The organism is Mycobacterium sp. NPDC004974 (assembly GCF_053600815.1).
This window is the reverse complement of the sequence record NZ_JBSGAQ010000009.1, coordinates 1-57,671: the sequence shown is the minus strand read 5'-3', so window position 1 is coordinate 57,671 and position 57,671 is coordinate 1. Positions and strand designations below refer to the sequence as shown.

Sequence of the window (57,671 nt, the reverse complement as noted above, 5' to 3'; positions counted from 1 at the left end):
CGTGTCCCAGTCGAGCCCGGTGTTATCGGGGAACGGGAACCATGAGGCGAAGTAGGCGGGGTTGACCCAGGGGTCGCACAAAATGCTGCCAGCCTTGGTCTCGATCAGGAAGCCGGCATGCCCGACGCTGGTGACCTGCACAAACAGCCTTTCGATGGAGTCCTTTGATGCCCGCCCAGCCTAGCCCGAGTTGGGTGATGCGCCGATCCGGGCTGGGATTAGGCTGGCCACGTGGAACCGGTGTACGGGACTGTCATACAACTCGCTCGGGCTGCCTGGCGTCTGCAGGGGCTGAAGTTCAACGTGACCGGGGTGGAGAACATCCCGGTCACCGGCGGTGCGGTGGTGGCCATCAACCACACCAGCTACTTCGACTTCACCTTCGCCGGCTTGCCTGCCTATCTGCAGAAGCGCGGTCGCAAGGTCCGGTTCATGGCGAAGAAGGAAGTCTTCGACAACAAGATCACCGGGCCGATCATGCGCAGCCTGCGCCACATCGAGGTGGATCGCGACAGCGGGGCCGCCTCGTTCGAGGCCGCCGTCGACTACCTCAAGGCCGGTGAGCTGGTCGGGGTGTATCCGGAAGCGACGATCAGCCGCAGCTTCGAGATCAAGGACTTCAAGTCCGGCGCGGCGCGGATGGCGATCGAGGCCGGGGTGCCGATCGTGCCGCACATCGTGTGGGGTGCACAGCGCATCTGGACCAAGGGCCGCCCGAAGAATCTGTACCGGCCCAAGGTGCCGATCTCCATTGCGGTGGGTGAGCCGATCCAGCCGACGCTGCCCGCCGCCGAACTCACCGCTCTGCTGCATTCACGCATGCAGCACTTGCTGGCCCAGGTGCAGGACGCCTACGGGCCGTATCCGCCCGGCGAGTTCTGGGTGCCGCACCGGCTCGGCGGCTCGGCGCCGACGCTGGCCGAGGCCAACCGGATGGATGCCGACGAGGCGGCCGCGAAGGCGGCCAGGAGAGCCGAGGCCGGACCCGAACCCACCGGGGCCCCGGGGTAAGCCCGCGTATGGAACCGGTTTTCCGAAGCTTGGAGATCGCCGCCGGGCTCGCAGTGCGGGCCACCGGAACCCGGATCACCTTTCGCGGGGTGGGCAATCTGCTCGCCACCGGCGGTGCTGTCATCGCCATCAACCACACCAGCTACGTGGACTTCCTGCCTGCCGCCATGGCCGCGACCGAACGCGGCCGCCGGATGCGGTTCATGATCAAGGCCGAGATGGAACAGGTGCAGCCTGTGGGCTACCTGATCAAACACACCGGCACGATCCCGGTGGACCGCAGAGCAGGCGCGGGCGCCTACGCGGCGGCGGTGGACGCGTTGCGCCGCGGCGAGCTGGTCGGGGTGTATCCGGAGGCCACGATCAGTCGCGCCTTCGAGCTCAAGGACTTCAAGACCGGTGCGGCGCGCATGGCCCTGGAGGCCGGTGTGCCGATCATTCCGCTGATCGTCTGGGGCGCGCAGCGCATCTGGACCAAGGACCACCCGAAGTCGCTGGGGCGCAAGAAAATTCCGGTGAGTGTGGTGGTGGGCGAGCCGATCACGGCGACGGGTCCGGTGGCCCAGATCGATGACACCCTGCGGGCCGGGATGTCGGCACTCCTGGACCTGGCTCAGCGGGACTATCCCGCGCCGGCGGGGGCATACTGGGTTCCCCACCGACTCGGTGGCAGTGCGCCGACACTGGCTGAGGCCAAGCGGCTGGACGAGGCCGAGTTGGCCGACCGCGCGCGCAAGCGTGCCGAGCGTGAAGCGACGGGAAAAAAGTGACAGGTGCCGAGCGGGCGCCGGGGCTGATCGCCACCGACGTGGACGGAACGCTGCTCGACGAGGACGAGAAGGTCACGCCGCGCACCCGTGCGGCGGTCCAGGCGGCGGTCGAGGCGGGCGCGACGTTCGTCCTGGCCACCGGACGGCCGCCCCGGTGGGTGGCGCCGGTGGTCGACGGACTGGGCCTGGCCCCGATGGCGGTGTGCGCCAACGGTGCCGTGATCTACGACCCGGCCACGGACCGCATCGTGTCGGCGCGCACGCTCTCGTCCGACGTGCTCGGTGAGCTCGCCGAGATCGCCACCCGGGTGATTCCGGGAGCGGGTCTGGCGGTGGAGCGGGTGGGCGCCTCCGCGCATGACGCGGCGACTCCGCAGTTCGTCAGCTCACCGGGGTACGAGCACGCCTGGCTCAATCCCGACAACACCGAGGTGTCGGTTGACGATCTGCTCAGTGCTCCCGCGGTCAAGCTGCTGATCCGAAAGGCCGGCGCGCGGAGTGCTGACATGGCTGCCGAGCTGCTCAAACACGTTGGTTTGCAAGGTGATATCACCTATTCGACCAACAACGGTCTGATCGAGGTGCTGCCGCTGGGGATCAGCAAGGCCACCGGTGTCGAGGAGTTGGCCGCTCCGCTGGGGCTCACCGCCGCCGATGTCGTGACCTTCGGCGACATGCCCAATGACATACCGATGCTGCGCTGGGCCGGGCGCGGTGTGGCGATGGGCAATGCCCACCCTGAGGCGGTGGACGCGGCCGACGAGGTCACCGTGACCAACGCCGAGGACGGGGTGGCCCGGGTGCTGGAACGCTGGTGGTCCTGACGCGCCGAGCGCTCAGGTGATCGGGGTGAAGCGCTCCAGCTGCACCGGCTGCTGATCGGGTGACGGCGGCGGCAGTTCCACCGGGACACCGTCGACCACACGGGTGACCGTGCCCTTCTCGCGGTCGAAGTTCAGCGTGCCGTGCTGGAAGTTCTGCACGATCCACTGGGGTTCGGGGATCTCGGAACTGGTCGGCAGGCCCAGCGCGCCGCGCTCGAAGCCGAGCGAGCCCCATGCCTCGTAGATGGCGCCGGTCACCGGTTCGGCGCCGCTCTCCGGTGACCAGTACACGGCGCCGTGCTCGAAGGTCGCGTAGCGGGTGGCGCCGGCACCGGCGGACTCCGGCGAGGTCGGGTTGCCCAGCAGTCCGTTCGCACCGCCTTCGGCCTGCCACCGGGCGTAGATCGCGCCGCCACGCATCTGTTCGGCCAGGTCCGCGGGGCCGGGTGGCTGGTTGAACCGGGCGGCGATGTCGCGGATGTGGTCCATCTGGGCGTAGGCGGCATTGCCGGGGCAGTCGGTGATACCGACGTCGCGGTGGGTGAAGATCGTCGGCAGGGTGGGGGTCGCTCCGCGCGGGAAGTGGGTGAAAGATCCGCCCGCGGAGGTGAGTACGACGGTGCCGCGCGGGTCGATGTGATCGAGGCCGAGTCGCCAGCCCAACAGCCGGCCGGTGTTGCGCACCTGGATCTCGGTGGGTGGCACGACGTCGAAATCGCCCAGCATCGCCACCCCCCAGGTGTCGATGTTGAAGCCGCCGGTGTGCGAACCCTCGACTGGCTTGTCCATGCCGCCGGCGCGGCCTTCGAACACCTGCCCGTACTTGTCGACCATGGCGTTGTAGGCGATGTCGCACCAGCCGAGCTCGCGGGTGTGGTACTCGTAGATCGACCGGATGATGCCTGCTGAATCCTCGGGGGCGTAGTCGTTGCTGCCCGCCGTGTGGTGCACGATGCCGGCCCGGATGCCCTTGTCGTACACCGTGTTTCCGCATCGCATCGACTCATCGGCACCCCACTGGGCCCGGCTGATGATGGTCGGCGGTTGGCCGGGGTTGATGGCGGCGATCGGTAGTGGTCCGACGTCGACGGGGGACTGGGGCGGGCTGATCAGCACCGCGGTGACGTTCTGGCCGATGGGCGCTTCGACGTTGGCGGGCACATAGCCGAGGGCCGGCTTGGCCGGCCGGGGCTTTCCGGGCGGCGGGGTGGGGGCCTGCGGTGCGCGGGTGACGGAGATCTGCACGGTGTTGGTGCGCCCGACGAACACCGGTTCGGTGCCCCGTGGGCCCGGGGTGTCGGCGCCGACGCCGTCGAGGTTCTCGGCCTGGTACCAGGGGCCCCAGGTGCCGTCGTCCTTGCGGGCCCGGACCCGGGCGGAGGTTCCGCGCAGGTCCGGTGAGGTGAGCGCGACCATCGAGAACGGGGTGTCCTGATGGATCTCGCGGACACTCTCGCCGACCGCGAGATTGTCGAGCGGTTGCTGTGTGAGTTGTGGTGCCGCGTCAGATGGATTGGGCTGTTTGCCATGTTCGGATCCGGCGATCGCCCAGGGCGCGATCACGACCGTCGCCGCAAGTGCGGTGAAGAGAATCGACGGCGCGGAACGGCGGGACTGCACGGACTGATGTTACGTATGAGTCAGATGTTGCGAATGTTTCGACACGGTCCCCGCGTGTCTTTCACAGGCAACGGCACCGCAGAGCCGATGGCTTCTGCGGTGCCGTTCTTCCAGTAGGGCCTTTGTTACGGGACCGGCGCGGGGGCCGGGGCCGGCGGCGGCACCGCGGCGGCCGGGGCCTTCATCGCCGAGGTGATCGCCGGCATGACCATGCCCTTGAGCAGGTCGATGGCCTGGCCGGCGCCGAGCTGGTTGGCAGCGCTGGACAGGTCGCCGAACAGCCCGCCACCGCCGCCGCCGGTGGCGGGCATCGCGGCCAGCGACGGATCGGCGCCCAGCAGCGGGTAGGTCCCCGCGCTGGGATCCAGCCCGATCGGAGCCGAGATCGGCACCTCGCCCGGGGCGCCCAGGCCGCCGAGGCCGCCGGAGAGCGACGGGTCGAGGCCCGTCGGCGAGGTCAGGCCCCCACCGCCCAGTCCAGCGGGGGTGGTGGTCAGCCCGCCCGGCACGGCGCCCGCCGGCGTCAGTGCCGGGTTGGTCAGCGAGCCGGTCGGCGCGGTGAGCGCCGGGTTGGTCAGCCCACCCGGTGCGGCCGGAAGGCCGGCCGTCGGCGAGGTCAAGCTCGGCGACAGACCGTTGGGGCTGATCAGCGAGGCGTCAGGCGAGGTCAGGCCGGGGGAGGTCAGTCCCGGTGACGTGAGCCCCGGTGACGTGAGTCCGGGCGAAGTGAGCCCGGGGTCGGTCAGGCCCGGTGCGGTGAGCCCCGGCGACGTCAGGCCCGGGGACGCCAGACCGGGTGACGTCAGCGTCGGCGAGCCGAGGGTCGGCGTCGGCGACGAGCCGGTCAGCAGGCTGTTCGGCATCGGCGGCAGGTTGATGCCGAACTGGGACAGGCCCTGCGACAGTGCGGACATCAGTTCACCGGGAAGGTCGGTGACCAGTGCGGCCTGGGTGAACTCGCGCTCCTGTGGCGCGGGGGAAAGCTGCGACATGGCAACTAGGGCGACTGGACTTGCGACTGCCACTGCGGCGACTGCGCTCATGGCTGTCGAGAGCTTGCGTCGACGGCGGTTCGGCACGGAAGTCTCCTCAATTTGTTGCTGCTCGGACGTGCACTTCACATAACTGGGTGGTGCATTCCTCTTGCTCCGTCGGCATTCCGGACCAGATGGTGTGAAGCCCATGAGTGCCAACGAGATCGATGTTAGGGCTGTGACTCATGGGTCTAAAGTGACGATATTGAATCGTGAGCGAATTGCGACCTGGGCCCTTCGTTGAATTCGGGGCACAGGGGCGTGGTCGGATACCCTGGCTGCCGATGACGTCCTTATCTCCCCGGGTCGCTACAGACCAGTCCAGCGGACATTTCGACTTATTCGTCGTCGGCTCCGGTTTCTTCGGTCTGACGATCGCTGAGCGCGTGGCGACGCAACTGGGCAAGCGTGTCCTTGTTATCGAACGCCGTCCGCATATCGGTGGTAACGCCTACTCGGAAGCCGAACCGCAGACCGGTATCGAGGTCCACAAGTACGGGGCCCACCTGTTCCACACGTCCAACCAACGGGTGTGGGACTACGTGCGGCAGTTCACCGACTTCACCGGCTATCAGCACCGCGTCTTCGCGATGCACGCCGGCCAGGCCTACCAGTTCCCGATGGGACTCGGCCTGGTCTCCCAGTTCTTCGGGCGCTACTTCACCCCGGACGAGGCCCGGGCGCTGATCAAGGAGCAGGCGAGCGAGATCGCCGGGCACGAGGCGGCCAACTTCGAGGAGAAGGCCATCTCGCTGATCGGCCGCCCGCTCTACGAAGCGTTCATGAAGCACTACACCGCCAAGCAGTGGCAGACCGACCCACGCGAGCTGCCGGCGGCCAACATCACCCGCCTGCCGGTGCGCTACACGTTCGACAACCGGTACTTCAACGACACGTACGAAGGTCTGCCGGTCGACGGGTACACCGCGTGGCTGCAGAACATGGCCGCCGACGACCGCATCGAGGTGCGGTTGGACACCGACTGGTTCGACGTGCGCGACGAACTCCGTGCGGCCAACCCTGACGCCCCGGTGGTCTACACCGGGCCCCTGGACCGCTACTTCGACTATTCCGAGGGCCGGCTCGGCTGGCGCACACTGGATTTCGAGCTCGAAGTGCTCGAGACCGGGGATTTTCAGGGCACCCCGGTGATGAACTACAACGACGCCGACGTGGACTACACCCGCATCCACGAGTTCCGCCATTTCCACCCCGAGCGGGACTACCCGTCCGACAAGACGGTGATCATGCGGGAATTCTCGCGATTCGCCGAAGTGGAAGACGAGCCGTACTACCCGATCAACACCGAGGCCGACCGTGCACTGCTGGGCGCCTACCGGGCCCGCGCCAAGGACGAGACCGCGTCGGCGAAGGTGCTCTTCGGCGGCCGGCTGGGCACCTACCAGTACCTCGACATGCACATGGCCATCGCCAGTGCGCTGAACATGTACGACAACACCCTGGCACCGCACCTGTCCGAGGGTGCACCGCTGGCTACCGAAGTGGAAAGCAGCAAAGCATGAGTGACATCCCATCCGGCGCGCTCGACGCCGGAGAATCGCGGGCCGTCAGTCTGCTGGCCCGCGTCATCCTGCCGCGACCGGGCGAGCCGCTGGACGTCCGTCAGCTCTACATCAAGGAATCGGACACCAATGCTCGTAGGGCACATGCGCCGACCCGCACCGCCCTGGAGATCGGCACCGAATCCGAGGTCTCGTTCGCCACGTACTTCAACGCCTTCCCGGCCAGCTACTGGCGGCGCTGGTCCAGCCTGAAATCGGTGGTGCTGCGCGTCGAGCTGACCGGCAGCGCCCGCGTCGACGTCTACCGGTCCAAGGCCACCGGCGCGCGGATCACCGTCGGCGGCGCCCCGGTGTCCAGTGGCGAGTCCACCGAACCCGCAGTGGTGGAATTCGAGATCGACCTGGCCCCCTTCGAGGACGGCGGCTGGATCTGGTTCGACATCACCACCAACTCCGCGGTGCGGGTGCACAGCGCCGGTTGGTACGCGCCCTCACCCGCGCCGGGCCGGGCCAACATCGCCGTCGGCATCCCGACCTTCAACCGGCCCTCGGACTGCGTCAATGCTCTGGCCGCCCTGACCTCGGATCCGTTGGTGGACGAGGTGGTCGGTGCGGTCATCGTGTCCGATCAGGGCACCAGCAAGGCCAAGGACCACCCCGGTTTCGAGCCCGCCGCGGCCGCGCTGGGCAACCGGCTCACGATCCACAACCAGCCCAACCTCGGCGGGTCCGGCGGCTACAGCCGGGTGATGTACGAGGCGCTGAAGAACACCGACTGTGAGCAGATCCTGTTCATGGACGACGACATCCGTATCGAACCCGATTCGATATTGCGTGCCCTGGCCATGAACCGGTTCGCCAAAGAGCCGATCCTGGTCGGCGGTCAGATGCTCAACCTGCAGGAGCCCTCGCACCTGCACATCATGGGCGAGATGGTGGACCGGGCGAACTTCATGTGGTCGGCGGCGCCGAACGCCGAGTACGACCACGATTTCGCCAAGCATGCGCTCGACGACGTCGAGTCCGACCGCAGCAAGCTGCTGCACCGCCGCGTCGACGTCGACTTCAACGGCTGGTGGATGTGCATGATCCCGCGGCAGGTCGCGGAGGAGCTCGGCCAGCCGGTGCCGTTGTTCATCAAGTGGGACGACGTCGAGTACGGCCTGCGCGCCGCCGAGCACGGCTACCGCACCGTCACCCTGCCGGGTGCGGCGATCTGGCACATGGCCTGGAGCGACAAGGACGACGCGATCGACTGGCAGGCCTACTTCCACCTGCGCAACCGGCTCGTGGTGTCGGCCATGCACTGGGACGGCGACGTCCGCGGGCTGATGGCCAGCCATCTCAAGGCGACGTTCAAACACCTTCTGTGCCTTGAATATTCGACTGTCGCCATTCAGAACCAGGCGATGGAGGATTTCCTGGCCGGCCCGGAGCACATCTTCTCCATCCTGGAGTCGGCCCTGCCCGACATCCGCGCGATGCGCCAGCAGTTCCCCGATGCCGTCGTGCTGGCCGGGGCCACCGAACTGCCGCCGGCCTCGGATCTCAAGCGCAGGAAGATCAGCATCCCGGTGTCCAAGCCGGCGATCCTGGTGAACCTGGCTCGCGGCGCGGTCCACCAACTGCGTAAGCACGATCCCGAGACCCACGTCCGGCCGCAGATCAACGTGGCCACCCAGGACGCCCGCTGGTTCTCGCTGTGCCGGGCCGACGGGGTCACCGTGACCACGGCCGATGGCCGCGGTGTGGTGTACCGGCAGCGCGATCGGGCCAAGATGTTCGCACTGCTGCGTGCCTCGCTGCGCCAGCAGTTGCGCGTGGTCCGTCAATTCGACCGGATGCGCAAGGTCTATCGTGAGGCGCTGCCGGTGCTGACCAGCACCCAGAAGTGGGAGACGGTGTTGCTGAGCGAGTCGGCGGAGAAAAACTGACATGACCGATGCCCCGCGCGGCGAGGACGCCGTGTTGGTCGCCGTGCAGTCCGCCCTGGCCACGCGGCCAGGCGTGCTGGCCGGCGCCCGTGCGCTGTCGCATTTCGGTGAGCACAGCCTGGGTTGGCTCGGGCTCGCGGCCGTCGGTGCCCTGGCCCAGCCCACCAAGCGCAAGTCATGGATCGCCGTGGGCGTCGGCGCCTTTGCCGCCCATGCCGCCGCGGTCCTGATCAAGCGGGTGGTGCGCCGGGAGCGGCCGCACCACCCCGACATCGCCGTGAACGTCGGGACACCGAGCCGGTTGAGTTTCCCGTCGGCACATGCCACCTCGACCGCCGCGGCGGCCGTGCTGCTGGCCCGGACCACGGGACTGCCGGTGCGGGCGCTGCTGGTCGTGCCGATGGCGCTGTCGCGCCTGGTGTTGGGCGTGCACTATCCCACCGACGTACTGACCGGCGTGGCCGTCGGGACGGTCGTGGGTTCTGTGGTCGGAAAAACTGCCGGTGTCGGGCAGAAGGAGACTGTGGCCAAATGAGTGAGGAAGCGCAGCCGGAGGCCGGGCCGCCGAAGAATCTGGCCGTCGGGCTGATCAAGGCGCTGCGGCCACGGCAGTGGATCAAGAACCTGCTGGTGCTCGCGGCGCCGTTGGCCGCCGTCGGCAGCGGAATCGAGTACAACTACGCCGACCTCGCCTTCAAGGCGTCGATCGCGTTCGTGGTGTTCTGCCTGGCCGCGTCGTCGATCTACCTGATCAACGACGCGCGTGACGTCGAGGCCGACCGTGCCCATCCCACGAAACGGTTCCGGCCGATCGCCGCGGGTGTGGTGCCGGAGTGGCTGGCCTACACGCTGGCGATCGTGCTCGGGCTGGCCTCGCTGGGTATCTCGTGGCTGCTGACACCGGATCTGGCACTGGTGATGGCGGTGTACATCGCGATCCAGTTGGCGTACTGCTTCGGGCTCAAGCACCAGGCGGTGCTCGACATCTGCATCGTGTCCTCGGGGTTCCTGCTCCGCGCGATCGCCGGTGGTGTGGCCGCCGATATCCCGCTGTCGCAGTGGTTCCTGTTGGTCATGGCCTTCGGCTCGCTGTTCATGGCGGCCGGAAAGCGTTATGCCGAGCTGCAACTGGCCGAGCGCACCGGTGCCAAGATCCGCAAGTCGCTGGAGAGTTACACCAGTAGCTACCTGCGTTTCGTGTGGACGTTGTCGGCCACCGCGATGGTGGTCTGCTACGGCCTGTGGGCGTTCGGGCGCGACAGTGCGAATGATGCGCTGGGGCTCGATGGCCAGGACGCTTCGTGGTACGCGATCACGATGGTTCCGTTCACGATCGCGATCCTGCGTTATGCGGTTGACATTGATGGTGGCATCGCCGGTGAGCCAGAGGAGATCGCGCTGAAAGACCGAGTGCTGCAGGTCCTGTTCCTGGCGTGGATCGGAACCATCGGTGCTGCCATCTACTTCAGCTGACCGAATTACTCTGCGCCGCCTGGCGGGCGGCGTGGGTGCCCGGTTGGCGCGCTGGCCGGTATTTCCGTACGACGTCACGGTGCGGATCAGCTTGTGGGTGAGCGTGGTCGTGGTCGCCGGCCTGTTCGGTTGGGGTGCCTGGCAGCGCCGCTGGATCGCCGACGACGGCCTGATCGTGCTGCGCACGGTGCGAAATCTGTTGGCGGGCAACGGTCCGGTCTTCAACGCGGGTGAGCGGATCGAGGCCAACACCTCCACGGTGTGGACCTACCTGGTGACGCTGGGCGCATGGCTCGGCGGCCCGGTCCGGATGGAGTACGTGGCCCTGGCGTTCGCGCTGACGCTGAGCGTGCTCGGCGTCGTGCTGGCGATGCTCGGAACCGGCCGGTTGTATGCCCCGAGCCTGCAGGGCCGCCGCGCACTGCTGCTGCCCGCTGGTGCACTGGTCTACATCGCGGTCCCGCCCGCCCGCGACTTCGCCACCTCGGGGCTCGAAAATGGTTTGGTGCTGGCCTATTTGGGTCTGCTGTGGTGGATGATGGTGTGCTGGTCGCAGGCTCTGCGCGCGGCTCCCAAAACGGTCGGTCGTGGCAGCCCGAAGACTGCGCCCAATCCGGTCTCGAGCCGGTACTTCGAGGGGGCACTGGCCACCGTCGCCGGGCTGAGCGTGCTGATCCGCCCCGAGCTGGCGCTGATCGGCGGTGGCGCGCTGGTCATGATGCTGATCGCGGCGCGCGGTTGGCGTCGCCGGGTCCTGATCGTGGTGGCCGGCGGACTGCTGCCGGTCGCCTACCAGATCTTCCGGATGGGTTACTACGGGCTGATGGTGCCGGGCACCGCGGTCGCCAAGGACGCGTCGGGATCCAAGTGGTCCCAGGGCCTGACCTATCTGACCAATTTCAACCAGCCGTACCTCCTGTGGGTACCGGTGATGCTGCTGGCCGCGCTCAGCGCCGTCCTGCTGACCACCAGGACCCGGCCGTGGTGGGTGCGCCATCAGGTGCCCCGCGGCTACGGCTGGCTGGCCCGGACCGTTCAAAGTCCGGCTGCCGTGGTGCTTTTCATGTTCCTCAGCGGGCTGCTGCAGGCGATCTACTGGGTGCGCCAGGGCGGCGACTTCATGCACGGCCGGGTGTTGCTGACGCCGCTCTTCTGCATGCTGATGCCCGTCGCGGTGATCCCCGTCGTGCTGCCCGACGGCACCAAGTTCACCAGGGAGACGGGTTACCTGCTCGCCGCGGCCACGAGCGTGCTGTGGGCCGCGGTGGTGGGCTGGTCGATCTGGGCGGCCAACTCGTCCGGCCTGGGCGCCGACGGTACGCGGGTCACCTACACCGGCATCGTCGACGAGCGCCGGTTCTACTCGCAGGCCACCGGTCACGCGCACCCGTTGACCGCCGCCGATTACCTGGACTACCCGCGCATGCGTGCGGTGCTGACGGCCATCAACAACACCCCCGACGGGGCACTGTTGTTGCCGTCGGGCAATTACGACGTGTGGGACGTCGTCCCGGCCTATCCGCCCCCGCCCGATCGCTCCCCGGCGGAACGGCGGGCGTTGGCTACCCCGCACACCGTGTTCTTCACCAACATGGGCATGCTGGGCATGAACGTCGGGCTCGACGTGCGGGTCATCGACCAGATCGGCCTGACGAACCCGCTGGCGATGCACACCCAACGGTTGACCGACGGCCGTATCGGCCACGACAAGAACCTGTTCCCGGACTGGGCGGTGGCCGAGGGGCCGTTCCTCAAGACCAGGCCCTACATCCCGGCTTATCTGGACGAGGAATGGATCGCCCAGGCCGAGGCGGCGCTGGCCTGCCCGGCCACCGAGTCGATGCTCAGCTCGGTGCGCGGCGAGATGACCCCGCGGCGGTTCCTGTCCAACCTCGCGCACGCTTACGAGTTCACGAAGTACCGGATCGACCGGGTGCCGCTCTATGACCTGAAGCGCTGCGGTCTACCGGTTCCCGGGCCCAAGAAGCCGCCGTACACGGGGATGCCGGCCACGGGGCCGTAAGGCTGTCTGAACTGAATCTGTGTGGTTGGTAACGCTGGGCGTGCTAGCGCCGATACCCAGACGAGCCTGTGCACAGATCTTGAATGGACGGTACGAAAAAACCGATGCTGACCTCTGGTGTCTCCGTCACGCGTCGATGGGGCCGGCGCCTTCTGACGGCTACCGCCGCGATCGCGATGCTGCCCGCTGTCGGGGCGCTCGCCGCTGCGCCGCCTGCCGGGGCGTTCTCCCGCGAGGGGCTGCCCGTCGAGTACCTCGACGTGTATTCGCCGTCGATGGGGCGCAGCATCCGCGTGCAGTTCCAGGGTCCGGCATCGGCGACCGCCCCGGCGAGCACCACAGAAGGGGCGCAGGCCCAGCCCGCCCCGGCGACTTCGCCCAGCGGGCCGAGCAAGGCGGTCTACCTGCTGGACGGCATGCGCGCGCAGGATGACCTCAGCGGCTGGGACATCAACACCCCCGCGTTCGAGTGGTTCTACGGTTCCGGCCTCTCGACGGTGATGCCCGTCGGCGGGCAGTCCAGCTTCTACAGCGACTGGTATTCGCCGTCGACTCTGAACAAGCAGACCTATACCTATAAATGGGAGACGTTCCTCACACAGGAGCTACCGGCCTATCTGGCCGCCAACAAGCAGGTGTCCGCGACGGGCAACGCCGTGGTCGGGTTGTCCATGTCGGGCAGTGCCGCGTTGATCCTGTCGGCCTATCACCCAGGTCAGTTCAGTTACGCCGCGTCGCTGTCGGGATTCCTCAACCCGTCGTCACTGCTCATGCAGCAGGCGATCCGTGTGGCCATGCTCGACGCGGGTCGCTACAACGTCGACAACATGTGGGGTCTGCCCTGGGACGGCGCCTGGAAGCGCAACGACCCCGTCAAGCAGGTGGCCAAGATCGTGGCCAACGGCACGCGGCTGTGGGTGTACTGCGCACCCGGCGGCGCCACCGGGCTCGACGAGGGCTCCGACCCGAACCTCGCGATGAGCGCCAGCAGTCTGGAGACGCTGGCGATCAAGAGCAACAAGGACTTTCAGGAGGCCTACACCAAGGCGGGCGGCGGCAACGCGAGCTTCCATTTCCCGTCGGCGGGTAACCATGCCTGGCCGTACTGGGCGGCTCAGTTGCAGGCCCTGAAACCAGACCTGATCGCGACCATCAACGGCTGAGGGGCGACCAGGGACGACAACTGCTGAAGAGAAGCATCACGCATTCGTGTGGTTGACTACACGGGCACGTGAGCCGCTTACGTCGGTCCTGACATCGATGTGCGGAATACGAAGAAGAGATTCAGATAGGGAGCGGTATGAAGTTCGTTGGGAAGATGCGCGGCTTGTCGCGCCGGCTGACGGTCGCGGCAGCGGCAGCGGCCGTGCTGCCTGGCCTGGTTGGCGTCGTGGGCGGCTCGGCGACCGCCGGAGCCTGGTCTCGACCTGGCCTACCGGTCGAGTACCTCGAAGTTCCGTCGGCAGCGATGGGGCGTGACATCAAGGTCGAGTTCCAGAGCGGTGGAGCGGGTGCACCTGCGCTGTACCTGCTCGACGGTATGCGCGCTCGCGAAGACCAGAACGGGTGGGACATCGAACTCCCGACGTTCGAGTGGTTCCTGAACTCGGGCATCTCGGTTGTCATGCCGGTCGGTGGCCAGTCCAGCTTCTACACCGACTGGTACAAGCCGGCGTGTGGCAGCAAGGACGGCGGCTGCAAGACCTACAAGTGGGAGACCTTCCTGACCCAGGAGCTCCCGGCGTACCTGGCGGCCAACAAGGACGTGAAGTCGACCGGCAGTGCTGTGGTCGGTCTGTCGATGGCCGGTTCGTCGGCGCTCATGCTGTCGGCTCGCCACCCGGATCAGTTCATCTACGCGTCCTCGCTGTCGGGCACGTTGAACCCGTCTGAGGGCTGGTGGCCGATGCTGATCGGTGTCTCGATGGGTGACGCCGGTGGCTACAAGGCCGATGACATGTGGGGTTCGACGGGCGACCCGAACAACGCCTGGAAGGCCAACGACCCGACGGAGAACGTCGCGACCCTGGCCAACAACGGCACCCGTCTCTGGGTGTACTGCGGTAACGGCAAGCCGGGCGAGCTGGGCGGCGCCGACATGCCCGCGAAGTTCCTCGAGGGCTTCGTCTGCCGGACGAACTCCACCTTCCAGGAGAAGTACATCGCGGCCGGTGGCAAGAACGCCGTGTTCAACTTCCCGCAGAGCGGTACGCACAACTGGGCCTACTGGGGCCAGCAGCTGCAGGCCATGAAGCCTGACCTGCAGCGCGTCCTGGGTGCCACCCCGACCGCCTGAGCGGCCGGATAGATATACGGACGACGGCGGCGATCCTCACGGATCGCCGCCGTCAGCCGTTTCTGGGCCCCTGCTGTGGTTGCGATGTGGTTCACTACAACGCGGGTTACGTGTGCGGGGGCACTTTCGAACGACCGGCAGCATGAGAGGTTGATGATGAGACGTGCGTTGAGTCTGATGCGGGCGATGCTGCTGGCCCTGTTGGCCCCAGTGCTCGGTACTGCCCTCTGGGCCGTGTCGGCGACGACGAGTGCCCCGGCCCGGGCTGACGGTGTCGAATACCTGATGGTCCCGTCGGCCGCGATGGGCCGCGACATCCCGGTGGCATTCCAGGGTGGCGGGCCGCACGCGGTGTTCCTGCTCGACGCGTTCAACGCGGCCCCTGACGTGAGCAACTGGGTCAACGCCGGCCATGCGATGTCGACTCTGGCCGGCCGCGGCATCTCGGTGGCGGCCCCGGCCGGCGGAGCCTGGAGCCTCTACACCAACTGGGAGCAGGACGGCAGCAAGCAGTGGGAGACCTTCCTGTCCGCCGAGCTGCCGGACTGGCTGGCCGCCAACAAGGGTCTGGCCCCGAACGGGCACGGGATCGTCGGCGCCTCGCAGGGCGGTACCGCGGCGGTGACGCTGGCCGCATTCCACCCCGACCGGTTCCGCTTCGCCGGATCGCTCTCGGGTTTCCTGACCCCCTCGGCTACCACCGTCAACGGTGCGATCACCGACGGGATGGCGAAGTTCGGCGGCGTGGACAGCTACGGGATGTGGGGAGCCCCACAGCTCGGCCGCTGGAAGTGGCATGACCCCGACGTTCACGTGCAATTGCTGGCCGACGCCAACACCCGGTTGTGGGTGTACAGCCCGGCCGCGCTGACATGCAGCGATCCGGCCGCGATGATCGGGGTCTGCGATCTGGCGCAGGGCAGCAACCGGTCGTTCTACCAGCATTACCGTTCCGTCGGCGGCAGCAACGGGCACTTCGACATGCCCGCCGGCGGCCAGCACGACTGGGGCAGCTGGGCCCCGCAGCTGGCGCAGATGTCGGGCGAACTGGTCGCGACCATCAAGTAGAAGGTCGCTGGAACTGCGAATCAGCTGCGCCGGGACACTTTTCACCAGCCGGTACGGTGGAAGCGTGCAGCACTCGGTACGGTCGGCCGCCCTGGTGGTAGCGGTGTCCGCTGCGTCGTTGCTCACGGCATGCGATGCGGGCGGTGACATCATGGCGCCGCTGGCTCTGCCCACCTCACAGATCAACGGCGCGCAGCCGCAGGCGGTGTCTGCGCAGCCTCTCCCACACCGCAGCGGTGATCTGGCCGTCACTTCGCAGCAGCGCACCTACCTCGACGAGCTCAAGGCCGCCGGGATCACCCCGTCCAGTGAGCTGCTGGCGTTGTCGATCGGGTCGTACGTGTGCCAGGGCCGCGCCGCCAAGCAGGATGACCAGGCAGTGCGAGAATTCGTCCTGCCGCTGGTGCGCAGCGATGTCCGGGCGGCCCATTCCGGTCAGGAAAGCCCGACACCTGGCGAGATCGACACCGCCGCCACCGACTACATCCGAACCGCCACCGAACATCTCTGCTGAGAAGCAGATCACCGCACCGCACGCGAGGAGCCCCAGTAACCCATGGCCAAAAATGCCAGCCGCCGGAAGCGTCACCGCATCCTGGCCCTGATCGCTGCCGCGGTGATGGCTCTCGTCGTGGTGCTCGTGGTGACGATGGTCGTGATCTACATGCGGCGTCCCGAAACCCCGTCGGTGCCGCCGTCAGCCCAGCCCCCGGCCGGGGTGCCGGGTCCGTCGGCGACGCGTAAGCCGCGCCCGGAGTTCCAGTCCGCCGACTGCCCCGACGTGATGCTGGTCTCGATTCCAGGCACCTGGGAGTCCTCGCCGCAGGACGACCCGTTCAACCCGACGCAGTTCCCGCTGTCGCTCATGAGCAACGTGAGCCGGCCGATGGCCGAGCAGTTCGGGACGGACCGCCTCGAGGTCTACACGGTTCCCTACACCGCGCAGTTCCATAACCCGTTCTCCGCCGACAAGCAGATGTCGTACAACGACAGCCGGGCGGAGGGAAAGCGCACCGCGGTCAAGGTGATGACGGATATGAACGACCGCTGCCCGCTGACCAGCTACGTGATCGCCGGCTTTTCGCAGGGCGCGGTGATCGGCGGTGACCTGGCCAGCGACATCGGCAACGGCCGCGGCCCGGTCGACGAGGACCTCGTGCTGGGTGTGACGCTGATCGCCGACGGCCGCCGTGAACTCGGCGTCGGGCAGGACGTCGGCCCCAATCCGCCGGGGCAGGGTGCCGAGATCACGCTGCACGAACTGCCGGTGCTGTCCGAGATGGGCCTGACGATGACGGGCCCGCGGCAGGGCGGATTCGGTGCGCTGAACAACCGGACCAACCAGATCTGCGGCAAGGGCGATCTGATCTGCTCGGCGCCTGAGGAGGCGTTCTCGATCTTCAACCTGCCCAAGACCCTGGAGACACTGACCGGCAGTGCGGCCGGGCCGGTGCATGCCCTGTACAACACCCCGCAGTTCTGGGTGGAAAACGGGCAGACCGCCACACAGTGGACGCTGAGCTGGGCCAAAGACATGGTGGACAACGCGCCGCACCCCAAGCACGGTTGACACCGAACACGCCCGGGTCACGACTCGCGCGGCGGATTTGGTCGGGACCATCACGGTCCCTTAACATTAAGAGAAAAATAAGAGCATCGCGCGTGAGTAGTGGGTTTGATAGAGCCGTCAGCTGATTCGTGGGCGCGGATCGGCAGCCCGGTACGATCGTCCGGGTTTGGGTACGTACCGGCCGCCGAGTGGCTGCGACGCACCGCCAGTGACGTGCGCCAACGCGACGAGTACCGCTCTGACAGGAGAGTTATATGCCGTTCATCAATCCGTTCATCAAGGACGGTCAGATCAAGTTCCCTGACGGCGCCAGCATCGTCGAGCACGTCGAGCGTTGGGCCAGGGTTCGTGCTGACAAGCTGGCATACCGCTTCCTGGACTTCTCGACCGAACGTGACGGCGTCGCCCGCGACCTGACCTGGGCCCAGTTCAGCGCCCGGAACAAGGCAGTGGCCGCCCGGCTTCAGCAGGTCACCCAGCCCGGTGACCGCGTCGCCATTCTGTGCCCGCAGAATCTCGACTACCTCGTCGCCTTCTTCGGCGCGCTCTACGCCGGCCGCGTCGCGGTGCCGCTGTTCGACCCGTCCGAGCCCGGACACGTCGGCCGCCTACATGCGGTGCTGGACGACTGCCACCCGTCGGCGATCCTGACCACCACCGATGCCGCCGAGGGCGTCCGCAAGTTCTTCCGCAGCCGGCCGGCCAACCAGCGTCCCCGGGTCATCGCCGTCGACGCCGTGCCCGATGACGTCGCCGCCACCTGGGTCCACTTCAAGGACGTCGACGAGAGCACCATCGCCTACCTCCAGTACACCTCCGGATCGACCCGGATCCCGACCGGTGTGCAGATCACCCACCTGAACATGGCCACCAACGTGGTGCAGATCGTCGAGGCGCTCGAAGGTGAGGAGGGCGATCGCGGCCTGTCCTGGCTGCCGTTCTTCCACGACATGGGTCTGGTCACCGGGCTGATCGCCCCGATGATCGGCCACTACTTCACCTTCATGACCCCGGCCGCCTTCGTGCGCCGGCCCGAGCGCTGGATCCGGGAGATGGCCCGCAAGGAAGGCGACACCGGCGGTGTCATCTCGGTGGCCCCGAACTTCGCGTTCGACCACGCCGCGGCCCGCGGTGTCCCCAAGGATGGCGCGCCGCTCGACTTGTCCAATGTGAAGGCTGTGCTCAACGGCAGCGAGCCGATCTCGGCGGCCACGGTGCGCCGGTTCAACGAGGCGTTCAGCCCGTTCGGCTTCCCGGCCAAGGCCATCAAACCGTCCTACGGTCTGGCCGAGGCAACGTTGATGGTGTCGACCACACCGGCCGCCGAAGAGCCGAAGATCATCTCCGTCGACCGCGACGAGCTCAACAGCGGCCGCATCGTCGAGGTGGACGGCGATTCGATCAAGGCGGTTGCCCAGGCATCGGCCGGCAGGGTCGGCGTCTCGGAGTGGGCCGTCATCGTGGACGCCGAGAGCGCGACGGAGCTGCCCGACGGACAGGTCGGCGAGATCTGGATGAGCGGCCAGAACATGGGCACCGGGTATTGGGGCAAGCCCGAAGAATCGATCGAGGTTTTCCAGAACACCCTCAAATCGCGGACCAGCCCGTCACACGCCGAGGGTGCTGAAGACGACGCCACCTGGGTCCGCACCGGCGATTTCGGTGCCTTCTACGACGGTGACCTCTACATCACCGGCCGCGTGAAGGATCTGGTGATCATCGACGGCCGCAACCACTACCCGCAGGACCTGGAGTACTCGGCGCAGGAGGCCAGCAAGGCGCTGCGCACCGGGTATGTCGCGGCCTTCTCGGTGCCGGCCAACCAGCTGCCCGACGAGGTGTTCGAGAACGCGCACGCGGGGCTGCACCGTGACGCCGACGACAGCTCCGAGCAGCTGGTCATCGTCGCCGAGCGGGCGCCCGGCTCTCACAAGCTCGAAGTCGGCCCGATCACCGACGACATCCGCGCGGCGATCGCCGTGCGCCACGGCGTCACCGTGCGCGACGTGCTGCTGACCGCGGCGGGCGCCATCCCGCGTACCTCCAGCGGCAAGATCGGCCGCCGGGCCTGCCGCTCCGCATATCTGGACGGCAGCCTGCGCACCGGGAAGATCGCGAACGCGTTCCCCGACGAGACGGACTAACCGAACCTCTAAGCCAACGACACGTGGCCGACCAGCCCGTTCTGATGCAAGGTGACCTGAATATGGATGAAACACAAAGCAATTCGAATCTTCCAGAGGGCACCGAGCCCGCCGGGGCACCGGCGTCGCGCCCCGACCTGACCGTCGCGGAGATGCGTGAGTGGCTGCGCAAGGCGGTGGCCACCGCCACGAGTCAGTCGGCCGACGCGATCGACGAGACCACGCCGCTGATCGAGCTGGGCCTGTCCTCGCGCGACGCGGTGGCCATGGCCAGCGACATCGAGGACCTCACCGGCGTCACCCTGACGGCCACGGTGCTCTTCCGGCACCCGACCATCGAGTCGCTGGCCACCGTGATCATCGAGGGCGAGCCCGAGCCCGAGAACACCGATGACGCGGACTGGTCGCGCGACGCCGATGTCGAGGACATCGCGATTGTCGGCGTCGCCACCCGCTTCCCGGGGGACATGAATTCCCCTGAGGAGATGTGGGAGGCGCTGCTGGAAGGCCGCGACGCCATCACGGACCTGCCCGAGGGCCGCTGGGAGGAATTCCTCGCCGAGCCGCGGATCGCCGAACGCGTCGGCAAGGCCAGCATTCGCGGCGGCTATCTCTCGGATATCAAGGGTTTCGACTCCGAGTTCTTCGCGCTGTCGAAGATGGAGGCCGACAACATCGATCCGCAGCAGCGGATGGCGCTCGAACTGACCTGGCAGGCCCTCGAGCATGCCCGCATCCCGGCGTCGAGCCTGCGCGGTACCAATGTGGCTGTGTACGTGGGTAGTTCCAACAACGACTACCAGTTCCTCGCCCTGATGGACCCCACGGCCGCGCACCCCTACGCGATCACCGGTACCGCGACCTCGATCATCGCCAACCGGGTGTCCTACTTCTACGATTTCCGCGGACCGTCGGTATCGGTCGACACCGCCTGCTCCAGCTCGCTGGTCGCTGCGCACCAGGGTGTGCAGGCGCTGCGCTCCGGCGAGGCCGACGTGGCCATCGTCGGCGGGGTCAACGCCATGATCACCCCGATCGTCACGATCGGTTTCGACGAGGTCGGCGGAGTGCTGGCCCCGGACGGCCGGATCAAGTCGTTCTCCTCCGATGCCAACGGATATGCCCGCTCCGAGGGCGGCGGCATGCTGGTGTTCAAGCGGGTTTCCGATGCCCGCCGCGACGGAGACACCATCCTCGCCGTGATCGCCGGCAGCGCGGTCAACCATGACGGCCGGTCCAACGGCATGCTCGCGCCGAACCCGGACGCGCAGGAAGACGTGCTGCGCAAGGCCTACAAGGACGCCGGGATCAACCCGCGCGACGTCGACTACATCGAGGCGCACGGCACCGGCACCATCCTGGGTGACCCGATCGAGGCCGACGCACTGGGCCGGGTGGTCGGCCGCGGTCGCGACGCCGACAAGCCCGCCCTGCTGGGTGCCGTGAAATCCAATGTGGGGCACCTGGAGTCGGCTGCCGGTGCGGCCAGCCTGGCGAAGATGACCCTCTCACTGCAGCACGACAAGCTGCCCCCGTCGATCAACTACGCGGGCCCCAACCCGTACATCGACTTCGACAAGGAACACCTCAAGGTCAACGACACCGTCTCGGAGTGGCCGCGCTACAGCGGACATGCCATCACCGGTGTCTCGGGCTTCGGCTTCGGTGGAGCCAACGCCCACCTGGTGCTGCGCGAGGTGCTGCCGTCGGATCTGGTCGAGCCGCAGGCGGAACCCGAAGCGGAAGAGGACAAGTCGGCTGCTGATGACGCAAACGCCGTGCACGTCGGTGGCGTGCGGATGGACGAGTACGGCGAGTTCATCCACGATGAGCCCGAGGTCGACGAATACCCGGCCTACGACGAGGTGACCCATGAGCTGCCCGGCCTGACCGACGAGGCGCTGCGCCTGCTGGATGCGGCCCGTGCGGAGCTGGCGGCGGCGGAAGCTGCCGAGCCCACCAAGAAGGTTGTCCCGCTTGCTGTTTCGGCGTTCCTGAGCTCACGCAAGAAGGTCGCCGCGGCTGAGCTGGCGGACTGGATCGACAGCGAAGAAGGCCGCGCGTCGTCGCTCGAGTCCATCGGGCGCTCGCTGTCACGCCGCAGCCACGGCCGTTCCCGCGCCGTGGTGCTGGCCCATGACCACGACGAGGCGATCAAGGGCCTACGGGCGATCGCCGAGGGCAAGCAGCATCCGACTGTGATCTCGGCCGACGGCCCGGTGACCAACGGGCCGGTGTGGGTGCTCGCCGGTTTCGGTGCGCAGCACCGCAAGATGGGCAAGAGCCTGTACCTGCGGGAGCCGGTCTTCGCCGAGTGGATCAACAAGGTCGACGCTCACATCCAGGATGAGCGCGGGTACTCGATCGTCGAGCTGATTCTCGATGACGCGATCGACTACACCAATGAGACCTGCGAATACCCCATCGAAGTGGTCCAGACGGTGATCTTCGCCCTCCAGATCGCGCTCGGTGAGTTCCTCAAGGCTCACGGAGCGAAACCCGGTGCGGTGGTGGGACAGTCGCTCGGTGAAGCGGCCGCCGCGTACTTCGCGGGCGGCCTGTCACTGGCCGACGCCACCCGGACCATCTGCTCGCGCGCGCACCTGATGGGTGAGGGCGAGGCGATGCTGTTCGGCGAGTACATCCGGCTGATGGCGCTCGTCGAGTACTCGGCTGACGAGATCAAGACCGTCTTCGCCGATTACCCGGGCCTGGAGGTGTGTGTCTACGCCGCCCCGACCCAGACCGTCATCGGCGGCCCGCCGGAGCAGATCGACGCGATCATCGCCCGGGCCGAATCGGAGGGCAAGTTCGCCCGCAAGCTCCAGACCAAGGGCGCCAGCCACACCCAGCAGATGGACCCGCTGCTCGGTGAGCTTTCCGCCGAAATCCAAGGCATCGAACCGCATCCGCTGACCACGGGCTACTTCTCGACCGTGCACGAGGGCAAGTTCATCCGGGCCGGCGCCGAGCCGATCCACGACGTGGACTACTGGAAGAAGGGCCTGCGGCACAGCGTCTACTTCACCCACAGCATCCGCAACGCGGTGGACAACGGTCACACCACGTTCCTTGAGCTGGCGCCGAACCCGGTGGCCCTCATGCAGGTTGGGCTGACCACCGCATCGGCCGGCTTGCACGACGCGCAGTTGGTGGCGACCCTGGCCCGTAAGCAGGACGAGGTCGAGTCGATGGTCACCGCCATGGCCCACCTGTTCGTGCACGGCCATGAGCTGGACTTCCGGACCCTGTTCCCGCGCAAGTCCACCGGTTTGGCCGGTGCCCTGGACTTCGCCAACATCCCGCCCACCCGGTTCAAGCGCAAGCAGCACTGGCTGGACGCACAGTTCACCGCGGACAGCTCGGCAGTGATGCCCGGCAACCACGTCGCGACACCCGACGGCAAGCACGTCTGGGAGTTCGTGTCGAAGGGCACCGCCGACCTCGCCGCACTGGTGAAAGCGGCTGCCGCGCAGGTGCTTCCGGACGCCAAGCTGACCGCTTCCGAGCAGCGTGCGGTGCCCGCCGAGGGCTCGCGCCTGGTCACCACGCTGACCCGGCACCCGGGCGGCGCCTCGGTGCAGGTGCACGCGCGCATCGACGAATCGTTCACGTTGGTCTACGACGCGATCGTGACCCGTGGCGGCGCCGCGGCAGCGCTGCCGACCGCCGTGGGCGCCGGTGTTGTCGCCGAGCAGGTTTCGGCTACCCCAGAAGTGGTGGCTGAGCCCGAGGTCGAGGACGATGCGGCGATTCTGTCCGACAACCTGACCAAGGGCGCCAATCTCGGTGCGGGCTTTGCCAAGTGGTCACCGGATTCGGGCGAGACCATCGCACAGCGACTCGGCACCATCGTCGGCGGTGCCATGGGCTATGAGCCCGAGGACCTGCCGTGGGAGGTGCCGCTGATCGAGCTGGGCCTGGATTCCCTGATGGCGGTGCGGATCAAGAACCGGGTCGAGTACGACTTCGACCTGCCGCCGATCCAGCTGACCGCGGTGCGCGACGCCAACCTGTACAACGTCGAGGAGCTCATCAAGTACGCGATCGAGCACCGCGACGAGGTCGATCAGATCGCCGAATCCCAGAAGGGCAAGACGGCCGACGAGATCGCCGCCGAGCAGTCCGAACTCCTGGGCGGCGCCTCCACGGTCGCCGAGCTCGAGGCCAAGCTGGCCGAGGCCGGACACCCGTTGGCGGAGACGGACTCCGACGACAGCGCTGAAGCTGCCGAAGCCGCACCCGCACTGGACATTCCGGCCCCGCCGAGCGACCCGTCGGGCCCGTCGATCCCGGCTCCGCCGTCGGATCCGTCCGGACCGAGCAAGGCCACCGCGGCCGCGGCCGCGGCCAAGGTGCTCACCCAGGAAGCGGTCACCGAGGCGCTGGGCGCCGACGTGCCCCCGCGTGACGCAGCTGAGCGCGTCACCTTCGCCACGTGGGCGATCGTCACCGGCAAGTCGCCGGTCGGCATCTTCAACGAGCTGCCCTTCGTCGATGTCGAGACCGCGACGAAGCTGTCCGAGCGGCTCTCCGAGCGTGCCGAGGGCACAGTGACGGTCGAGCAGGTGCGCTCGGCGAAGACCATCGAAGAGCTGTCGACGATCGTGCGTGATCAGCTCGAAGAAGGTGTTGTCGACGGATTCGTCCGCACTCTGCGACCGGGCAAAGAGGGCACCTCGCACGTGCCGCTGTTCGTGTTCCACCCGGCCGGCGGATCGACCGTCGTCTACGAGCCGTTGATGAAGCGGCTTCCGGCCGACACCCCGGTGTACGGCATCGAGCGCGTCGAGGGCGCGATCGAGGAGCGTGCCGCCGAGTACGTGCCCAAGCTGCTGGAGATGCACAAGGGGCCGTTCATCCTGGCCGGCTGGTCGCTGGGCGGGGCGCTGGCCTACGCGTGCGCGATCGGCCTGAAGCAGGCAGGTGCCGATGTCCGGTTCGTCGGGCTGATCGACCTCGCGCTTCCGGGCGAGCCGATCGACCAGAGCAAGGAGGGTATGCGGGCCCGTTGGGATCGCTACGCCCTGTTCGCCCAGCGCACGTTCAATGTCGAGATCCCGGCGATCCCGTACGAGGAGCTGGAGCAGCTCGACGACGAGGGCCAGGTGAAGTTCGTTCTGGACGCGATCAAGGACAGCGGTGTGCAGATCCCGGGCGGGATCATCGAGCATCAGCGCACGTCGTATCTGGATCAGCGTGCCCTGGCCACCATCGAGGTTCAGTCCTACGACGGCCACGTCACGCTGTACCTGGCCGACCGCTACCACGATGACGCCATCGTCTTCGAGCCCGCGTACGCGACCCGCAAGCCCGACGGCGGCTGGGGGGAGTACGTCAAGGATCTCGAGGTGGTGCCCATCGGGGGCGAGCACATCCAGGCCATCGACGAGCCGTACATTGCCAAAGTCGGTGCTCACATGAGCGAGGCGATCAACCGTATCGAAGCGGAGAGCGAGAGCAAGTGACCAACAAGACCACGGCTGAACTGCTTGCCGAGCTCCGCGAGAAGCTGCAACAGGCTGCCGATCCGGGCGACGAGAAGGCCAAGGCCCGCCGGGACAAGAAGGGAATTCCGTCCGCACGGGCCAGGATTCACGCCCTGGTCGATCCGGGCAGCTTCCTCGAGATCGGTGCGTTGGCGCGCACTCCGGGTGACCCCAACGCGCTCTACGGCGACGGCGTCGTCACCGGCCACGGGACCATCAACGGCCGCCCGGTCGGTGTGTTCAGCCACGACCAGACGGTGTTCCAGGGTTCGGTCGGTGAGATGTTCGGCCGCAAGGTGGCCAAGCTGATGGAGTGGGTGGCCATGGTCGGCTGCCCGATCATCGGTATCAACGACTCGGCCGGCGCCCGCATCCAGGACGCGGTGACCTCGCTGGCCTGGTACGCCGAGCTGGGCCGCAGACACGAAATGCTGCGCGGCCTGGTGCCGGAGATCTCGATCATCCTGGGTAAATGCGCCGGCGGCGCGGTGTACTCGCCGATCCAGACCGATCTGCTGGTGGCGGTGCGCGATCAGGGCTACATGTTCATCACCGGACCGGACGTGATCAAGGACGTCACCGGCGAGGACGTGACGTTCGACGAACTCGGCGGCGCCGACGTACAGGCCCAGCGCGGCAACATCCACAAGGTTGTCGAGGACGAGGCGGCGGCGTTCCAGTACGTCCGCGACTACCTTTCGTTCCTGCCCGCCAACCATTTCGACGACGCGCCGATCGTGAATCCGGGTCTGGAACCCGAGATCACCCCGCACGATCTGGAGTTGGACGCGATCGTCCCGGATGCCGACAACACGTCCTACGACATGCACGAGATCCTGCTGCGGATCTTCGACGACGGTGACATCTTCGAGATCGCTGAGCAGCGTGGCCCGGCCATGATCACCGCGTTCGCCCGGGTGGACGGTCGCCCGGTCGGTGTGATCGCCAATCAGCCCATGCACCTGTCCGGCGTGGTGGACACCGATGCCTCCGACAAGGCCGCCAGCTTCATCCGGTTCTGCGACTCCTTCAACCTGCCTTTGGTTTTCGTCGTGGACACCCCCGGCGCCATGCCGGGCTTCGCCGAGGAGGAGAAGGGGATCATCAAGCGCGGCGGCCGGTTCTTCAACGCGATCGTCGAGGCCGATGTGCCGAAGGTGACCATCATCGTCCGCAAGGCCTACGGCGGCGGGTATGCGGTGATGGGTTCCAAGCAGCTGTCGGCCGACCTGAACTTCGCCTGGCCGACTGCGCGTATCGCGGTGATCGGTGCCGAGGGTGCGGCGCAGCTGTTGGTGAAGCGGTTCCCGGATCCGACCGCGCCTGAGGTGCAGAAGATCCGCGCCGACTTCATCGAGGGCTACAACCTCAACCTGGCCACGCCGTGGATCGCGGCCGAGCGCGGTTACATCGACGGCGTGATCCAGCCGCACGAGACCCGGCTGCTCCTGCGTAAGTCCCTGCACCTGCTGCGGGACAAGCAGAACATGCCCAAGGTCCAGCGTAAGCACGGTCTGACCCCGATCTGATCGTCAGCGAGGGTCAGGGACCGGACAGCACCGCGGTGCCGTACCGCTCACACAGCAGCAGGGCCAGTTCGACGTCGAGCCGATCGTCGTCGACGGGCCTGCCGCGGCGCTCCTCGGCACGGCCGACGCGGTACTTGACCGAGTTGAAATGCAGGTTGAGTTTCTCGCCCGCCGATTTGTAGCTGGCGCCGCCGTGCAGGTACACCCGCAGGGTTTCCCGCAGCCGGGCGTCGTTGGCGGTGTCCGATGCCAGGGCGCCTAATGTCTGGGAAACGAATTCCTTTGCATCGTCCAGGTTTTCACCGATTAGCGCCGCAGCGGCAAGTCCTGGGTCGCCGGCGGCGGTGACCCCGCCGGTGCCGGCGGCGAGCGCGACGCGGCGTGCTCGCAGCGCCTGGTGGTGTGATCTGCGGAAGCCGTCGACGCCGTACAACGGTGTGCCGAGCGCAGCTGCAGGGCCGGTGTGCCGTGCGCCCATGTGAGAGCGGACAACCTCGACCGCGGTCGTCGCTGCAGAGGCCGACAGCGGTATCCACCCCCAGCCGGTGTTGCGATCAGCGGCGATGAACAACGGACTACTTTGTGCCCCAACAGCTTCTGCCGAGTCCCGGAGTGCTGACTCCAGCCGGCCGAGCCCGTCGTCCAGTTCGGAGTCGGCCGGCCACCACATCACGACGGCAAGATGTGTCCGCTGCATCGGGTACCGCAGCGTCGCGGTGAGGGTATCGGGGTCGGACACCGAGACCGACAGTGGCGTCGCGAGCAGCTCACGCACCCGCAGCGCCCTGGCGCTGTTCCGGTTGGCCAGCCACCGGTCGCGTTCGGCTTCGTAGACCACCACCACCTGCTGGCTGATCCAGTCGATGTAGCGGAACGACACCGAGGTGATCCGCTCGAACACCGCCAACCCGATCCGGGCCTGAAGTCCGGCGGCGTTGACCTCCTCGGCCGCGGCGTCGATCACCAGGGCGTGCCCCAACCGATATGCGCGCACCAGCGCCTCCATCGGCACACCGCGCTGGGCCACGCGCCGGGCGTACTCCAGGGCGGCGGTCGGCGGTTCGATGTTGCCCAGCGATATGTCGTGGCGAAGCGCATGGAAGATGGTCTCGACATTGCCCGCGACACTGGATCCCAGTAGTTGCACCAACTCGGGATCGCCACGCAACTCCGTAATGTCGCTGGCCAGGGCCTGTTGTACGGAATGGCTCACCGCTACTTGACGTGCCATCAACCGATCCATCACCACGGCGGATGCGGCCGCGACATCGGTGTCCATGTGTTGACCCTAGATCGCAAATTTGTCTCCAAGCGACAAACCGCCGGGCCGACTTCATCGCCGCGAGATGATGTGAGGCGCATCACCGGCTACCTACCGTCGTGACATGTTCCTCGCGACTCTGCCAGATCGCCGCGCCGCCCGAGCCCCGCATGCTTCGGCCGTCGCCGACGACGCCCTCGACTTCGACAACACCGCATTCCTCGACGCCGTGACGCGTGCCGCGGCCGCGCTGCGTTCCGCGGGTGTGGGGCCCGGCGATGTCGTCGCACTCAAGCTGCCCAACCGCGCCGAATTCGTCGTGGTGCTCTTCGCGGCCTGGCGCTTGGGTGCCGTTATCACCCCGATCAGCCCGACCCTGGTGGCGGCCGAGATGGCCTACCAGGTCGCCGATGCCGGGTCCAAGGTGCTCGTCGTAGACGACGATACGGCGGCTGAGGTGCCGGTCCTGACGCTCGATGATCTGGCCGCCGGATCGGCGGATCCGGTCGCACCCTTCGAGATCTCGGACGACGCGCTGGCCCTGCTGATCTACACCAGCGGCACCACCGGCAGGCCCAAGGGCGTCATGCTCGACCACGCCAATGTCAATGCCATGTGCGACATGGTCATCCAGGGGTTCGAGCTCACCGAGGCGGACCACAGCCTGCTGATTCTGCCGCTGTTCCACGTCAACGGCATCGTGGTCAGCGCCCTGTCCCCGCTGATCGCCGGCGGCCGGACCACGATCGCCGGCCGGTTCAACCCGGCCACGTTCTTCGAGCGCATCGAAACTACCCGCGCCACATACTTTTCCGCAGTACCCACCATCTACACGATGCTCGCCGGACTGCCCGCCGAGGTGCAGCCCGATGCCAGCTCGGTGCGGTTCGCGGTGTGTGGCGCCGCGCCGGCCAGCGTCGAACTTCTCGATCGGTTCGAGCGTCGCTACGGCATCGGACTCATCGAGGGTTACGGACTGTCCGAGGGATCCTGCGCCAGCACGGGCAATCCGCTGCATGGCAAGCGCAAGCCGGGAACCGTCGGCATCCCGTTGCCGGGTCAGGAGATTCGCATCGTCGACGGCTCCGGTGCGACGCTCCCGCAAGGAGAGGTCGGCGAAGTCGTCATCAAAGGCCCCAACGTCATGCGCGGCTATCTCAACCGCCCGGAGGAGACCGCCGAGACCCTGGTCGACGGCTGGCTGCACACCGGCGATGTGGGCCGGTTCGACGAGGACGGATACCTGGTGCTCGTGGACCGGGCCAAGGACATGATCATCCGCGGCGGGGAGAACATCTACCCCAAGGAGATCGAGACGGTTGTCCACCAGCTGCCCGAGATCGCCGAGGCCGCCGTCGTCGGGCGCGCGAATCCGGTCTACGGCGAGGAGCCGGTCCTGTTCGTGTCACTGAACCCGGGCGCCGAGCTCGGCGAGGACCGGATCCGCGAACATCTCACCGGATCGCTGTCGAAATACAAACTGCCCGTCGACATCACAATTCTGCCCGGCCTGCCGGTGAACCCCGTCGGCAAGATCGACAAGCCCACGCTGCGTAAGACACTGACCACCGCGGTTGCGCGGTCCTAGCCCGGCCCGAAAAAGGAGCTCGTCATGGGATTCGTCAAGCCAACCCTGCCTGAGGTCGACCTTCAGGAGTTTCTGCGCCTGCCGCTGCAGGAGCGCCTCCGGATCATGAGCCTCAAGTGGGTGGACCACGGCCTCGGTGCCCCCCGCATGATCCATGTGCTCTACATCGTCAAGCTGACGCTCTTCTATGCGCTCGGCGGGGTTGTCATCGCGACTGCGACGTCTCATCTGCCCGCCTTCTGGCATGTGGCCGATTGGTGGAATCAGCCGATCGTGTATCAGAAGCTGATCCTGTGGACCATCCTGCTGGAGCTCCTCGGGCTGGCCGGATCGTGGGGCCCACTTGCCGGCAAGACGAAGCCGATGACGGGCGGCTACCGATTCTGGGCCAAGGTCAACACGATTCGGCTGCGGCCGTGGAAGGCGGTGCCGTTCACCGATGGTGACCGTCGCACCCGGTTCGACGTGTTCGTGTACCTGGCGCTGATCGCCGCCGTGGTGGTGGCGCTGGTGGCACCCGGTGTGCACAGCGATTCGCTGAGCGCGGTGTTGCCACAGAACACCTCGGGCCTGGTGAACCCGGCGCTGCTGATCATGCCGATGGTGCTGCTGGTCGTGATCGGCTTGCGGGACAAGACGATCTTCCTGGCTGCCCGCGGCGAGCAGTACCTGCCCGCGCTGCTGTTCTTCACGACATTGCCGTTCGTCGACATGATCATCGCCGGCAAGCTCTTGATCGGCACGGTGTGGATCTGGGCCGGTGTCTCCAAGTTCGGTCTGCACTTCACCAACGTCATCCCGCCGATGGTGAGTAACAGCCCGACGCTTCCGTTCAAGTGGCTCAAGCGCGCGCACTACCGCAACTTCCCGCACGATCTTCGTCCCTCGCACCTGGCGACCTTCATGGCGCACGGGCCGGGCAGCTTCGTGGAGATCGTCGCACCGCTGGCGCTGCTGCTGTCACCGTGGCCATGGCTGACGTTCGGCGCGGCCGCGGTGATGGTGTGCTTCCACCTGTTCATCATCTCGACGTTCCCGCTGGCGGTTCCGGTGGAATGGAACGTGCTGTTCGCCTACATCACCGTCTTCCTGTTTCTCGGCTTCCCGAACTGGGACGGCTACGCCATCGCGGACATGTCCTCGCCCTGGCTGACTGTGGTGCTGCTGATCGGGCTGTGCTTCTTCCCGGTGCTGGGTAACTTCCGGCCGGACCTGGTGTCCTTCCTGCCCGCCATGCGTCAGTACGCGGGCAACTGGGCTTCGGCGGTGTGGACCTTCACCCCGGGCGCCGAGCAGAAGCTGAACCGGGTCACCCGGTCCGCGCCGAACACGGTGGACCAGTACATCAACTTCGGCTGGGACCCGGTGGTGGCCGAGGTGTTCACCCAGCAGGTCACCGCGTGGCGCGCACTGCACAGCCAGGGCCGCGGACTGTATTCGGTTCTGTTGAAATCCCTCCCGGACATCGACAGCCGCACCGTGCGCGAGGGGGAGATGTCGTGCAACACGATCATCGGTTTCAATTTCGGTGACGGACACCTGCACAATGAAGACCTCATCGCCGCGATCCAGTCCGAGGCACAGTTCGAACCGGGCGAGTTCGTGGTGGCATGGGTGGAATCGCAGCCGATCCATCGCAAGACCCAGGAGTACAAGGTGATTGACGCGGCCCTCGGGGTGATCGAGCGGGGCACCTGGAATGTGTCCGACCTGGTCGACGAGCAGCCCTGGCTGCCGAACGGGCCGATCCCGTTGAATGTGACGTGGCGGCGGGCCGGGATTCCGGCATGAGCACCGCGGTTGTGGTCGGTGCGGGGCCCAACGGGCTCGCGGCCGCGATCACGCTGGCCTCGGCTGGGGTGGACGTCACCGTCCTGGAGGCCGCCGACGAGATCGGCGGCGGGGTGCGCTCGTCGAGCGAGGGCCTCGCGGAGGGTTTCCCCGCGGGCCTCGTCCGCGACCACTGCGCGGCGATCCATCCGATGGCGGTCGGCTCGGCCTTCCTGAACGGTCTTGGGTTGGAGCGTCACGGGCTGCAGTGGAAATGGCCAGAGATCGATTGTGCGCATCCGCTCGACAGTGGTGATGCCGGCCTGCTGTACCGCAGCGTGGATACCACCGCGGCGGCGCTCGGCGGGGATGGAGGTCGGTGGCGGCGGGCTTTCGGCGGGCCGTCATCGAATTTCGACATGCTCTCGCAGGACATCATGGGGCCGCTGCTACGGGTGCCGAAGCATCCGCTTGCGCTGGCTCGTTTCGGCGCGCCAACGGTGCTGCCCGCGGCGGCGTTCGCCCGGCTGTTCCGTACCGAACGCGCGCGGGCATTGTTCGGCGGTGTCGCCGCACACACCTTCCGGCCCTTACACTTTCCGCTGACCTCGGCCATCGGCCTTGGCATCATCACCGCCGGGCACTGGCACGGTTGGGCGGTGGCACAGGGCGGTTCGCAGGCCATCACCGATGCTCTGGCCGCGGTGCTCGCGGAGTTGGACGTCAAGGTGGAAACGGGTATCCGCGTCACGTCCGGTGCGCAGCTGCCGTCCGCCGACGTGACGATGTTCGATCTCGCACCGACAGCGGTGGTCGACATCATGGGGGACCGCCTGCCCAGGCGGGTGGCCCGTGGCTTGGGTGGATTCCGGTACGGTCCTGGAGCCTTCAAGGTCGACTTCGCGGTCGAGGGTCCGGTGCCGTGGACGAATCCGGAGGTCGGCGGCGCGGGGACGGTGCACCTGGGCGGTGACTTCGCCGAGATCGCGGCGACCGAGCGGGAGATCCACGCCGGCCGGATGCCGCAGCGGCCGTTTGTGCTCGTCGGGCAGCAGTATGTGGCCGATCCGGGCCGCTCGGTCGGCGACATCAATCCGGTGTATTCGTATGCCCATGTGCCACACGGCTATACGGGTGACGCAACAGAGGCGATCATCGGCCAGTTCGAGCGGTTCGCCCCCGGGTTCCGCGACCGGATCGTCGGGATGGCGGTGCGGTCGACGACGGAGATGTCGGTCTACAACGCCAACTACGTCGGCGGTGACATCTGTACGGGGGCCAAGGACATCCGGCAGTTGGTGTTCGGCCCGCGGACTACGCTGCAGCCCTACCGAATTGGTGTTCCCGGCATGTACCTGTGCTCGGCGGCCACCCCGCCGGGGCCCGGAGCGCACGGCATGTGTGGCGCCAACGCGGCCGCGGTGGCCCTGGCTTCTCTCGCGCGGTGAGTGGCGGCGGGTTTGCGGTAGGCCGGCAATGCACATTCCTACTCACAAGCGTGTAATTCAAAAACATGTCCTGTGATCAGCGATGACATCGGGCTCGTCGAAAACCATCCACAAGTTATCCACAGGCCGCTCTGGTTGGCTGTGCGAGCCGTCGATCCGCAGCGAAGATCGTTGCAGGACATCGGGTTGGGCAGTCGCGTGGTCTGGGCGCGGGTGTAGCCCGTTTCCGGTGCGACCCGACCGTGTGCGCGCTTTGATGGGTACATGTCGAACCACTTCACCGGGCTGAGTCTCGGGCCACCGCTGGGCGACCAGCGTCTCGATCTATGCGATCTATATGCCTTCCAGTCACCGGCCGATCCCACGCGGACCGTGCTGATCCTCAACGCCAATCCCAACGCGGACGCTCTGCATCCGGATGCCATCTACCGGCTGGCCATCGACAACGACGGTGACCTGCGCGACGATATCGCGTTCAGCTACGTGTTCTCCGAGCCGGTCGACGGCCGCCAGACCGTGGACGTGTATCTGGCCGCCGACGAGGACGCGGAATCGCCCGAGGCAGTCGGAGAACGGATCTTCACCGGCGTCGAGGTGTCGTTCGGGCGGGAGCCGGTGATCGCCCAGACCAACGCCTACACATTCTTCGCCGGTGCCCGCAGTGACGCTTTCTTCTTCGACTTCGACGGTGTCAAGAACCTGTTCGACACCTCCGGAGGCCGGAACTTCACCGCGCTCCATCTCAGCGGTCAATATCCTTGGACCGGCGTGGATTCCAACACCCAGGCCAATGTGTGCTCGATGGTCATGGAGCTACCGACGGTGCAGCTGGGCGCCGACCCCGACATCCGGATCTGGGGCCGGTGCAGCCTGCACCGAGATGGCGAGCTGTTGCACGTGGACCGGGCCGGGCATCCGTCGGTGAGCAGTTTCTTCAACACCGACGACACCAAGCTGGAGTACAACGCCGGCGTGCCGATCCATGACCGGGAGCGCTGGATGGGCCAGTTCATCCATCTGCTGGGGCACACCGGTGGCTACTCGCACGACGAGGCGATCGCTGCCATCGACGAAGAGGGGATCCTGCCCGACATGTTGACGTTCAACCCGTCGAAGCCGGCCAAGTACCCGAATGGCCGGGTGTTCGCCGACGACGTGATCGACTACCGGCTGGCGTCGCTGACCAAGGGGGACTGTCCGCCGTCGGGCCTGAGCCCGCACACCGACACCCTCGACGTGTTCCCGTACCTGGGCCCGCCACACTGAGGCCGCACTGCAGGACTTTCCCGACTTAGAGCCGCAGGCCCGCGATGAAGATCGCGAGCAGCCGGCTCACGGTCGACTCGAAGTCGGTCACCATCGAGGTGCCCACCGCTGAATCCGGTGTGCTCCATGCCCAGGCCGTGCCGGTGAACGCGTGGACGGCTGCCGTCAGCGAGCGGAGCTGATCATCGGACAACGGCAGCGACGGCTGTAGCGCGGCGCCGAGCCGCTGTTGGGCATCCTGCGCCTGGGCCGCCAGGACGCGGAAATCGTCCGGGGCGAGGCGGCTGATGAGCACGGGCGAGGCCGCGATGAGATCGCACAGGACCGGTCGAGCGGCCAGCGTGTGGGCCAGTGCGGCTGCCGGAGTGGCGGTGCGGAGTTCGATCGTGAGCGCATCGATCCAACCCACGTGCTCGTCGTACATCACCCGCAGCAGCAGTGCCTCGCGGGAGCTGACGTACCGCAGGATGCCCGACTTCGCCAGGCCCGCAGCGGCGGCCACGTCGCCCAGCGTCAACGTCGCCGCGCGCGTCTGCGCCAGGCACTCCCGCGTCGCTGTCACCAGCCCCGACAACCGGTCCTGGCGCTGCGCCTCGCTGCGTGCGCGGGTGAAAGGTGGGGCGGATTCCGGCATTTCCACATAATAGAACATTGTTCTGTTAAAGTCGCGAGCCATGAACCGCCGCTATGAATGTGTTGTCCGCCGGCACACCACGGCACCGCCGCGGACCCTGTTCGCCATCGTGTCCGACGGATCTCGCTGGTCCGCTTGGGCCTCGCCCCTGATTCCCTACTCGGCCTGGGAATCCCGCGGCCCGGCCGGCGACGGTGGGGTCGGGGCGATCCGGGCCGTGGGCACCCGGAAGAAGCCGACCCGCGAGATGACCACGATCCACGAACCGGACCACCGGCACGGCTACACCATGCTCACCGACGGTCCGATCCGCGACTATCAGGCCGAAGTGACGTTCACCGAGGTCGCCGGCGGCACGCAGGTGACCTGGCGCGGTGGGTACGAGACCCGTTGGCGCGTGGTCGGGTTGGCCTACTGGCTTGTCCTCCGCGTGGTGCTCGGGACGTTGTCACACAAGCTCGTCACCGCCGCGGAAAAGGGCAACGTCTAACGCCGAGTGGCCAGTTATGACACGGTTTTTCGTTGTCCGCGTGTCACAACTGGCCACTCGACGCCCTACCCCGGTCCGGGCTACGGCTTGATGCGGATCCGGCCCGGCTTGTAGAGCCCGGAATGTGTCGCTGTCCCGAGCTCGACCTCCGCCGGAACCGCGTCGACGATGGTGTCGAACTTGCGCAGCGAACCCCAGTCGCGGCCCCAGTCCTTGTTCAGGTAGGTGGCCATCACGTGCTGGCGCAGCAGCAGGTCACTGATGCCCAAGAGACCGCCGTTGATGCCGTCCTCCCAGGTGTCGGTGTCCTTCATCTTGGCGTTGTAGTCCGGGGTGATCCGGAACTTCGGCACCTCGGTGACACCGTTGGCGTGCAGCATCGGCTGCTGGCACGGGAAGGCCAGGCCCACAGCCCAGTCCATCAGTACCGGCTGCTGTGAGCCGATGTACTCCTGCACGGTCTTGACCTCGGGAACCCGGGGCGGGGTGACCGCGATCCAGTCGCCGAGGCTCAGCGACTCGTCCTCGGCGATGACCCGGACGAACGTGGCGTCCGCCGGAATCTCGCTGCGGTCGAAGCGCAGGTTGCGCCATGACGGGATCGGCCCGAGGTCGTAGGGCGCCACCCGGCCGGCCGGTACCGCGGCCCCGTCGGGGCCTGGCCGTCCGTACTCGAGCTCAACCGTCTGGCCCTCGGTGCGGCCGTTGAAAATGCTGTTGCCGGTGATGGTTCCGGCCGCGGTGACGACGACCAGCGGGTGGGCGGCGTCGGGTGCGGGCAGTTGGTACCAGGCCGAGGCCAGCTTGCTCACCTGCTGTGCCGGGCCCTCGGTGTAGCTGCCGGCCAGCGGAACCCGGGCCGGATCCAGCCCGTAGGGCAGCGGAACGGTCGACCCGTTGATGCCCGGGGTGGTCAGCTTGGCGTCGGCATTCCAGTCGGCGTCGATGCCCGGCATCGGCACGGTCAACCGAATCGCTTCGGCGACAATATGGTCCGGCACACCGTTCGGGGTGAACCCGGTCGGTGCGGTGCCGCCCAGCGGCCCCAGCGGGCCGTACTCGCCCGGCGCGGGGGTCAGGAACCCGTCGTTGGGGTCGGGTTCGACCAGTACGTCGTCGGCCAGGCCGCAGCCGCCGGCGAACGCGCGGAGGTTCGACGATGCGTTGGAGTAGGTGCCGTCCTGGCGGACGACCCCGTAGAGCATCGAACCGACGAAGACCACCACCATGAACCCGGCCGCGATCGGCACCGGGGCGGCGGTCAGTGCCCGCGCCACCCGACCCTCGGCCGAGGGCCGCAGGTGAAGCCAGTACGCCCACAACGCGGTGATGGCGAACAGCGCGAAGAAGATGGCGCTCACGGTGATTCCACCGATTGCGGGCTTGTCGTTGTTGAACGGCACGCCGTAGCTGGACACGTACCACCAGCCGTTGGTGGTGGCGAAACACAGCGCCAGGACGAACAACACCGCGGATGTGAACGCCATCCGGTTGCGCGCCGAGCGGAGCACGACCGGCGACGCCAGCACCGTGACCACCGCGGCCATCGCCGCACCCACCGCGGCGAACAGGCCGAAGTGGTGCACCCACTTGGTGGGGGTGAACATCAGGCAGAACATGGTGGCGAAGATGATGCCCATCAGCCGCCATACCGGGCCGCGGGCCACACCGGGAACCCGCTTGCGCCGCAACATGATGAACAGTGAGGCGAACAGGCTCAGCGCGGTGATGATGAAGCCGAACCGGCGGGACAGCGAGCCGTCGACGGTCGGCAGGATCAGGTAGTAGTAGCGCAGGTTCTCGGTGTACCACTCCTGGCTCGGGCCGATTGCGGTACGAATCCTGGTCGCCTCCAGCACTGTTGCCAGCGTCTGGTCGGCGAAGACCACGGTCAGGATCACCGTGCCGGCGGCCAGTAGCGGCAGCACCAGCGGCCAAATGCCGAGCGTGCGGCCACGACGCACGAGGATGCGCAGCAGCGGGCGGCCACCGGCGAGCAGCGCGGCGACGGCGATCAGGCCGGTCGGCTGGATGCCGAGGGTGAAGGCCGCGGAGATGATCGCCATGGCGGCCGGCGTGAGCCGTCCGGAGATGATGGCTCGCTCGATCAGCACGTAGGTGATCAGTGCGCCGGTGGCGATCTGGCCCTCGGGGCGCAGGCCGTTGTTGAACGGCATCCAGGCGGCCATCAGAACCAGGCCCGCGGCCCACAGTGCGGGCTTGGACGCGATCACCGCGGGCCCGAGGCGGGGCAGCACTTCACGCGACAGCAGCAGCCAGCAGACCAACGCGCAGATCAGGTCGGGCAGTCGCATCCAGATGCTGGCGTCGCTGACATGGGTCATCAGGGCCAGCAGGTTGTAGAACCAGCCGAACGGATCCTCGGGGCTGCCGAACCAGCGGAAGTAGTTCGACATGTATCCGGCGTGGTCGGCCACCCGTGCCATCTGCAGGATGTAGCCGTCGTCCGACGAGTTCGCCCCGATCACGTGCCAGGTCAGGAATCCGCCGACCACCACCACGTCGACGGCGCTGAAGGTGCGCCAGCGCGACGGGATCAGGTGGTGCATCCGCCGTCCGTCGAGCCGGTCCAACCGCCACAACGCCACCAGTGCCACCACGGTGGCGGCGATGCCCAGCAGCATCGCCACCAGCTTGAGTGCGGTGGGCTTGGAGGTGAACCGGGTGTCGATCGTGGCCGACAGGGAAAGTCCTTGCGGCGCAGGCCCGCTCAATTCGGTGAAGACGCCGACGACCTGGGGCCGCAGGTTCGGGTCGGGGAAGCCGGTGCGCAGCTCTTTACCGTCGGTGCCGGTGAGGCCGACGAACGTGGCGAAGGTGCCCGCTTCCGACGAGGTGATCTCGATGCGTTCGCAGGCAGGCGAATTCACCTTGTCCCGAGTCACGCTCGCGATCACCACGTTGCGGTCGGTGATGTCGACGCGCTTGCTGTTGACGTTGACGAACAGCGCGTTGAGCGCGGCCTGCCTGCCCTCCTTGGGCGCGGTGCCCAGCACCATGCCACCCTCGGGCGGCATGGACCGGATCACGTCACAGGGCACCGTCACCGACATGGTGACCGGCGTCTGGGTGATCAGCGGCGCGGTGACGCTGTTCATCTGACCCGCCTGGGGCCAGTTCAGCGTCGCGGTGGTCTGCACCACCGGCAGCAGCGGTGTGGCCACCGCGCACAGGAAGCCGATCAGGCCGGCGATCATCGCGACCCAGCGGGTCACCTGAACGCCCTTGTCGGCGCTGTGTTCACGCAGGGTCACGCTCATGGCAGGGCTCGGATCGGTCCGGGCCGGCTGAAGCCGAACACTCGCTGGGTTCCTTCATCGATGTGGGCGACGGGCGCCTGCCCGGCCGGCACCACCGGGTCGTATTTCTCGATCGAGCCCCAGTCCCGGTACCAGTCGTCACGCAGATACGTCGGAATGGTCGACGTGCGCAGCAGCGCCTGGATGAAGAGGAAGGGGCCACCCTTCTGGGCGGACTGCCACATGTTCGACGACACCACCACTTGCTTGACGTTGGGAAGGATGCGGTACTCCGGCAGCTCGGCCACACCGAGATGTTCGGAGAACGGCCGCTGGCAGGGGAAATTGGCGGCGGTCGCGATGTCCATCAGCACCGGGGTCTGCGCGCCGAGGAACTCACTTGCGGTCTGCAGGGTCGGCACCCGCGGCGGGGTGAAGCCGAACCACTGGTCTTCGGAGAGGTTCGGGTCGTCGGCGACAATCCGCGCCACATTGGCCTCCGGCGGCGCCCAGGCCAGCGGGAAACGCAGGTTGCGCCAGGCGTATTGGGCGAACACGTCGATCGGTTGCACGGCGTCGAGGGCCTGGAAGCTGCCGTCGGGACGGTGCACACCCCACTGCAGTTTCAGCGACTGCCCGTAGTGGAACTCGTGCTCTTCGTCGTAGTACCAGATGGCGCCTGCCGCGGCGACGGTCACCAGCGGCCGGTCCGCGGTGCGCGGTGGCAGTTGGTACCACGCCGAGGTGGCCTTGGCGGCGACGGTGTTCTCCTTGTAGCTGCCCATCACCGGGGTGCGGGCCGGGTCCAGGCCGAACGGCAGGTATACCCGGGAACCGTTGGCGCCGACGGGTCCGTAACCGCCGCCGGTGCCCGCGGCGTAGGCGATGCCGACGTTGGGCTTGTTGGGCGATCCGTCGGAGTTCACCGTGCCGGGGTTGGCGACGACGGGCTTCGGCGGTTCGAGGGTGTCGCTGATCCCGTTGGGGGTGAAGCCGATCGGGTTCTCGCCGCCCAGCGGGCCGTACTCGCCGTAGGTCTGGCCCGGAACCGGTTGCAGCATGCCGGCATTGGTGTCGGCTTCGACGAGAACGTCGTCGGCCATGGCGCAACTGTCCGACGACAGACCCGAGGTGAGCGCCGAAACGTTGGCCTTGGCGGTGGTGTAGACGGGGTAGCGCTGGACGAAGCCCTTGGCCATCGACCCGACTTCGAGCACCACCATGATGGTCGCGACCACGAGCAGGGGCGTCGATGCCAGCGCCCGGTTGCGCCGGGTGTTGGCCACCTCGGTGTGCCCGGCGTAGTCGATCCGGAAGTGCAGCCAGCCGGCGAGCACCGCGGTGATGATGGCCAGGGCCAGGAACATGGTGGTGACCGGATGCCCGGCGATCACGGGCTGGCGGTCGAACCAGGGCACGCCGTAGTTGCCGACGTAGAACCAGGCGTTGTTCCCGGATGTGGCCCAGGCGAGTACGAACAGCAGCGCCGTCACGTACAGGGCGAGGTTGCGTCGGCTGTGCAGGCCCACCAGGGCGAAGGCGAATGCCGTCACCGCGCCGAGCGCGGCGGCCAGCCCGGCGAACGCACCGAACTGCACGGCCCACTTGGTCGGGGTGAAGTGCAGCAGCAGCAGGCCGATCGCCGTGGTGCCGATCAGTCGCCAGACCGGCCCGCTGGCCAGCCCGGGCACCCGGCCCTTGCGCAGCAGGACGGCGATCATGCCGAACAGGCACAGCATCATGGCCAGCACCGCGAACCGGCGGGTCAGGGAGCTGTCGACAGAGTCTTCGACGGTCAGGAAGTAGTAGCGCAGGAATTCCTGGTACCAGGAGATGGTCGGGCCGACGGTGTATTTGATCCGGGCCGATTCGGCAACGCTGGCCAGGGTCTGGTCGCGGAACACGATGACGAACACCAGTGCGGCCGAGCCGGCGAGCGCGGCCAGGGCGGGCAGGGCGATGCGGCGGCTGCGGATGGTACTGACGACGCTGCGCGCGCCGACCAGCAGCGGGGCCACCGCGATGATTCCCTGCGGGGCCAGCGTCACGCTGAGCGCTGCGACGATGATCGCCAGGCAGGTGGGCCACAAACGGTGAGTTCCGATGGTCGTCTCGATGAGCGCCCACACCGCGAGCACACCGAAGGCGATCAGCGGTTCGGGCCGCAGGCCGTTGTTGAACGGCAGCCAGGCGGCCAGGAACACCGCTCCGGCGGTCCACATGGTGACCTGGTTGCGTGCGACGCGCCGTCCGAGGCGGGGCAGGACCCAGCGGCTGAGCAGCAGCCAGGTGCCGATCGCGGCCAGGGTGGCGGGTACCCGCATCCAGACACCGGCCGTGCTGATCGCTGCGAAGTGGGCGAGCACGGACTGGTACCAGTCGAACGGTGCCTCGGTGGCGCCGAAGTAGCGGAAGTAGTTGGCGGTGTACCCGGCGTCGGCCGATACCCGCGCGATGGTCAGGTTGTAGCCGTCGTCCGATGAGATGGCGCCGATGACGTGCCACAGCAGCAGGCCGCCGATGACGCCGATGTCGGCGATCCAGGTCGAGACCGGAACCTTCACGAAGCGCTGCCAGGCCCCGCCGACCCGATGGCCTCCACGGCGGTCAAGAACGGCCAGCGCCACGATCGAGGCCACCACACACAGCACGCCGAGCGTCATCACCAGCAGTTTCAGCGGGGTGGGGGAGGTGATGAACCGGGTGTCGATGTCGACGCGGGCGCTCAGCCCGGGCTGCGGTGCCATCTTCAGATCGGTGAACAGGCCGGCGACCTGAGGCTTCTTCTCCACGGCCCCGGTGCCGGTGGCGCCGGGGATGCCGACGAAGTCGGCGCCCACTCCGCCGACGTTCGCCCACAGGTGCATCGTGCTGCAGCCGCCGGCGTTGATCGCGGCGCGGGGGGCGACGGCCACCACCGAGTCACGGAACGCGACCACCACGGTTTCGGTGTTGGCCCGCACGAACAGCCCGTTGCGGCTGGCGTCGATGCCGGCCGAGGGGATGGTCGAGAACACCAGGCCGCCCTCGGCGGGCAGCGTGGCGATCGCCGAACACGGGATGGACACGTCGAGCGACTGCGGGGCGCCGGACACCAACGGGGCGGTCACCGAGGTGACGTCTCCCGCGGTATCGGTGCCCTGCGGCCACAGGACGGTCGCAGTGGTCTGTTTGACGGGCAGAAGTGGCACCAGCGCGCACAGCACCACACCCGCGATGCCCGCGACGATGGCGATCAGGCGTGCGATGCCCACAACACGGTCGGTTGGCTCATCGGAAGGCACGAGGCTCGATGTTATGCGACCCGTATGTGAGCCCCGGTTCCAACCGCCGAGTGGCCAGTTATGTCGCGGGATTGCCGCCGCTATGTGACATAACTGGCCACTGAAGGTGGGTAATGCGAACTAGCTGTGCCGCAGCGGCGCCGGGCTCCACAGTCCACTGCGGATCGCGGTGCCCAGGTCAAGACGGGCCGGTCCGGCGTCCGGGTACCACGGCGTGAGCCGTTGCAGCGAGCCCCAGTCCCGGAACCAGTCGTCCCGCAGATAGGTCGGCACGCTCGACGGCCGCAGCAGCAGTTCGGAGATGCCCAGCGGGCCGCCGCCCAGGTAATCCATCACCGGCGAGTTGGCCTCGGCGCCGAAGCGGTCTGGCAGGATCCGCCACTTGGGCACCTCGGTCACGCCGTACTGATGGCCGAAGGGCCGCTGGCACGGGAACGCCAGGCCTACCAGCCAGTCCAGCAGGACCGGGTCCTGCGACCCGACCACGTCCTGCAGGGTGCGCAGCTCCGGAATCCGCGGCGGGGTCACCGCGATCCAGTGCTGGGGGGCCAGGTCGTCGTCGGTGGCGACCAGCCGGATCTGGGTGGCCTCGCGCGGAATGGCGGCCATCGGGGCGCGCAGGTTGCGCCAGGCCGGGGCGGCGCCCACGTCGGCGAATCCGACGCCGCCGCCGGGCTTGTTCTCGGCGGCCTGCGCGTCGGTGGCCCACTGCACCACGACCTCACCCGGATCGAAGCGGCCCGCGGCCGAGACGACCAGCAGCGGTCCGGCCTGATCGCGATCGGGCAGCCGGTACCAGGCCGAGCGCATGACCGCTGGCTGCTGGGTGCCGGCTCGCCAGCTGCCGAGCACCGGGGTGGTGGCCGGGTCGAGCCCGTAGGGCAGCCGGGCCCGGGAGCCGTTGATCCCGGCGGCCGCGGTGGTGCCACCCTCGGTACCCACCTCGCTGCCGGTCACGGTGCCCGAGTCGGTGTCGGCGAAGTTGCCTGCGCCGGGCTGCTCCATCACCGGGTCGGCCGAGACGTCCGACGGGATGCCGTTGGGGCCGAATCCCTGCGCGGTGACCGCGCCGAGGGCCTGCCCGGGCGGCTCACTGACCGGTGCCAGGAGGCCGGCGTTCGCGTTCTCCTCGACCATCACGTCGCTGGCCAAGCCGCAGGTCTTGCCGGTGAGCGCCTCCAGGTTGGAGCGTCCCACCGACCAAGCCGGGTACTGGGCGGTCATCGCCAGGGTCAGTGACACCACCTCGAACATCACCACCACCCAGGCGGCGATCGCCAGTGGCGATTGCACGATCCGCTGCCAGCGGTGCTGCGGGCCGTCCGGGGATTCGTCACGGTCGCTGAAATGGAACCAGGCCGCCAACAACAAGGTCAGCACCGACAAGCCCAGCAGCATCGTGGTGAACCCGAAGTGCCACTCGGGGAACGAGTTCGACCAGGGCACCCCGAAGTTGGATACGTACCACCAGCCGTTGACGGTCGCGAACGACAGCGCCGCCACGAACAGCACGAGCGCGGCGAACATCGACCGGTTACGCCGGGACTTCATCGCCACGGCCGTCACCGCGACCGCGGCCAGCGCGCCGAGAGATCCGGCCAGCCCGGCGAACACGCCGAAGTGGTGGGTCCACTTGGTCGGGGTGAACATCATCGCCAGGAACGAGATGATCGTGATGCCGATGATGCGCCGGCTCGGACCGGCGGCGGTGCCTGGGATGCGGCCCTTGCGCAGCGTCATCGCCACCGAAACAGCCAGTGCCACCAGCAGGGTCAGCACCGCGAAGCGTCGCGCCACCGAACCGTCCGGGCTGCTGGTGAACAGCCGCGAGTAGCGGATGTGCTCGTCGAACCAGGCCAGGCTGGGGCCGACGGCGGATTTGAAGGTGCTGGCCTGCAGCTCACCGGCCAGGGTCTGGTCACGGAAGATCAGGATGATCGTCACGGTGCAGGCGGCCAGGATGGGGGCCAGCAGCGGAAGGTGCCCGAAGCGTGAGGTATGCCGGGCCACAATGGTTTTCAGTGGTCCCACGGCGACCAGCAGGGCGCCGATGGCGGCGATGCCGGTGGGCCCGGAGAACAGGGTCAGCGCGCCGATGACGATCGCGACGGCCACCGGCAGCATCCGGTTGGTGGCCACGCCACGTTCCACCGAGCACCAGGTCAGCAGGATGCCGAGGGCGATGATCGGTTCGGGGCGCAGGCCGTTGTTGAGCGGCAGCCAGAACGCCAGGAACATGCCTGCGGCCGTCCAGGCGGCCGCGCGGTTGGTCTTGACGGCGCGACCGAGTCGCGGGAGTACCTCACGGCTGATGACCCACCAGCACGCGAGCGCCATCACCAGGGTGGGCAACCGCATCCAGACGCTGTTGGTGGAGACGTGGGCCCACAGTGCGAGCAGGTCGTAGTACCAGCCGAACGGGGCCTCGGGGGTGCCGAACCAGCGGTAGTAGTTGGCCATGTAGCCGGCGTGTTCGGACACCCGCGCCATGGTCAGGATGTAGCCGTCGTCGGAGGTGTTGGCCCCGACGAAGTGCCACCACACCAGCACGGCGGTGACCAGTCCGTCCAACGGTGTCATCGACCACCAGCGGGGCGGCAGGAACCGCCGGTGCCGGACGCCGTCGGCGGTGTCGAGGCGGTGCAGCGCGGCCAGCGCGATCGCGGTCATCGCGACGCCGATGATCATCGCCAGCATCTTGAGCAGCGTCGGGGCGCTGCTGTAGCGGGAGTCGATGGTGGCCGAGAACTTCAGGCCCTCGGGTGCCGGGCCGGACAGGTCGGTGAATACGCCGACGATCTGCGGCCGGAAGTCGTAGCCGCCCCGCTCACCGCGCAGGGGCGCGGCGGGGTGGTCGGCGGTGGCGCTGGCATCACCCTGGGTGAGCCCGACGAATTCGCCGGTCACCTTGTCGGCGTGCGCGGTGAATGTCAGGGACTGGCAGGCCGGGCTGAGTACCGCGTCCAACGGGGCGCTGACCACCGGAGTGTTGCGCACGATGACCAGTAGGTCGTTGTTCACCCGCTCGATCAGCAGGCCGCGGTCGATGGCCTTGGGTGCCTGCTTGGGAACCGTGGATAAGAGGACCGTGCGACTTCGGTTTTGCTGGCTCTCCGGCCCGGCCAGTCCCGCGGCGGCCTGGCACGGCACGGTGATGGTCAGATCGGTGGCGACGTACCCGATCAGCGGGGCGTTGATGCTCTGCCAGGTGCCGTTCTGCGGCCAGTTCAGCTGGGCCGTGGTCTGCTTGACCGGTAGCAGCGGTGTCGCCACCGCCATCAGTACGCCGAGCAGACCGGCGACGATCGCGATGAGCCGCGCCGTCCGGTGGTTGCTGCCGGCGGTTCCTTGCGGTCCCGTCACGGGCTCTGATGCTATCGGCGTATCAGTGGCCATCGGGAATGGGCTTTCTGATCGCCAGGACGAATGGGCCGATGTCAGTCACCTCGAAACGTGGATCTTTGAACAGTGCCGCGTCGAGCGCCACGTGGTAGCGGCGCACGTTCGGCTGGTTGGGGTAGACGTCGGAGGCTAGGCGCAGCGTGTAGGTGTCGTCCGCGCCGTGGCGCATCAGGAACACGGTCGGCGCCTTCCAGGGCATTTCGTCAAGAGCCTTCACGAACTGGTCGGGCTTGCTCAACGTGGCCCAGCCCTCGATGGCCTTGGCCCGCTTGTCGAACTCGGCAAGCGGGTTGGCGTAGTGCGACGTCAGCCCCTGGAACCCGTAGTAGGGGTAGAAGGACAAGAAGCTGTAGTCGGCGGTCAGCACGACGGTCTGGTTGCGCGGCACCCCGGTGATCTCGGCGATCTTGGCGTCGATCTCGCGGTAGTAGCGCTCGGCGCCGGGTGCCCGGCGGTCGGCCCGCTGGCCGCTGCCGTCGGTGTCTGTGTAGGCCACGTTGATGTCGGGGCGCAGTACGTCAGGGATGTCCTGACTGAACGTGATGCCGCCGATTGCGCCGACGGTGGCAGCCGCCGCGACGACGCGACGCGCGGTCTCCGGCTGGTAACGCCTGGCCGCGAGACGGGCCAGGCCCTGTGCCGATTCGATGAACCCGAACGCTCCGGCGGTGATGAGCAGCACGGTCAGTGTGGGCTGCAACCGGAAGGACAGCAGCGTGGTGCCGGCGAGTGTGGTCAGCATCGACAGCAGCGACCAGGCGTAGACGGCGAGCACCGCGACGGCCAATGCGCCGGCCCGCGTCGAGCTGCGCGCCCGGACCACCAACCACAGCGTGCCGAGCATGCAGAGCGCGCCGAGCAGCGTGAAGCTCAGCATCGGGAAGGTCAGCTGGGCGCCGGCGTCGGGCAGGTAGTGCTGGGCGGTGCCCTTTTCGGCGGGTGTCCCGCGCAACGCGGCCAGCAGGTACGGGGCCCAGGTGAGCAGGGCGATCACGCCGGCGATCACCGCGATGACGATGCCTCGCAGCAGCGGGTCGAAGCGACGGCGCGCCACGGCCAGCACCAGTCCCATGATGGCGAGTGTGAATGCGCAGTAGAGGAAGAGCAGGGTGTAGAGCAGCGCGGTCATCCCGAGGAAGATCCCGACGCCGACGACGGCGGCCCAGCCTCCGTTACGGGTCTGGCCGCGCAGGCCCGACCAGGCCAGCACGAACACCGGCGGCAACAGCACGGTGATGATCGCGGCGTACGGTTCGGTGGAGGCGTAGGCCAGCATGGCCGCGGTGCTCGCGGTGGTCACGATCAGCGCGGACTCGAAGCGAATCATGGTCGCCCACAACACGAATGCGAGTGCCACCGCGATGGTGATCGAGACGATCGACCAGGGCTTGAACATCTCCCAGGCCGGGGTGTCGGTGGCCGCGGCGATGCGCCCGCCCATCCAGAACCAGCCGGCCGGGTAATACGGCGGAAGCCCGAAGTAGGTCATGTCGTGCAGGCCCGGGGCGTCGGCCAGCCGGGTCAGGTACTCGGTGCGGAACTGCTGGTCGACCGAGACCCCGAACAGATAGAGCTTGGTGGCGCCCAGCGGCATCGCCAGGGTGACTACCGAGAACGCGGACAGGAAGATCAGCGCGGCCAGCCGGGCCAGGGTGCGCCGGCCCCGGCGCCAGATCAGGCCCGCGGCGAAGATTCCGGCCAGGGCGCCGACCTGGCCCACCGTGGTGAGCGCATGCAGCTGGTTGGACGTGTTGTAGGCCGGCCACTGGACCTGGGCGATCGCGGCGATCGACACCCCGGCCACCGCCGAGGCGAGCATCAGGGCGACCACCATGTGTCCGATGACCCTGGCCGGACGCGCCTGCATCAGATGGGAAGCTTGCGGAAGATGGGCCGCGGGATGTGCCGCAGAACCATCATCACGTACCGGAACGCCCCAGGCGCCCAGACCAGCTCCTTGCCCTTGGCCGACGCGGTGACGGCCAGTTCGGCGACGTATTCCTTGTCGACGGTCAGCGGGGCTTCCTTGACGTGGGCGCTCATCCGTGTGCGCACCTGTCCGGGCCGGATCACCAGCACCCGAACGCCGAACTCGCGCAGTGCCTCGCCGAGGCCGAGGTAGAACCCGTCGAGTCCGGCCTTGGTGGAGCCGTAGACGAAGTTGGACCGGCGCACCCGCTCGCCGGCGGCCGAGCTCATCGCGATGATCCGGCCGTAGCCCTGTGCTCGCATCTTCTCGCCGACCAGGACACCGACCGAAACGGCTGCGGTGTAATTGATTTCGGCGATCTGCACGGCCTTGCGCTGGTTCTGCCACAGCTCTTCGGCGTCACCGAGGAGGCCGAACGCGACGATCGCGACATCCACGTCGCCGGAGGCGAACGCCTTGTCGATCACGTCGGGGTGGCTGGCCGTGTCGATCGCGTCGAAGTCGATGACTTCCACCGAACTGGCGCCGGCCTTGCGCAGCTGGGCCACGGCGTCGTCGCGGCCCGGATCGCCGGGAAGGGCGGCCAGCACGATGCGGGCAGAGGCGTCGCGCAGATAGCGCTCACAGATCGCCAGCCCGATCTCTGAGGTGCCGCCGAGCAGCAGAATTGTCTGGGGGTTACCTACGGCGTCGAACACCATCTAGCGCAGCTCCAAGCCTCGGGGGACATCGTGACGAGGGTACCGTGCGGTTTCCTTCGAAAATTCGAGCAATCCGGGCGCAGGACCTTGACCGCATTTCCTACACGACGTAGCTTTTTTCTACATCGTGTAGGAAATGGGGGAGATCATGACGATTCGGGACTGGCTGACGTTGCCCGAGACGGAGCCGGGGGAGGACTACGGGTTCTTCGGCCCCGATTCGGTGACATGGAAGGTGTGGAGTTACCCGACCTCGCTGTCGATCGGGTTCCAGCGGGCCGTCGTCATCGAAGAACTCGACCCCGCGCTCGTCGCGGCGGTCGACAAGACCCACGAGATCTACTCGCGGCCCCGTACCCGGTACGACCGGACGCTGCGCTACTTCGCCATGGTGGCGTTCGACGACAGTCGCTCCACCACGAAGGCCGCCGACGTCCTGGTCAAGATCCATTCCAAGGCCATCGGCACCGACCCGGTCACCGGAAAGACCTACGACGCCAACAATCCGGACTCGCAGCTGTGGATCCACCTGACCGCATGGCATTCCATCCTGGTGGCCTATGAGAAATACGGCCCGGGCCGGCTGTCACCCGAAGAGGAGCTGCAGTACTGGCGGGAATGCGCGATCGCCGCCGAACTTCAGACCTGCGATCCGTCCGACGTTCCCCTGACCCGCGAGGGCATCCGCGAGTATTTCGAAAAGATGCGGCCCCACCTCATCGGCTCGGACATCGCCCGCCAGGCCATGCATCACCTGCTGGGCGCCGAGGTGATGTTGCCCAAGATGCCACTGCTGCTGCGTCCGGGCACCAGGGTGATCACCGCGGTCCTGCGCCGCGGCACCCTGGCGACGATGCCGCGCTGGATGCGACAGATGGCCGGGCTCAACACATCCCGGGTTCTCGATGCGCTGGTGGTGCCGCCTCTGAGTGCCGCATTCACGGTGATCGCCATGAGCACACGGCTCGAGCTGATCCTGCTGCGCCTGCTGTCCCCGGCGACCCTGCCGATCGGCGCGCGGGTCCTGCTGTCCGTTCCGCCCAAGGACCCGGTCACCACGACACCGCGCGAGGCCCAGCGTCGTTACGGCTACGCCGCACCGAGCCAGGCGCACTTCGAGTTTCGGGAGAAGCAGGCGGTCCGCGTGTTCGGTGAGGGACTCGCACCGAGTGACGAGGGCATCGTCGAGTCCCAGCCGATTCTCGGTGGGATCGGTTAGCTCGTGATCAAGAATCTCCTCGACTACCGGTTGAGCATCCGGCAACTCGTCTACCTCGCGATCGTGGTGGGGGCCCCGTACCTCGTGATCGGCATGATCTGGGCCCTCACCCACAGCGATCACATCGCCGGGCTCACGGGTCTCGACAAGCTGTTCTCGCTGCTGGGCGAGATCGTCGCGTGGCCGGTGCTGATCATCGCTAATGTCACGCTGACATGAGTGAAGCGAAGTGAACGAAGCCGCAACTGCCAACCGGACCCGCGCCGAGCATCTGGGCCCGGACCGGCGCCGGCCGCAGGTTCTCGACACCGCGTTGGAGATCGCCGCGCAACAGGGCCTGGCCGATGTGACGATGGGAGCCATCGCAAGCCGTTTGGGGGTCACCCGGCCGGTGGTCTACGCCTGCTACCCCGGGCGTGGGGAAGTGCTTGCCGCACTGTTGGATCGGGAAACCAACCAGGTGCTGGCCAGCCTTTTCGAGCTGCTGCCGCCGCAGCGCACGGGTTCCATCGAGCAACTGTTCGTCGACGGGTTCCGCGCGCTGCACAGCACCGTGCGCGAGCGCCCCGCCTCATGGCGCATCATGTTCGGGGCGGATCCTGACCCGGTGCTGACCGCGGCCATCGTGCGTGGCCGGGACCGTCTCCGCGGCCAACTCGCGACCGTGATGCGCCCACTGCTGCAACGGTGGCAGGTCGCGGATCTCGACGCCGCACTGCCGATGCTGGTCGAGGTGTTCCTGGCGATCTGCGAGGCGGCGGTCCGCAAGATGCTCGCCGACGACGACGAACCGCTGGTGGCCGAAACCTTCGGCAAGGCTGCCTATCGCGCCATGCGGGCAAAAGCCTAGCGAGACAACAACACCCCGCGAGCCGAGGCCCGCGGGGTGTTGCGTTACTTGTCAGATCAGACGTCGAACCGGTCGGCGTTCATCACCTTGTTCCAGGCGGCGACGAAGTCCTTGACGAACTTCTGCTTGGAATCGTCCTCGGCGTACACCTCGGCCAGGGCCCGCAGTTGCGAGTTCGAGCCGAACAGCAGGTCGACGCGGCTGGCGGTGTACTTCTGCGCACCGCTGGCCCGGTCGGACCCGATGTAGGTGCCGTCGTCGGCCGGCGACGGTGCCCACTTGATGCCCATGTCGGTCAGGTTGACGAAGTAGTCGTTCGTCAGCTTGCCCTTGTTGGCAGTCAGCACACCGAGATCCGAGCCACCGTGGTTGGCGCCCAGCACGCGCAGGCCGCCGATCAGCACGGTCAGCTCCGGGCCCGATAGGCCCAGCAGGTTGGCCTTGTCGATGATCCGGTACTCGGGCGGCAGCGGGTCGCCCTTGCCGACCTGGTTACGGAAGCCGTCAGACAGGGTTTCCAGCCAGGCGAACGACTCGACGTCGGTCTGGTCCTGGGTGGCGTCGCCGCGACCCGAGAGGAACGGCACGGTGACATCGAATCCGGCGTCCTTGGCCGCCTTCTCGATGCCGACGGCCCCGCCGAGGACCACCAGGTCGGCGAACGACACACCAGTGTCCGACGCTGCCTGGATCTCCTCGAGCTTGCGAATCACCTGGGCCAGCTCGTCGGGCTCGTTGGCCTCCCAGCCCAGCTGCGGCTGCAGGCGGATCCGGCCGCCGTTGGCGCCACCGCGCATATCGCTGGAGCGGTACGACGACGCTGCCTTCCAGGCCGTCGAAACCAGCTGCTGCACAGTCAGACCCGAATCGGCGATGGCGGCCTTGAGCGTGTCGACATCGGCGCCGCTCAGGGTCTTACCGGCCGGAATGACGTCCTGCCACAGCCAGGTCTGCTTGGGCGCCAGCGGTCCGAGGTAGCGGGCCACCGGACCAAGGTCGCGGTGCAGCAACTTGAACCAGGCCTTGGCGTACTCCTCGGCCAGCTCCTCCGGGTGATCCAGCCAGCGGCGGGTGATCTCGCCGTAGATCGGGTCGAACCGCATCGACAGATCGGTGGTGAGCATCGACGGGTGGGTCTTGCCGGTGCCCTGCGCCATCGGCACAGAGTTGGCCCAGCCGTTGTCCTTGGGCTTCCACTGATTGGCGCCCGCCGGGCTCTTCGTCAGCTCCCACTCGTTGCTGTAGAGGATCTCCAGGAAGCTGTTGTCCCACTTGGTGGGGGTGTGCGTCCAGGTCACCTCGATGCCGCTGCTGACGGTCTCGTTGCCGAGGCCGGGGTTGGCCCAGCCCAGGCCCATCTGCTCGAGCGGTGCGGCTTCGGGCTCCGCGCCGTTCTCGATGTCGGTGGCGCCGTGGGTCTTGCCGAAGGTGTGGCCACCGACGATCAGCGCCGCGGTCTCGATGTCGTTCATCGCCATCCGGCCGAACGTCTCGCGGATGTCGATGGCTGCTGCCATGTAATCCGGATTGCCTTCGGGGCCTTCGGGGTTCACGTAGATCAGACCCATGTGGCTGGCGGCCAGCGGGTTCTCCAGCTTGGTGCGGTCGCCGCTGCCTGCGTAGCGGTCCTGTGAACCCAGCCACTCGTGCTCGGCGCCCCAGTAGATGTCCTCCTCGGGCTCCCAGAAGTCCGGGCGACCGAAGGCGAAGCCCGCGGTCTTGAAGCCCATGTGCTCCATTGCCCGGTTGCCTGCGTAGACGATCAGGTCGGACCACGAGATCTTCTTGCCGTACTTCTTCTTCAGCGGCCAGAGCAGACGACGGGCCTTGTCCAGGCTGACGTTGTCGGGCCAGCTGTTCAGCGGGGCGAAGCGCTGCATACCGCGCCCGCCGCCACCACGGCCGTCCTGCACCCGGTAGGTGCCAGCGGCGTGCCACGACATCCGGACGAACAGCGGGCCGTAGTGACCGAAGTCGGCCGGCCACCACTCCTGCGAATCCGTCAGCAGGGCATCGAAATCGCGCTCGAAGGCCTCGAAGTCGAGGGTCTTGACGGCCTCGCGGTAGTCATAGCCCTCGTCCGACGGATCGATGGCGGGCGGATTCTTCTGCAGGATCTTGAGATTCACCGCATTGGGCCACCAGTCGCGGTTGCTGCCGCCTTCGACAGGAGGCTTGATCCGCATGGGACAACCGCTTTCGGCGGGTTCGGTTTGAGCTTCGCCAATGGGGGGGTGTGTTTCTGCCATGACAAATCCTTTCCGGGGCTGGCGGGTTAAGGGGTTATCTACTTGGAGCAATCGAACATTCGGGGCAAGTGCCCCAATAGATGACCTCGGCTTCATCGATCTCGAAACCGTGGTCGTGTGACGCGGTCAGGCATGGGGCGGACCCGGCCGCGCAGTCCACGTCGGCGATTGCGCCACACGATCGGCACACGACGTGGTGGTGGTTGTCGCCGATACGTGATTCGTAGCGGGCGACTGAACCGGAGGGTTGGATGCGGCGCACCAGTGCCGCTGCGGTCAGGGCGTGCAGCGAGTCGTACACGGCCTGGTGTGAGACGTCGGGCAGGTCTTTGCGCACCGAACGGATGATCGTGTCGGTGTCTGCGTGCGGATGCGCATGGACCGCGTGCAGCACCGCCACTCGGGGGCGGGTCACACGCATGTCGGCGCTTCGCAGCATCTGCTGGAAGTCCGCGGTTGTCGCCACGGACCGAAGTCTTGTCCCTTTTCTGGAATTAGTCAAGAATAAAATTCTCGCGAATTCGAGACGAACGATGGTGGTGCCTGGAACGGGTCGGCGACCGTACCGAGACTGCAGTGAGGGACAAAGTCGACGGCGATCTTGTCCCTGGATGCAGTCTCGGTGTCCGCTTGGCGGGGCCGGATCGCTAGACGAGCTCCAGCCGGCGCGCCATGTCCGAGACGAACAGGGCGTCGGGATCGACCTTGCGGCGTACCGCCAGCCACTCTTCGATCCGCGGGTACATGGCGTGGAACGTCTTCGCGGTGGTCCGCGAGTCCTTGGCGGTGTAGAGCCGGCCGCCGAATTCCATTACGCGCCGGTCGAGTTCGGTGAGGAACTCACTCAGGCCGGGCTTGATCTGGAAGTCGACACAGACGTTCCAGCCGGGGATGGGGAAGCTCAGTGGTGCCTGGTTGCCCGCGCCGAACAGCTTGAACACGTTGAGGAACGAGTAGTGCCCGGAGCGCTGGATGTCGACCATGATGCGCTTGAACTCGTCGACAGCCTCGGTGGGCACCACGAACTGGTACTGGGTGAACCCCACCGAGCCATAGGCCCGGTTCCATTCCCCGACCATGTCCAGCGGGTGATAGAACTGCGTCAGGTTCTGGGCCTTGCCTCGATAGGTCTTGCCCAACCGGTACCACACCTCGGTCATGGCGCCGAAGATCAACTTGTTGCCAAGACCGTTCGGGAAGATGTCCGGCGTGGTGAAGTACTGCGGCGCATCGAATTTGAGCGGATCACGCTGCAGGTTCGGGGGCAACTGGTCCAGCTTTGCCAGCGAGCCGCGGGAGATCACCGCGCGGCCCAGCTTGGGCGGGGCGCTCATCGCGTCGAACCAGGCCGACGAGTACGTGTAGTTGTCCTCGGTGCCGTCGCTGTGGAACTCGATGGTCTCGTCGAGGCCGTGGGTGACATCGCCGTCGGCGATGAAATACGCAGTCTCCGTGGGGGTCATCTCGATGGTGGCCCGCAGGACGATGCCCGTCAGGCCGTTACCGCCGACCGTCGCCCAGAACAACTCGGCTTCGGGGCCGTCCGGGGTGAGCTTGCGGATCTCGCCGTTGGCGGTCAGCAGATCGATCGAGCGCACGTGATTGCCGAAACTGCCTGCGCTGTGGTGGTTCTTGCCGTGGATGTCGCAGCCGATGGCGCCGCCGATGGTCACCTGGCGGGTGCCCGGCAGCACCGGAACCCACAACCCGTGGGGCAATGCGGCCCGCATCAGCTGGTCGAGGTTCACCCCGCCGTCCACGTCGACCAGCTTGGTGCCCGCGTCGATCGAGTGGATCTGGTTCAGCGACGACATGTCGATGACGAGACCGCCACCGTTCTGCGCGTTGTCGCCGTACGAGCGCCCCAGACCGCGGGCGATGACACCCCGGCCCTTCTGCTCGGCGGCCCGGGTCACGGCCTTGACGATGACCTCGGGATCGCTGGTTGAGAGCACCTGTGCCACGGTCGGTGCGGTCCGGCCCCAGCCTGTCAGGCGCTTGGGAGTGGTCGGCAAATCGGTAGTCGACATCGTCAAAGAGGGTACCGCGAGCACGGCCCGGGTCCCCTGCAGTTGTTTCCGAAATTGGTGTCCACTGCACAGCCGGCGACCGGAAATGATCGTCGAAACGGGAGGTCAGGCGCTGTTTTGTGAACCAAGCGATACCGAGAGTGACGCACGGGTCGCCGGAACCGCCTGCCTGATCCTCAGTGCAATTTGAAGATCACCGCACGCTGCACGATGAAGTTGATCACCGTGGCCGTGCCCTGGGCGATGACGTAGGCGACCGGCATCCGCCATGGCCCCTCCGCGAGCCAGAGCAGAAAGACGTGGTTGATCCCGACCTGGACCGCGAAAGTCACCGCGTAGAGAACGCAGACCGCAATGAAACGGGCCTTGCTCGGCGGTGCCTGGAAGGTCCAGCGCCGATTGATCAGGTAGGCCGTGGTGGTTCCGGCGATGAAGCTGAGGGCTTTGGCGAGGTCTATCTGCACGCCGAGGGTGTGCAGGATGAAGTACAGCCCGTAGTCCACGATCGCCGACAGTCCGCCGGTCACGATGAACCGGAACGCCTGCGTTTTCAGGTCAAGGGTCGGCGACATTACGGGCTCAGCCACTCAGGCAGCTTAGCGAGGTCGTACGGTGCACTCGTGCTGCAGACGGTGCTCAACTACCTCGGAATCGCGGTGTTCGCGTCGTCTGGGGCCATGGTCGCGATACGTAAGGGCTTCGACCTGTTCGGCATTGCGGCGCTCGGGGTGCTGACCGGTGTGAGTGGCGGGGTGATCCGCGACCTCTTCCTCGGCATCCATCCGCCCGCCTCTATCCAGCACTGGCCCAACATCACCGTTGCGGTGGCGGCGACCGCCGTGGCCACCCTCACCGCGAACCACCTCATCCGGTTCAACCGCATCGTGCTGTCGCTGGACGCGATCGGCATGGGCTTCTTCGCGACCTCCGGCGCGGCGTTCGCGGTCGACCACGGGGCCAGCTGGTTCGCGGCGGTGCTGATCGGCATGACCACCGCGATCGGCGGCGGCATCATCCGCGATGTGCTGGTGCGTGAGATTCCGATGTTGATGCGGCCGGCCGATCTGTATGCCGTCCCCGCCTTGATCGGTGCGATGGCGTACGCGGTCATCGACTACTTCGGCCCGCAGTGGATCGGCCTGCTGGTGGGCACGGTGCTGGCCACGACGCTGCGCCTGGCCGGGCTGGTTTTTCACTGGCGGTTACCCACGGGGCCGTCGGACCTGATCGTGGGTGAGAATTCCTAGCGGAACGTGGCCGACAGGACGCCGCACAGCGCGTCGACCGCCGGCCCGAAAGCGTGGTCTGCCGGCGCCCCGAAACCGATGATCACCCCGTCGGGGGCGGGGGTATCCGGTCCGGCGAGCGGATGACGCATGATCGACAGCCCGTTCAACGCGATCCCGGCTTCACCGGCCCGGCGCAGCACCTCGGGTTCGGCGCCGTCGGGCAGGGTGAGCAGCATGTTGACGCCCGCGGCCAGGCCGCTGATGCCGAGGTCGAATCCGGCCAGCGCGGCGACCAGGGCGTCGCGTCGCCGCCGGTAGCGGTTGCGCATCCGCCGGACGTGCCGGTCGTAGCCGCCGCTGTGGATGAAGTCGGCCAGGGTCAGCGCGGTGAGGGCGTCGACGTGGTACTGCGCCCCGCCTGCCGCCGCGATGACCGGATCGATCAATGCGTCGGGCAGTGCCATCCAGCCCACCCGCATCACCTGGGCCATACTCTTGCTGGCCGAACCCAGGTAGACGACCCGTTCGGGGTTCAGTGACTGCAGGGCGCCGACGGGTTGGCGGTCGTAGCGGAACTCGCCGTCGTAGTCGTCGTCCACCACGTATCCGCCGGTGCGCTGCGCCCACTCGATGACCGCGGTGCGCCGCGCCGGGTGCAGGGCCATCCCGAACGGGCTCTGGTGCGCGGGAGTGAGTAGTACCGCCGAGGGGTCCAACGGGTCCAGGTCGCTGATCACCGCACCGTCCTCGTCGACGCCGATCGGTGCCGTCGGCACACCCAGCGCCGCGAGCGCGTCGCGGAAGATGAACAGCCCGTGGGCCTCCACGGCGATCGGTCGCCGGCTGCCGAGGACCCGGCCCAGTAGGTCGACGCCATCGCGCACCCCGGAGCAGATCACGATCGACTCGGGGGTGGCCCGCACGCCGCGCACGCGGCCCAGATATTCGGTGAGAGCCTCGCGCAGCGCCAGCGGTCCGCGCGGGTCGCCCATCCGCAGCGCGGACACCGGTGCGGTCGTGATCGCCCGGCGCGCCGACGCCAACCACGCCGTCCGCGGAAACTCCGACACATCGGGGGAGCCGGGCATCAGGTTGTGCCGCGGGACGGCAGGAACGCGGCGTGGGCGCGGCGCCGGCCGCGGGGCGGTGGTGCGCGCGACCCAGGTGCCCGCGCCCTGGCGGGAGGCCAGCCAGCCTTCGGCGACCAGCTCGGCGTACGCCTCGGCGACGGTGTTGCGGGCCAGTCCGAGGTCGGAGGCCAGCGTGCGCGACGGCGGCAGTCGAGTGCCGGTGCTCAACCTGCCGCTGCGAATCCCCTCCCGAAGTGCGGTGATCAGCTGCTCGCGGGCGGTGCGGCTGCCGGGTTCGATCACCGCGCGCAGGTCGAGATGGAGATCCCGGCCCCGCAGATTGGCCCGTGAAGTCACTGCAATATTGAACCATCTAGGTGGTATTTTTCCGTCTAGCGTTGGAGCCATGACACAGACACTCGAGCCCGCCGCGACCGTTGACCGCCTCAAGATCTACAAGGTCTCGCCCGAGCTCTACGACGCGATGATGACGCTGTCGAATGCCGCCGCCAAGGACGTCGACCCCACGATCGGCGAGCTCGTCAAGATCCGGGCCTCGCAGATCAACCACTGCGCGTTCTGCCTCGACATGCACACCCACGACGCCCGCAAGCAGGGCGAAACCGAGCAGCGGCTCGCGCTCATCGCAGCCTGGCAGGAGGCGGGCGAGCTGTTCACCGAACGCGAGCGGGCCGCGCTGGCCCTTACCGAGGCCATCACCGAACTGGGCGACGGCCACGTCCCCGACGCCGTGTACTCGCGTGCCGCCGAGGCGTTCACCGAACGCGAGCTCGGTCAGGTGATCGCGATGGCCGTGACCATCAACGCGTGGAACCGGATCAACGTCACCGTGCGGATGCCCGCCCCGCGGCGCTGATCGCGCGCAAGATCGGAGATGTGGAACGCCACCGCTTCAATGTGATGTCGGTCACAAATCGGAATATCGGCCGCGGGTTCGTGGAATCGATCTACGGCCGTTCAGTTAATCCGGGCGTTCGGTCCTGCGTAACGGAACGTTTACACAGCAAGCGCAAACCCGGGGTGGTCGGCGGGCCAGTCCGCGATATTTACGATGGTGACGGCAATCTTTCTACTCGGCGTGATTGTCGGGCCCGTGCTCTGCAGATCGGGCAAAACGCCAGTTCTTGCCGCGTGGTGGGGTCATTCCGCGGCGCTTCGACGCCGATGTGATCCAGACGTAGCGCCCAGCGCTCACAGGTAGTCGGCAGCGGCGGTGTGACGCAGGCAGGTGCTGATCTAGCAAACTTTGTACCGAGGACTGTCTGCTCGGGTGTTCGGAAACCGTTGCCGTTGCCGCCCGGGTGCCGCCCGGTTACGTTTCCTCCTGCCAATCATGAGCAAGGCATGAGAGCCGGATGTGACCTCCCTAATCGGGCGGTGGACCGCCGATGGATCTCTAGGGTGGGGACCCTGGTTGGTGAAGCACGAATCGGATCACCGACATAGCTAGGGAGAACATGAAGGCATTCAGTCGAGTGCTGGTCGCATTGGTGACCGCAATGGCCGGGGTCCTCGCGGGCCTTTTCATAGGCACGGGCACTTCACATGCGGGTCTGGACAATGAACTGAGCCTGGTTGATGGTCAGGACCGGACCCTGACCGTTCAGCAGTGGGACACCTTCCTCAACGGTGTGTTCCCGCTGGACCGCAACCGGCTGACC

General features: G+C 67.2%; 42 protein-coding genes and 1 pseudogene (1 of these 43 running past the window's edge). 28 read left to right on the top strand and 15 right to left on the bottom strand.

Features of this window, described 5'->3' with window-relative positions; genetic code table 11:
* Positions 1-141, bottom strand: partial view of a Rieske 2Fe-2S domain-containing protein gene (locus ACWEFV_RS20205; RefSeq protein ID WP_450071451.1) — the 5' portion only. Its footprint begins 1,416 nt before the window's first position; 141 of the gene's 1,557 nt are visible here — the first part of the coding sequence; it begins with the start codon at positions 139-141; its stop codon lies beyond the left edge, outside the window.
* A 90-nt stretch (positions 142-231) separates the two neighbouring features.
* Here ACWEFV_RS20205 and ACWEFV_RS20200 point away from each other — a divergent pair, with 90 nt between their 5' ends.
* Genes ACWEFV_RS20200 through ACWEFV_RS20190 form a run of 3 tightly spaced genes read left to right on the top strand, consistent with a single transcriptional unit; the run spans position 232 to position 2,605 of the window.
* Complete coding sequence (locus ACWEFV_RS20200; RefSeq protein ID WP_450071450.1) at positions 232-1,011, top strand: lysophospholipid acyltransferase family protein; 780 nt, start codon at positions 232-234, stop codon at positions 1,009-1,011.
* An 8-nt stretch (positions 1,012-1,019) separates the two neighbouring features.
* Positions 1,020-1,781, top strand: coding sequence for a lysophospholipid acyltransferase family protein (locus tag ACWEFV_RS20195; RefSeq protein WP_450071449.1), 762 nt, complete (start codon positions 1,020-1,022; stop codon positions 1,779-1,781).
* Positions 1,778-2,605, top strand: coding sequence for an HAD family hydrolase (locus ACWEFV_RS20190; protein ID WP_135459440.1), 828 nt, complete (start codon positions 1,778-1,780; stop codon positions 2,603-2,605). Before ACWEFV_RS20195 ends, ACWEFV_RS20190 begins: the two co-directional genes overlap by 4 nt.
* 12 nt (positions 2,606-2,617) lie before the next feature.
* Here the strand turns inward: ACWEFV_RS20190 and ACWEFV_RS20185 are convergent, their stop codons facing one another.
* A complete protein-coding gene (locus tag ACWEFV_RS20185; protein ID WP_450071448.1) occupies positions 2,618-4,225 on the bottom strand; it encodes an N-acetylmuramoyl-L-alanine amidase in 1,608 nt (535 codons plus the stop codon).
* Between the two features lie 125 nt (positions 4,226-4,350).
* Positions 4,351-5,304, bottom strand: coding sequence for a hypothetical protein (locus ACWEFV_RS20180; RefSeq protein WP_135459438.1), 954 nt, complete (start codon positions 5,302-5,304; stop codon positions 4,351-4,353).
* Between the two features lie 239 nt (positions 5,305-5,543).
* On the opposite strand from ACWEFV_RS20180, the gene glf reads away from it, so the two are divergent.
* The 13 genes from glf (at position 5,544) to ACWEFV_RS20115 (ending at position 26,308) form a co-directional block, all read left to right on the top strand.
* Positions 5,544-6,782: a UDP-galactopyranose mutase gene (glf, locus tag ACWEFV_RS20175; protein WP_135459437.1), complete on the top strand. Its 1,239-nt coding sequence runs from the start codon at positions 5,544-5,546 to the stop codon at positions 6,780-6,782.
* Positions 6,779-8,716, top strand: coding sequence for a glycosyltransferase (locus ACWEFV_RS20170; protein WP_450071447.1), 1,938 nt, complete (start codon positions 6,779-6,781; stop codon positions 8,714-8,716). The genes glf and ACWEFV_RS20170 overlap by 4 nt, the downstream gene beginning before the upstream one ends.
* A 1-nt stretch (position 8,717) precedes the next feature.
* The gene (locus tag ACWEFV_RS20165) at positions 8,718-9,251 is read left to right on the top strand and encodes a phosphatase PAP2 family protein (RefSeq protein WP_135459435.1); all 534 of its coding nucleotides are present in this window, start codon (positions 8,718-8,720) and stop codon (positions 9,249-9,251) included.
* Positions 9,248-10,189, top strand: coding sequence for a decaprenyl-phosphate phosphoribosyltransferase (locus ACWEFV_RS20160; RefSeq protein ID WP_135459434.1), 942 nt, complete (start codon positions 9,248-9,250; stop codon positions 10,187-10,189). The genes ACWEFV_RS20165 and ACWEFV_RS20160 overlap by 4 nt, the downstream gene beginning before the upstream one ends.
* Positions 10,167-12,212: a flagellar motor control protein ZomB gene (gene zomB, locus ACWEFV_RS20155; protein WP_450071446.1), complete on the top strand. Its 2,046-nt coding sequence runs from the start codon at positions 10,167-10,169 to the stop codon at positions 12,210-12,212. The genes ACWEFV_RS20160 and zomB overlap by 23 nt, the downstream gene beginning before the upstream one ends.
* 104 nt (positions 12,213-12,316) lie before the next feature.
* Positions 12,317-13,375, top strand: coding sequence for an esterase family protein (locus ACWEFV_RS20150; protein ID WP_450071445.1), 1,059 nt, complete (start codon positions 12,317-12,319; stop codon positions 13,373-13,375).
* Between the two features lie 137 nt (positions 13,376-13,512).
* Positions 13,513-14,508, top strand: a complete 996-nt coding sequence (locus ACWEFV_RS20145; RefSeq protein ID WP_135459432.1) for an esterase family protein — start codon at positions 13,513-13,515, stop codon at positions 14,506-14,508.
* Between the two features lie 156 nt (positions 14,509-14,664).
* Positions 14,665-15,576, top strand: a complete 912-nt coding sequence (locus tag ACWEFV_RS20140; protein ID WP_450071444.1) for an alpha/beta hydrolase-fold protein — start codon at positions 14,665-14,667, stop codon at positions 15,574-15,576.
* Between the two features lie 64 nt (positions 15,577-15,640).
* Positions 15,641-16,090 carry a hypothetical protein gene (locus tag ACWEFV_RS20135; RefSeq protein ID WP_450071443.1) on the top strand — a complete coding sequence of 150 codons (450 nt, stop codon included), beginning with the start codon at positions 15,641-15,643 and terminating at the stop codon, positions 16,088-16,090.
* A gap of 42 nt (positions 16,091-16,132) precedes the next feature.
* Positions 16,133-17,146, top strand: a complete 1,014-nt coding sequence (culp6, locus tag ACWEFV_RS20130) for a carboxylesterase Culp6 (RefSeq protein ID WP_450071442.1) — start codon at positions 16,133-16,135, stop codon at positions 17,144-17,146.
* A 254-nt stretch (positions 17,147-17,400) separates the two neighbouring features.
* Positions 17,401-19,290, top strand: a complete 1,890-nt coding sequence (gene fadD32 / locus ACWEFV_RS20125; protein ID WP_135459428.1) for a long-chain-fatty-acid--AMP ligase FadD32 — start codon at positions 17,401-17,403, stop codon at positions 19,288-19,290.
* A gap of 62 nt (positions 19,291-19,352) precedes the next feature.
* Positions 19,353-24,758: a polyketide synthase Pks13 gene (gene pks13, locus ACWEFV_RS20120; RefSeq protein WP_450071441.1), complete on the top strand. Its 5,406-nt coding sequence runs from the start codon at positions 19,353-19,355 to the stop codon at positions 24,756-24,758.
* A complete protein-coding gene (locus ACWEFV_RS20115) occupies positions 24,755-26,308 on the top strand; it encodes an acyl-CoA carboxylase subunit beta (RefSeq protein WP_135459427.1) in 1,554 nt (517 codons plus the stop codon). Before pks13 ends, ACWEFV_RS20115 begins: the two co-directional genes overlap by 4 nt.
* Before the next feature lie 13 nt (positions 26,309-26,321).
* On the opposite strand, the gene ACWEFV_RS20110 is transcribed toward ACWEFV_RS20115, so the two are convergent.
* Positions 26,322-27,587 (bottom strand): PucR family transcriptional regulator, encoded by a 1,266-nt coding sequence (locus ACWEFV_RS20110; protein WP_450071440.1) that lies wholly within the window; start codon positions 27,585-27,587, stop codon positions 26,322-26,324.
* A 106-nt stretch (positions 27,588-27,693) separates the two neighbouring features.
* Between ACWEFV_RS20110 and ACWEFV_RS20105 the strand changes: the two genes are divergently transcribed.
* The 4 genes from ACWEFV_RS20105 to ACWEFV_RS20090 all read left to right on the top strand — a co-directional run bounded on the left by ACWEFV_RS20105 (position 27,694) and on the right by ACWEFV_RS20090 (position 33,641).
* Complete coding sequence (locus ACWEFV_RS20105) at positions 27,694-29,157, top strand: class I adenylate-forming enzyme family protein (RefSeq protein ID WP_450071439.1); 1,464 nt, start codon at positions 27,694-27,696, stop codon at positions 29,155-29,157.
* A gap of 24 nt (positions 29,158-29,181) precedes the next feature.
* Positions 29,182-30,948 (top strand): DUF3556 domain-containing protein, encoded by a 1,767-nt coding sequence (locus tag ACWEFV_RS20100; RefSeq protein ID WP_450071438.1) that lies wholly within the window; start codon positions 29,182-29,184, stop codon positions 30,946-30,948.
* Positions 30,945-32,375, top strand: coding sequence for a phytoene desaturase family protein (locus ACWEFV_RS20095; RefSeq protein WP_450071437.1), 1,431 nt, complete (start codon positions 30,945-30,947; stop codon positions 32,373-32,375). Before ACWEFV_RS20100 ends, ACWEFV_RS20095 begins: the two co-directional genes overlap by 4 nt.
* 264 nt (positions 32,376-32,639) lie before the next feature.
* On the top strand, positions 32,640-33,641 hold the full coding sequence (locus ACWEFV_RS20090) for a DUF4331 family protein (RefSeq protein WP_450071436.1): 1,002 nt from the start codon (positions 32,640-32,642) through the stop codon (positions 33,639-33,641).
* A 25-nt stretch (positions 33,642-33,666) separates the two neighbouring features.
* On the opposite strand, the gene ACWEFV_RS20085 is transcribed toward ACWEFV_RS20090, so the two are convergent.
* Positions 33,667-34,275, bottom strand: coding sequence for a TetR family transcriptional regulator (locus ACWEFV_RS20085; protein WP_450071435.1), 609 nt, complete (start codon positions 34,273-34,275; stop codon positions 33,667-33,669).
* Between the two features lie 40 nt (positions 34,276-34,315).
* Between ACWEFV_RS20085 and ACWEFV_RS20080 the strand changes: the two genes are divergently transcribed.
* Positions 34,316-34,765, top strand: coding sequence for an SRPBCC family protein (locus ACWEFV_RS20080; protein WP_450071434.1), 450 nt, complete (start codon positions 34,316-34,318; stop codon positions 34,763-34,765).
* An 80-nt stretch (positions 34,766-34,845) separates the two neighbouring features.
* Here the strand turns inward: ACWEFV_RS20080 and ACWEFV_RS20075 are convergent, their stop codons facing one another.
* From ACWEFV_RS20075 to ACWEFV_RS20055, 5 genes are all read right to left on the bottom strand, one after another.
* A complete protein-coding gene (locus tag ACWEFV_RS20075) occupies positions 34,846-38,046 on the bottom strand; it encodes an arabinosyltransferase domain-containing protein (protein WP_450071433.1) in 3,201 nt (1,066 codons plus the stop codon).
* Positions 38,043-41,309, bottom strand: a complete 3,267-nt coding sequence (locus tag ACWEFV_RS20070) for an arabinosyltransferase domain-containing protein (RefSeq protein ID WP_450071432.1) — start codon at positions 41,307-41,309, stop codon at positions 38,043-38,045. The genes ACWEFV_RS20075 and ACWEFV_RS20070 overlap by 4 nt, the downstream gene beginning before the upstream one ends.
* A 120-nt stretch (positions 41,310-41,429) precedes the next feature.
* The gene (locus tag ACWEFV_RS20065; protein WP_450071431.1) at positions 41,430-44,705 is read right to left on the bottom strand and encodes an arabinosyltransferase domain-containing protein; all 3,276 of its coding nucleotides are present in this window, start codon (positions 44,703-44,705) and stop codon (positions 41,430-41,432) included.
* The gene (locus tag ACWEFV_RS20060; RefSeq protein WP_450071430.1) at positions 44,695-46,578 is read right to left on the bottom strand and encodes a galactan 5-O-arabinofuranosyltransferase; all 1,884 of its coding nucleotides are present in this window, start codon (positions 46,576-46,578) and stop codon (positions 44,695-44,697) included. The genes ACWEFV_RS20065 and ACWEFV_RS20060 overlap by 11 nt, the downstream gene beginning before the upstream one ends.
* On the bottom strand, positions 46,578-47,342 hold the full coding sequence (locus ACWEFV_RS20055; RefSeq protein WP_135459416.1) for a decaprenylphospho-beta-D-erythro-pentofuranosid-2-ulose 2-reductase: 765 nt from the start codon (positions 47,340-47,342) through the stop codon (positions 46,578-46,580). Before ACWEFV_RS20055 ends, ACWEFV_RS20060 begins: the two co-directional genes overlap by 1 nt.
* A gap of 136 nt (positions 47,343-47,478) precedes the next feature.
* Here ACWEFV_RS20055 and ACWEFV_RS20050 point away from each other — a divergent pair, with 136 nt between their 5' ends.
* Genes ACWEFV_RS20050 through ACWEFV_RS20040 form a run of 3 tightly spaced genes read left to right on the top strand, consistent with a single transcriptional unit; the run spans position 47,479 to position 49,411 of the window.
* On the top strand, positions 47,479-48,561 hold the full coding sequence (locus ACWEFV_RS20050; RefSeq protein WP_450071429.1) for an oxygenase MpaB family protein: 1,083 nt from the start codon (positions 47,479-47,481) through the stop codon (positions 48,559-48,561).
* A gap of 3 nt (positions 48,562-48,564) precedes the next feature.
* On the top strand, positions 48,565-48,780 hold the full coding sequence (locus ACWEFV_RS20045) for a hypothetical protein (RefSeq protein ID WP_167858033.1): 216 nt from the start codon (positions 48,565-48,567) through the stop codon (positions 48,778-48,780).
* 10 nt (positions 48,781-48,790) lie between these two features.
* On the top strand, positions 48,791-49,411 hold the full coding sequence (locus ACWEFV_RS20040; protein WP_450071428.1) for a TetR/AcrR family transcriptional regulator: 621 nt from the start codon (positions 48,791-48,793) through the stop codon (positions 49,409-49,411).
* 56 nt (positions 49,412-49,467) lie between these two features.
* Here the strand turns inward: ACWEFV_RS20040 and katG are convergent, their stop codons facing one another.
* From katG to ACWEFV_RS20020, 4 genes are all read right to left on the bottom strand, one after another.
* Complete coding sequence (gene katG / locus ACWEFV_RS20035) at positions 49,468-51,660, bottom strand: catalase/peroxidase HPI (RefSeq protein WP_135459413.1); 2,193 nt, start codon at positions 51,658-51,660, stop codon at positions 49,468-49,470.
* A gap of 34 nt (positions 51,661-51,694) precedes the next feature.
* Positions 51,695-52,099 (bottom strand): Fur family transcriptional regulator, encoded by a 405-nt coding sequence (locus ACWEFV_RS20030; RefSeq protein WP_167858212.1) that lies wholly within the window; start codon positions 52,097-52,099, stop codon positions 51,695-51,697.
* Between the two features lie 208 nt (positions 52,100-52,307).
* Positions 52,308-53,690, bottom strand: coding sequence for an FAD-binding protein (locus ACWEFV_RS20025; protein ID WP_450071427.1), 1,383 nt, complete (start codon positions 53,688-53,690; stop codon positions 52,308-52,310).
* A 176-nt stretch (positions 53,691-53,866) separates the two neighbouring features.
* Entirely contained in the window at positions 53,867-54,262 is a 396-nt protein-coding gene (locus ACWEFV_RS20020) for a GtrA family protein (protein WP_450071587.1), read from the bottom strand.
* A 48-nt stretch (positions 54,263-54,310) separates the two neighbouring features.
* Here ACWEFV_RS20020 and ACWEFV_RS20015 point away from each other — a divergent pair, with 48 nt between their 5' ends.
* A complete protein-coding gene (locus ACWEFV_RS20015) occupies positions 54,311-54,937 on the top strand; it encodes a trimeric intracellular cation channel family protein (protein WP_450071426.1) in 627 nt (208 codons plus the stop codon).
* Here ACWEFV_RS20015 and pdxR read toward each other — a convergent pair.
* Positions 54,934-56,346: a MocR-like pyridoxine biosynthesis transcription factor PdxR gene (gene pdxR / locus ACWEFV_RS20010; protein ID WP_450071425.1), complete on the bottom strand. Its 1,413-nt coding sequence runs from the start codon at positions 56,344-56,346 to the stop codon at positions 54,934-54,936. The genes ACWEFV_RS20015 and pdxR overlap by 4 nt on opposite strands.
* 49 nt (positions 56,347-56,395) lie before the next feature.
* Between pdxR and ACWEFV_RS20005 the strand changes: the two genes are divergently transcribed.
* The 3 genes and pseudogenes from ACWEFV_RS20005 to ACWEFV_RS19995 form a co-directional block, all read left to right on the top strand.
* Positions 56,396-56,866: a carboxymuconolactone decarboxylase family protein gene (locus tag ACWEFV_RS20005; RefSeq protein ID WP_450071424.1), complete on the top strand. Its 471-nt coding sequence runs from the start codon at positions 56,396-56,398 to the stop codon at positions 56,864-56,866.
* Positions 56,818-57,180, top strand: a complete 363-nt coding sequence (locus tag ACWEFV_RS20000) for a hypothetical protein (protein ID WP_450071423.1) — start codon at positions 56,818-56,820, stop codon at positions 57,178-57,180. Before ACWEFV_RS20005 ends, ACWEFV_RS20000 begins: the two co-directional genes overlap by 49 nt.
* A 287-nt stretch (positions 57,181-57,467) precedes the next feature.
* Positions 57,468-57,671 (top strand): annotated as a pseudogene (locus ACWEFV_RS19995) (MspA family porin); the annotation flags it as partial.

Coding starts and splice junctions, on each gene's coding strand:
- ACWEFV_RS20050 (WP_450071429.1), top strand. CDS start 47,479: ATGGGGGAGATCATGACGATTCGGGACTGGCTGACGTTGCCCGAGACG.
- katG (WP_135459413.1), bottom strand. CDS start 51,660: ATGGCAGAAACACACCCCCCCATTGGCGAAGCTCAAACCGAACCCGCC.
- ACWEFV_RS20080 (WP_450071434.1), top strand. CDS start 34,316: ATGAACCGCCGCTATGAATGTGTTGTCCGCCGGCACACCACGGCACCG.
- ACWEFV_RS20085 (WP_450071435.1), bottom strand. CDS start 34,275: ATGCCGGAATCCGCCCCACCTTTCACCCGCGCACGCAGCGAGGCGCAG.
- ACWEFV_RS20075 (WP_450071433.1), bottom strand. CDS start 38,046: ATGAGCGTGACCCTGCGTGAACACAGCGCCGACAAGGGCGTTCAGGTG.
- ACWEFV_RS20150 (WP_450071445.1), top strand. CDS start 12,317: ATGCTGACCTCTGGTGTCTCCGTCACGCGTCGATGGGGCCGGCGCCTT.
- ACWEFV_RS20005 (WP_450071424.1), top strand. CDS start 56,396: ATGACACAGACACTCGAGCCCGCCGCGACCGTTGACCGCCTCAAGATC.
- ACWEFV_RS20055 (WP_135459416.1), bottom strand. CDS start 47,342: ATGGTGTTCGACGCCGTAGGTAACCCCCAGACAATTCTGCTGCTCGGC.
- ACWEFV_RS20165 (WP_135459435.1), top strand. CDS start 8,718: ATGACCGATGCCCCGCGCGGCGAGGACGCCGTGTTGGTCGCCGTGCAG.
- ACWEFV_RS20030 (WP_167858212.1), bottom strand. CDS start 52,099: ATGCTGCGAAGCGCCGACATGCGTGTGACCCGCCCCCGAGTGGCGGTG.
- fadD32 (WP_135459428.1), top strand. CDS start 17,401: ATGCCGTTCATCAATCCGTTCATCAAGGACGGTCAGATCAAGTTCCCT.
- ACWEFV_RS20065 (WP_450071431.1), bottom strand. CDS start 44,705: ATGGCCACTGATACGCCGATAGCATCAGAGCCCGTGACGGGACCGCAA.
- ACWEFV_RS20025 (WP_450071427.1), bottom strand. CDS start 53,690: ATGTCGACTACCGATTTGCCGACCACTCCCAAGCGCCTGACAGGCTGG.
- ACWEFV_RS20110 (WP_450071440.1), bottom strand. CDS start 27,587: ATGGACACCGATGTCGCGGCCGCATCCGCCGTGGTGATGGATCGGTTG.
- ACWEFV_RS20170 (WP_450071447.1), top strand. CDS start 6,779: ATGAGTGACATCCCATCCGGCGCGCTCGACGCCGGAGAATCGCGGGCC.
- culp6 (WP_450071442.1), top strand. CDS start 16,133: ATGGCCAAAAATGCCAGCCGCCGGAAGCGTCACCGCATCCTGGCCCTG.
- ACWEFV_RS20060 (WP_450071430.1), bottom strand. CDS start 46,578: ATGCAGGCGCGTCCGGCCAGGGTCATCGGACACATGGTGGTCGCCCTG.
- glf (WP_135459437.1), top strand. CDS start 5,544: ATGACGTCCTTATCTCCCCGGGTCGCTACAGACCAGTCCAGCGGACAT.
- ACWEFV_RS20195 (WP_450071449.1), top strand. CDS start 1,020: ATGGAACCGGTTTTCCGAAGCTTGGAGATCGCCGCCGGGCTCGCAGTG.
- ACWEFV_RS20100 (WP_450071438.1), top strand. CDS start 29,182: ATGGGATTCGTCAAGCCAACCCTGCCTGAGGTCGACCTTCAGGAGTTT.
- ACWEFV_RS20020 (WP_450071587.1), bottom strand. CDS start 54,262: ATGTCGCCGACCCTTGACCTGAAAACGCAGGCGTTCCGGTTCATCGTG.
- ACWEFV_RS20105 (WP_450071439.1), top strand. CDS start 27,694: ATGTTCCTCGCGACTCTGCCAGATCGCCGCGCCGCCCGAGCCCCGCAT.
- ACWEFV_RS20140 (WP_450071444.1), top strand. CDS start 14,665: ATGAGACGTGCGTTGAGTCTGATGCGGGCGATGCTGCTGGCCCTGTTG.
- pks13 (WP_450071441.1), top strand. CDS start 19,353: ATGGATGAAACACAAAGCAATTCGAATCTTCCAGAGGGCACCGAGCCC.
- ACWEFV_RS20095 (WP_450071437.1), top strand. CDS start 30,945: ATGAGCACCGCGGTTGTGGTCGGTGCGGGGCCCAACGGGCTCGCGGCC.
- ACWEFV_RS20145 (WP_135459432.1), top strand. CDS start 13,513: ATGAAGTTCGTTGGGAAGATGCGCGGCTTGTCGCGCCGGCTGACGGTC.
- ACWEFV_RS20090 (WP_450071436.1), top strand. CDS start 32,640: ATGTCGAACCACTTCACCGGGCTGAGTCTCGGGCCACCGCTGGGCGAC.
- ACWEFV_RS20160 (WP_135459434.1), top strand. CDS start 9,248: ATGAGTGAGGAAGCGCAGCCGGAGGCCGGGCCGCCGAAGAATCTGGCC.